Genomic DNA, 57,338 nt, shown 5'->3' with positions numbered 1-57,338 from the left:
CGGCAAGTTTCCGCACTTCTGAGGCGACGACAGCGAAGCCGCGTCCGTGGTCGCCGGCCCGCGCCGCTTCGATGGCCGCGTTCAGTGCGAGCAAGTTCGTCTGTTCGGCGATACCGGAAATCGTGCCGGTGATGCTGCCGATTTCTTGCGAGCGGACGTCGAGCTGACCGATGACCGTCTGTAACGCCTTCACTTTTTCGTTCATCGCCTCGAGTTGGGACTCGAGCGTCTCAATCAATTCATTGCCGGTCCCGACTTTTTGGAGTGCCCCGTCTGACAGTTCGGTCATATGTTGGGCGCTATTCGAGACGTGATGAATCCCGTTCGTCAGTTCGGTCAATGTGCTGTTCGATTCCTTCACCCGCGTCAATTGACGGAGCGATCCCGACGCAATCTCTTCCATCGTGACGGCGACCATCTCCGTCGCTTTCGTTGTCTCTTCGACGTTCGATTTCAAATCGTCCGATGACGTGGCGACCCGTCCCGCCGTCGACGTGACGTTACTAATCAAGTCACGCAAGTTGTCTTTCATCTGATTGAACGACACGACGAGCGACCCGATCTCGTCACGTGACGTGTAGGTGCTGTCGACCGTCAAGTCTCCTTCACCGGCTCGGCTCATGAGTCCATTCAACTCACGAACCGGTCGCACGATGAGACGCGTAATGTAGATTCCGAGCCCGATTGAGACGAGCGCCCCGATGGCGACAAGCACCCAGAAGACGAGCACCGACTGGGCACGATTTTCCTGCATCGTCTGACTGGCCGTCTCGGCTTCTTGATTGATTCCATCCATGACGACCGTGGCTGTTTCGACGAGGTTCTGACGGACCGGTCGCAAGTCACTCATATAGATGCGGTACGCCGCCGTGTTCTCATTCCGAAGCACTGGCTGAAGCACGAGCTCGGTCCCTTCGAGGTAGGCTACAATCTCGGCATTCAAGTCGTCGACTCGACCTTGCATCTCGGCGTCCGTCGAGGCGAACGTCTCGTTGAACAGCTCGAGGTTCGTCCCGATGCTATCGCGCCGTTCCTCAATACTTGTCTCGAGCTCCTCATTTCGAGACGCATCCGTCGTCAGCATCAATTCGAGCAAATACCCGTCCAAGGCACGGTTGTCCGTCCGAATCTGACCGAGCGCCCGAATCGGAAGCAACCGCTCTTCATATAGTTCTTCCCCCGCGTCGGCCATCCGTCCCATTAGGACATGACTGAGCGCCGCGATGATGACGAGCGTTGCAATGAACACGGTGATGAGCACCGTAAATTTTTTAGACATATTTAAATTCTTCATGATCATCCCTCCTATCTGCTTTATCGTAGGAAAGCAGGTTCACGTGAAGCGTGATCGCACATGCGTTGACCTAAGTTTCCATTTTCAGCGCCGTTACCTGCTCATCAGCACATTCGGCACCCATTTGTAAGCTGGCTCACCTTCATTTGAACGAAAAATGCGCTACGATAAATAAAAGAATGATCGATACGAAAGGAATGATTCCCGTGCCACGCTGGCTCAAACTCAGTCTCATGCTCGCCGTGTTCGGGAGCATCTTCTATATCACGCACTTCCATTATGAGCTTCGCCCGTCTGACGTCCGTGACGTCGTCTTGTCGTTCGGCTGGTGGGGTCCGGTCGTCTTCTTCCTCATCTATGCGATTGGCCCAATCATCTTCTTGCCGACGTCGGTATTGTCACTTGGGGCCGGTCTCGCCTTCGGGGTGTGGCCTGGCGTCCTCTATATCTTGTTCGGGGCGACGGCGGCGGCCGTGACCGGGTACGTCATGGCCCGACTGTTCGGCCGTTCGGTGCTCAAGGTCGAGAGCTATCCGTGGTCGGAGAAGCTGTTCACGCAGATGGAGCAACGTGGTTTTCTATACGTGTTTGTTTTGCGGCTCATCCCGCTCGTCAGCTTCGATTTACTCAGTTACGCCGGCGGGATTGCCAAAGTCAAATTCAAGTCGTTTATCCTGGCGACCGTGCTCGGCATGATTCCCGGGACACTCGCTTACAGTTTTCTCGGTGCGAGTCTCGCCTCGGGAAGCATCACCTTGGTCGTCATCGCCGCCCTCGTCTTCGTCACGTTGATCGGCGTCACCTACTATTTCCGGGAACCCGTCAAACGGTGGCTCGGGCTCACGTCAGACTAGAGAAGCGCAATCGCTTCTCTTTTTTTTATGTTGGCGTGTAAAAACGATAAACATTCGGGCCAATCGGACGATAAATGAGTAGCTATATCGACCTATTATCAGGAGGAATCTGAATGAGTTCTGAAAAACGCAATCAATTGATGCTCGTCACCACGTTCGTTATCGTCCTTACGTCTGTCACCGTCCATCTGCTCCACCGCTTCACGGATTTTGCCTATACGTACACCGTGCTCCGAAACGGTGCCGTCGGTTACGCATATCCCATCGCGACATGGGTCCTGTTCGCCGTTCCGATTGTGCTATTGATCGCCATGGTCGTCAGCCAACGTGTGAAACCACAGCTGTTCCCGCACTTGATGATGCTCACGCTCACGTTTTCGAGCATCTCGACCGTCGCCGGTGGACAAGGGCTCGTCGAGTATCACTTCTCGATTTTCGTCGTCTTGGCGATTCTGTCGTTCATGCGCCGCATAGATTTAATCATCTATAGCACCGTCATCTTCGCCGTGCAGCATCTAGCCGGATACTTCTTGGTCCCCGAGATCATCTGTGGGACGGCCGACTATCCGTTCAGCTTGTTGCTCGTTCATGCGGTCTACCTCATCTTACTGAGCGCCGTGCTCATCGCGCAGATCCACTTCCGTAACCTTGAGTCGTCGCGTGTCAAAGCACAAGAAGATGAGACGCGCCGTCTGTTACAGCAGGCCGTCACCGATGCGAGTCAACTCGTCATGACATTGAAGACACATGCGACCGAGCTCGAGACGGCCGCCAACCAGTCGCTCGATTCTGGAGAACAAATCGCCGTCACCGTCGATCCGATTGTCGCCCACGCGACCGAGCAAGAGACGTCGATGAACCATGGGGCCGATGAGATTCAATCGATTCGCTCCCTCACGGCTCTCATCCAAGAACGGATGGCCCAGACGGCTGCCGCCTCGTCACGCATCGCGTCCGATGCCATCGCTGGGAACAGTGACATGCAACGGATGGAGACGAAAGTCGAAGAAATCATCAGCGAGTCGGAGCGGCTCGAACGTGTCGTTGCGACGATGTCGAACCGATCAACCGAGATTCAAGCCATCCTACAACACGTCGAGACAATCAGTGACCAAACGAACATGCTCGCCTTGAACGCCTCGATTGAAGCCGCACGGGCGGGTGACGCCGGTCGTGGTTTCGCCGTCGTCGCTTCTGAGGTCGGCAAGCTCGCCGTCCAGTCCAGAGATTATGCAGCCGAGATGACACGCGTCCTCGGCGGACTGATGGATGACACGATCGTCGTCCGCGATTCGGCACAGTTGTTCAAACGTGCGACCGAGAACTGTCAAATCGTCTCGGCCGACGTGACAGCGGTCTTCCACCGCTTGACCGAGGACGTTTCCGAGATCGATGGTCAAATCAGTTCGATTCAAGAGACGCGTCAACGCGTGACATCGCAGATGGAGACACTCGAGACGCGCCTCGCGACGACAAAACGAGCGGCGAGCGAACTGCAGCAACAGATTCAACACGTCGCCGCCGCGACCGAGGAACAAGTCGCCATCCAAAAAGAGTTGAGCCACATGTCGGACCGCCTCGCCTCGACCGCGAGCACGTTAGAAGACGTGACCGGTCAGCTCGAAGCCCGAGCGAACTAAAAAAAAGACCGCGAATTTCGAATTCGCGATCTGTTTTTATGAATGGCTAAAGAAAGAGATTTTTGCAGTCGACCGAATGATGAGTACCGATACGAGCATGAGGATGGCTGCGATTCTAAAGCCCATATCCCCGATGACATTGAATTCATATCTCAGCCCGAACAATAATCCTAATCCGAGGACAACGCCGATTAAGAACATCATGTTTTTCATGTAATCGATCCTTCCTATGTACATCTATGATTATCCATTTATTGTTAGTATACCGGATGGGGATGACGTGTGCACAAATATGTGAAGACAAATCACTAATACTCATCAAAAAACGTCACGTTCTCGATGTTCGAAAACGTGACGTCACTATCGTTTATAACGTTGATACGAGCTTTTGAAGCGCCTCTTTGAGCGGCGTCACCGGACGACCGAGCAATAGCTCGAAATCATTCGACTCGACTTCGAGCGAGCCGTTGCGGATACTGTCTTGAATCCCGACGACGATTGGAATCGCTCCTTCGGGCACCCCGGCGCCGCGCATGACGCCAGCATAAGCGTCAGTACTCACTTCTTGGAGCGTCACTTCACGGCCAAGCACTTCACTGAGCGCCTCGACGAGTTCGGCTTGCGTATGGAGCGGACCTGACAATTCAAAGATGTCTTGCTCGAAATCGTCTGCCATCAGGACGTTCGCGATCGCTTCAGCGTAATCGTCTTGTAGCGCCCAACCGACCTTCCCATCACGGGCAGCCGTCACCCAAGGTGCACCGGCGAGCACGCCTTGGATGCTGCCGAGTTCGTTTTCTAAGTACCAGTTGTTGCGCAAAAACGCATGCGGGATCCCCGTCCGTTCGATTGCGCCTTCCGTCTCGACGTGTGGCGGTGCCATGAGGTTTTGGCTCTCTGTCGCATCGGCGAGACTCGTATAGGCGATGAACGATACTCCTGCGCGCTCGGCCGCCTCGACGGCATTCGCATGTTGACGGATGCGCGTGTCGTTGTCGCCGTCCGCTGAGATGATGAGCAGTCGTTCGACACCTTTAAACGCTTCATCGAGCGTCTCCGGTTTGTCGAAGTCGCCGTGTCGCACATCGACACCTTTCGCTTTCAGTGCTTCTGCTTTTTCAGGGTTGCGGACACTGACTGCGAGTTCACTTGCGGGTATCGACTTGAGTAACACATCGACAATTTTCGAACCGAGTTTTCCGGTCGCACCTGTGACTAAGTATTTCATGAATCATTTCCTCCCTTTAACCTGTAATTGAATCAGTTACATGTAACCATCATAGTTACAGCATCTTCGTTTGTCAATTGTTTGTTCCCTGTTATACTGAAGATGTAACCAATTCACTTACACGACTGTGCAGAAAGGTGGTAGCCTATGTCCATCAGTAGCCGTTTCGCGGTCGGCATTCATATCTTGACGTTGATCGAGGTCAATCAGGACGGCGTCACCTCGTCTGACTTTTTGGCCGGCAGCGTCAACACGAACCCGGCCCTAATCCGAAAAATCATGGCCATGTTGAAGAAGGCCGACTTGATTGAAGTGAAGCCTGGCGTCGCCGGAGCCAAACTGACGAAAGACTTGACCGAGATTTCGCTCTATGACGTCTATCGCGCCGTCAGTGTCGTCGAGGAGAACGAGCTGTTCAGCATCCACGATAACCCGAACCCGGCGTGTCCCGTCGGCCAACATATCCAAGCGACAATCGAGCCGATCTTTATCCACGCCCAATCGGCGATGGAATCGGTGTTGAAGCATGTGACCCTCGCCGATGTCGTGAACGATGTCGCAACGAAAAGCCAAGCAACCTGAAGAGAGGTTGCTTGGCTTTTTTTAGATGAGTCGATACTTTTTGAAACTGTTCGCAAGCCCGTCTTGATCACACGCGTCCGTCACGTCGTCGGCGACGCGCTTGACCTCGGGCTTGGCGTTGCCCATGGCGACACCGACCTTGACATATTCGAGCATCTCGATGTCATTCAACCCGTCCCCGTAGGCGAACGTCTGCGCTCGCTCGAGACCTAGATGTTCGAGCAGCGTCGCAATCGCCGTCGCTTTGTTTACGCCCGGGATGGACAGCTCCCCACTGTTGGCCCCGAATACGGCGACCGTGCTCGGGATGACGGTGAAGCGAGATGCGAACTCTTGTTGGATGACGTCGAGCGGGACGGATGAGCCGAGGAACGAGATTTTGTTCACATCGGGACGGACGAGGTCGACCCCTTCCATCATCGCGTCATGAAACGGCTTTAAACCGCGCTCGATTGTCGCGCTTGCCTCCGGATTGTTCGCCATCAACTCGTCAATCATCGTCGCCACCCGTGCCTTGGCGTTGCCGCCGGCGAACAGACCGTCGTTCGACTCGAGATAGAAGTCGATGCCGTGTTCCGTGAAGAAGGAGATGAGGTGACTCAAATCATCGACGGAGACTTGTTGATGATACAGCACTTCCTCCTCGAGCTCGATGTAGCCCCCGGCTGCCCCGATGATGCCGTCAAAGCCGACGTCGAGAATATCCGAGAACAGCTCGGCCTTCGAGCGCCCGGTCGATAAGAAGACGAGATGGCCGTTCTGTCGCGCCTCCCGGACGGCCTCTTTGGCCGATTCCGGGATGTTGCCGTGGTCATCGACGAGCGTGCCGTCGACGTCTAAAAAGATGATGTGTTGCATAATATCCTCCTTTTTGTCCTGAAAACAAGAAAAACCTAAACCAGACGCAACATGTGCGCCCAGTTTAGGTTTTGCCTGATGATTCAGTAACAATCCTGATGTATACGATTTTCCCCTCAAGCATACCGCTCGCGCATTTCCTTTGTCAAAGCTGTCGTTGTTGCCGCACGTCGGCCCGTGGCGACAGCCCGAACAACCGGGCATACTCGCGGCTGAACTGCGATTGACTCTCGTAGCCGACTTGGAACGCCGCCTCGCCCACGTCCGTCGCCTGCATGAGCAACAGCCGTCTCGCCTCTTGGAGCCGTAACTGCTTTTGGAACTGGAGCGGGCTCATCGCCGTGACTTCCTTGAAATGACGGTGGAGCGTCGAGACGCTCATATTGGCGACGCGGGCCAACTCTTCACTCCGAATCGTCTCGTTGAAGTTCGCGATGATGTGGTCGATGACGCGCTTGATCCGGAACGCCTGACTCCCCTCGAACGCCAACTGCCGCAGCATCTCCCCGTTCGACCCTTGCGCCACCCAATACAGGAGTTCGCGCTTATAGAGCGGTGCGAGTGCCACATGATCCGGTGTGTCGACGAGACGGGCGAGGCGGAGCGCGACATCGAACAACGCCTCGTCGGCATCGGCGATATACATGCCCCGCCTCACGTCACGCGGTTCGGTCAGCTCGACGTGCCCGACGGCATCGATCAAGTCGTCAATCGTCAACTCGAGTTTCAGCGCCACGTATGGGACGTCTGCGCTCGCTTTCGTCACTTGGCCCGTCACAGGCAAGTCGACCGAGGCGACGAGGTAATGCCCGCCTTCGTAGACGAGCCGCTCGTCGCCGAACAACATCTCTTTCCCACCCTGCAGGATTAGGCAAAATGACGGTTCATTGACGCGAGTGATTGGCTCGGTCACCATCGATTCATGGATGAACGTCATCGCCGGGACGATCGTCGGATGCACCCCGTCCCCCGGTATGTGTCGTGTGATGACGTCAATCAGTTGCAGTCGTGTCTCGATGTCGTTCACCCTCCCTCTGGATTCTCCCCTTCAGTATACGGTAGATCATTTTATTGGACGAGACCTATCCAACCTGTTGAGAGGATTAGGCAAAAACACGACATGAACGCGCTAACGCTCGCCCCACATCTCGCGTCATACTGGTGGCAAAGGAGGGGGAATCGACATGGAAAAGACGTATCACGTGACGGTCGAACGCGGCTTCGCGACATTGCTCACCCGTTGTGCGTATTTCGCACTTGCCCATAACGTGGCGATTCGGCTCGATTCATTCCGACTCGAACCGACGCCGGAGGCACTTGTCGAGGCGCTAGCGCTTCCGATCGGCACCTATACCGAATTACGATTGACCGTCAACGACGACAGCGCCGTGGATGAGTTCGAACGATTCCTCTCCACGTATCAACTTTGAAGGAGGCATTTTCATGGAATACGTAAAACTTGGCAATACGGGACTCGATGTCTCAAGGCTCTGTCTTGGTTGTATGGGCTTTGGCGACGCGAACCGATGGATTCACGACTGGGTACTCGATGAGGCGGCGACTCGCCCAATCATCAAACAAGCACTCGACCTCGGTATCAACTTTTTTGACACGGCGAACATCTACTCGAAAGGCACGAGCGAGGAATACGTCGGACGTGCGCTTCGGGATTATGCGAACCGGGACGAAATCGTACTCGCAACAAAAGTTCACGGTCGAATGCACGACGGTCCGAACGGCGGCGGCTTGTCGAGGAAGGCGATTCTGTCGGAAATCGACCATAGCTTGAAACGGCTCGGCACCGATTACGTCGATCTGTATATCATCCACCGCTGGGACTATGACACACCGATCGAAGAGACGATGGAGGCGCTCCATGACGTCGTCAAATCCGGGAAGGCCCGCTATATCGGTGCATCGGCGATGTACGCCTGGCAGTTCCAAAAAGCGCTCCACGTGGCGGAACGGAACAACTGGACCCGGTTCGTGTCGATGCAAAATCACTTGAACTTGATTTATCGGGAAGAAGAACGTGAAATGTTGCCGCTTTGTCGGGAAGAGAAAATTGGGGTCACACCGTACAGTCCGCTCGCCTCAGGACGTCTGACCCGCGACCTATCGACCGTGACCCACCGCTCCGAGACGGACGTGATTCAACGTTCGAAGTATGACGCGACGATGGACGCCGACCGGCTCATCATCGAGCGGGTCGCCGCCATCGCTGAGACGCGGGGGATCACTCGTACCCAAGTCGCCCTCGCCTGGCTCCTTCAAAAAGACACGGTCACGTCTCCAATCATTGGCGCCACGAAGGCACATCATTTGGACGAAGCCGCCCGTGCATTGACCGTCACGCTAACGGCGGACGAGATTGCTTCACTCGAAGAACCGTACGTGCCGCATGCGGTCGTCGGTGCGTTATGATCAATATCACTTTGATTTTTTCCGAGCTAACAATATGCGAAAATAAGTTCTTTCGACCTTAAAAGTTTATCCTTCTTCAAAATTGGTTAACACTTTACTAAAGACCTGATACGAGGAGGAATTAGACTTATGTCTGATCACAAACAAAACGGTAAGTATGACCACATCATTGACCAAGTTGCAGCCAAGGCGAAAGAAATAACTGGGAAAATGAATGATGACAAATCGACTCATCAACGCAACGACGGCCATTCCGACTCTTTAGCGGACAAAGTCAAAGGCGTTCTGAATCAATTCCAAAAGCCTAAAAAGTGAGGAATCGGGACTGGAACAAAGCGATCCGTTTTCAAGAGCACTAATTATGGACAGACGAGACCACCTTGAGCGAATCGCTAAGGAGACGCGCTAACCTCTCAAGTGAATCACATCTCGAATGTAGATGAACCGGTCGTCTAGCAAACAAACTAAACCGAGGCGCTCGCCTCGGTTTTTTCTTATGTATACTGGAGGAAAATGCTTTAGGAGGACTCATGGAATATTCCACACTTGAATTAACCGAAGCGAAACGTCAAATCGATTCAATCCTCCACAAACTGACCGAGACGGTGAAGACGCTTGAGGCAAAAGAAGAGCCTGCTCGGTACAAATCACAACTGACGCTCGCCAAACGTCGCATTCAGGCGTTGACGATTGCCGTCGACTTGATTGAGGAACAACTCGCTACCGACACATGACAACAGCGGCCAATCATTCGGCCGCTGTTGTTTGTTGTTCGGCTTCTTCTGCCGCTTTCGCTTCCTCTTCTTCTTGTTCTAGCTCTTCGATCAATCGCTTCATCTCGGCGATTTCTCGTTCTTGCGCTTTGATGATCTCTTCTGACAACTGTTTCACGCGCGGGTCTTCGATTTCCGCTCGTTCGCTCGTCAAAATGGCGATCGAGTGGTGCGGAATCATCGCTCGCATCCAACTGACGTCATCGACCGTCGTCTGGCTCCGGACGAGCCATAACGACAAGCCGAAGACGAGCGCACTCACGCCTAAGATGACGGCGTTCAGCTTCTTGTTCTTGTACATGCCCCACATGAACAGCAGCATGACGAACGCCATGACCGAGCCCATGATGAGCGCCATGTACAGACGCGTCTGACTGAAGAAGATGTGATCGAGTTGGAACACGTTCAAATACATGAGCCAATACATGAGGAACGTCGACACAAAAATCATCACTCCGAATTTCGCATAAGGTTTCATTGTTCTCTCCTGCCTTTCTATTTATTTGCTTCTACGTATTCCTTTGCCTATTCTTTTTTCGTTAAAACCCTATGGTCCATCTCGTCGAGCGAGCGTTCCTACCATTTCACTTCTTTTTCACAAGCAGGGGCTATACTGTCAAAATGGACTTTGCCGACAAAGGAGACATCAAGACGTGTTAAAAAACCTGCAAGACCTGTTGACAGAGCTGAAACAGCTTGTGACATGGACGTATTTAGACAATCCTGCCGAAACGATGATTGAAGGCATTTCCTTCTCCTCCAAAGAAATTAAACAAAATTTTTTATTCATCTGTATATCAGGGTATCGACATGACGGTCATGACTACGTGAACGAGGCAATCCACAACGGGGCCGTCGCCATCATCGCCGAACGTCCGATCGAGGCCCGGGTGCCTGTCATCTACTGTAAAGATACGAAACATGCATTAGCTGAACTCGCCAGTGCGTTCTATGACCATCCATCGACGCAACTTCGTCTTCATGGCGTCACCGGGACGAACGGAAAAACGACGACGACCGCCCTGGCACATCAACTGTTCGACCAACTCGGCATATCCGCCGGCTTGATCGGCACACTCGGTATCACCTATTCCGGTCAGACGTTCGAGACACCGAACACGACACCCGATTCGCTAACCATCCACCGCCACCTCCACACCATGGTCGAGGCCGGCGTGACGGATTGTCTGATCGAGGTCTCGTCACAAGCCATTGCGGAGGGACGTATCGCGAACTTGTCATTCGAGACGACCTCGTTTCTCAATCTGTCTCACGACCATTTGGACTACCATGGCACGATGGAGACGTATGCGTACACGAAAGCCCAATTGTTCGCGCAATTATCGGATGTGGGTTGTGGCATCGTCAATGGTGACGATCCGCATCACGAGGTCATGCAGTCCGTCGCACCACCTCACGCGAGGCGGTTCATGTTTAGTCGTTCTTCGTCTACAGCCGAGTTATTCAGTCAGACAGAAGATGACCATTTTGCGATTCGTATGGACGGAAACACGACGTTGTCTGCACTCCCGTTCCAAGAAGACTATAACCTCGACAACACGTTGTGTGCGATCAGTATCATTCTTCAAACCGGTGTTTCATTAAAAGAGATTGTCCCCCACCTCTCGAACTTGAGCTTGCCGAGCGGGCGACTCGAGAAAGTGACGGGCATCACGACACCCATCTATATCGACTACGGACACACCCCGGATGCCATAAAAAAAGTCGTGACGTCGCTAACGGCCCGTCATTCTCGCGTGCTCGTGTTGCTCAGCGCCGCCGGTGAGCGAGACCGGATGAAACGTCGGATGATGACCGGCGTGGTCGCCGCTTCAGGTGCCGACTTCATCTTGACGGTCCACGACCCGCGCCATGAAGATCCCCAGCAAATCCTCGACGATTTAGCGGATGGACAGTCTGCCGAACTCGCCCGTTTCGATGAGCGTGAAGAAGCCATCCGTTTCTTCTGTGAGCGGATGGTAGACTATGACTGTGGCGTCCTGTTCGGGAAAGGACATGACCGCGTCGAACGCATCGAAGACGTCCTCGTGCCGTTCGACGAATCGGAGCTTGTCCGACAGTTCTTTACAAGGAGAACGTAGCACGACTCTCGAAATTGGTAGGAACGATGGACGAAAACAAAAGGAGGACAACAGATGAACATCTTGATTGTCGATGACGAAGTGAAAATGAGACGGCTCCTCCGCTTATTCCTCGAAGGGGACGGTTACACTTGCATCGAGGCCGCGGACGGACGAGAAGCCATGGAACTGCTTTCCGCACGTCCGGACTTGGTCATGTTAGATATCATGATGCCCGGTGTCGACGGGATCACGTTGTGTCGCCAAATCAAAGCGCTCGACGCCGAACTACCCGTCGTCTTATTGACGGCCCGCTCGGATAGCGAGACGACAATCCGCGGATTGGACGCCGGGGCTGACGACTATGTCACGAAACCGTTCGAAGGCAACGTGTTGTTGGCCCGGATTCGTGCGGTGTTACGACGGAGCCGCGTCACGAATGTGAATTATGGACAATTGCGCTACGAGGAAGCGAGTGGGCGCATCCTGTATCAAGAGCAAGAAGTCGTCATGACGCCAAAAGCGACGGCCATCTTAAAGTTGTTTCTGCAACATCCGAACCGGTTGTACAACCGGATGGATTTATATGACCTGGTATGGCCTTATTCGTCCGAATCGGACCCACGCACGGTCGACGCCCATATCCGTATGATTCGCGACAAACTCGGCGAGGCCGGCTTCCCAATTGACGACTATTTGAAGACGGTGTGGGGACGCGGGTATCGCTGGAGCGAGGAGCGGTCGGACTCATGACGTTACGACGCAACAGCCTCCCGTTCCGAATCAGCTTGATTTTTTTGTTGACGACGTTATTGATTGAAGGTGTCTTGTTCTTATTGCTCTACCATACGCTCCTCGGTGAACGTGTTGTCGAAGAAATCGACCGGCTCGAATCGAGAGCGGAAAGCCATGCGAGCGTACTGGCGATGAGTTTTGATGAAGAGACGATTGGCCACGTCGCGACGATGGAGAGCGAGACCGATACGAAAGTCGCCATCACCGCTCCCGACCACTCGATTCTACAGACATCCAACCGCTTCCCCGACCCGCTCTCGGTGCTCGTCCAAACGGAAGCGGACCGAGGGGATGCCGATGTGACGACCATCCTCGAAGACGATTGGGAGAACGAACCGTATCTCGCGGTGCGGACCCCGATTGACGCCATGGAAGACGACACCCGCTTCGGATATGTGTATATGTTTCTCCCGACCGAGATCATTCACGAGATCAGCCATCGCCTCCAACTCCGATTTCTCTACATCACAGGGATCGCGCTCGTCATCACCGTTTTGACGTTCGTTTTGCTGAGCCGTTTGATTTCAAATCCGATTCAGCTGTTGCGCCGAGCCACCGAGAACGTACTGACGAATCCTGAAACGTTGACGCTTCCGACGACTCGAGAAGACGAGATCGGGGAACTTGCCCGCTCGATTGAAGCGATGTCGCTCGAACTCGTTCGTCTTCGTAAAGAACGCAATCAATTTTTATCCGACCTCGCCCATGAGATCAAGACGCCGCTCACGTATCTGCAAGGCTATGCCGAGATCGCGTCAAAACCACAAACACCAGGACCGTTAAAAGAACAGTCGATTCAAACGATTCTTGAGGAGAGCCAAGCGCTGACGGAACTCGTCGAAAATGCGTTCCAACTCGCCCAGTTGGATGAGAACACGTTCACGTTGCATCGCGAAACCGTGCCTGCAGGTGAGTTATGCGAAGACTTACGCAGAGTGCTCGATACGATGTTCCGGGTGACGCCGATCGCCTTCAAAACTCAGACCGATTGCGGCGCAACAGACGTCATCCTTCAGTTGGACCGAAGTCGAATCTTACAAGTGTTCCGTTCCATCGCCCACAATGCGATTGAACACAGCGAGGCACGCCACGTCCGATTTGATATGCAGCTTGCGGATGAGTCGCTTCATTTCACCATTCAAGATGACGGGAAAGGCATCCCACAAGAGGACCTGCCTTACATCTTCGATCGTCTGTATCGGGTCGAAAAATCACGTTCCCGTCGGACAGGAGGCAGTGGCCTCGGACTCGCCATCGCCCATCAAATCATTCGTCTGCATGACGGCACGTTGACCGTCGCCTCCGACCAATCTGGGACGACGTTTACCATCACGCTTCCACTCCACTAAAAATGGCCGGCCCCTGACTCAGGCGCCGACCATTTTTTCAGTTCATCTTCCCCGCTTTCAACAGTTGCGTCCATCCCTCGTCTTCGAAGACGTACACACTGTTGTCCGACGTCGCCAGCAACAATCGTTCCGCTTCCATCACGAGTTCAATCGGGACGTTGTCAGCGCTCATCGACGGCAAGTCGACGGACGTCTCCGTCTCGTCGGTCAAATCCGAGACCACAAGATCGAACGAGGTACCTGTTTTAGCGATATACGCCAGTCGTCCTTTTGCCGCGGTCATGGTGACGATATTCCCTTGATCATTGAACGGTTCGAACGTATCTCCCCCGTCGTCTGAAACGAGGATGCCATCCGGTCCATAGACGAAGACACGTTTCGCTTCGCTCGCATCGGCCGTGATACCGGCGATGCCACGACCTTCGATCCCGTCCATTTTCATCGACTCAAACGAGACACCGCCGTCGAGCGAACGATAAAAACCTGGTGCGAGCTCTTTTGTCGCTTGTTCTAAATACACGTAAAGGCTCTCGGATTCGAAGCCCGCACTCATATAGTGAAAATCGGCCTCGCCCTCTAGCGAACGAATTTCGAGCGTCTCGCCTTTCTCGGTTCCACGGACGACGCCGAGCGGATTCTTATACGGCGAATCCTGCGCCGGGTGACCGCTCGCGTAAAAGCCATCCGCGACGAGCTCAAAGCCCATATAGTCATGCCGGTTCGACGACAACTCGTACCAGCCGTCTTCCCTGAATTCCATCAGTCCCGTATGCGTCGCGATGACCGGGCGTCCGTCTTGCCAAAAACCGGCACCGTGAATATGGGAGACTTCGGTGCCTGCTGCTGTCGCTTCCCAGCGGTCTGTCGTCTGTTCCGTTGTCGATTTCTCTTTCTCAACAACCGGTGCAGTGGTCTGATCCTCTGTCGGACCCGCACCGCACGAGGCAAGTAATACGGTCGTCACGAACATCGGTACGAATAGCTTTCGTTTCATTCTAGTTCCCTCCATCTTTAGCATCCTACTCATTATAGAGACTAAAGATGAAAGAATTGTTAAAGCTTGAGCGTCCGGGCATTGAGCGCGACGATGACCGTACTGAGGCTCATGAGCACCGCACCGACGGCCGGGGACAAGATGAGGCCGAGCGGTGCCAACACGCCCGCTGCGAGCGGGATGGCGACGATGTTATAGCCGGCGGCCCACCACAGATTCTGAATCATCTTGTTGTACGTGTTGCGAGACAAGTCGAGAATCGATAGCACGTCTTTCGGGTTGCTCCGGACAAGGACGATATCGGCCGTCTCGACAGCGACGTCGGTCCCGCTCCCGATGGCGATCCCGACATCCGCTTGGGCCAAGGCCGGTGCGTCGTTGATGCCGTCCCCGACCATCGCCACTTTGCTGCCATCGGCTTGGACGGTTTGGACTTGCCGTGATTTATCATCCGGTAGCACTTCTGCGTACACTTCATCGATGTGAAGTTGCGACGCGACCCAAGCAGCCACTTTTCGATTATCTCCGGTGAGCATGATCGAGCGCACACCGCGCTCTCTCAACGCTCGGACCGTCTCTTTCGCTTCATCGCGAACCATGTCCGCCAAGGCGATCATGCCGACCAACTCTCCGTCGCGAAGCGCGAAGACGACGGTCTTGCCGGCGGCGGACAACTGATCGAACGCCGCTTCATCGATCGAGAGCTCGTGCTCGCGAATAAAACGAGGACTGACGACTTGAACGTGTGCCCCATTCACGCGACCTTCTAGACCGACGCCGGTGATGGAGTCGAAATCGACGACCTCAGGTAACGTCAAACCTCGCTCTTCCGCTTCGCGAAGAATCCCTCGTGCGAGCGGATGTTGCGACGCCGTCTCGACGGCGGCAGCCAGACGCAACACTTCATCGTTCGTATACGAGGATGCGGCTTCAATGTCCGTCACCCCGAAATCGCCTTGCGTCAGCGTGCCCGTCTTATCGAAGATGACCGCATCGAGATGACGTGCCTCTTCGAACTGGGTCCGGTTTCGAATCAATAGCCCTCGCTTCGCGGAAAGTGCCGTCGAGACCGCCACGACGAGCGGAGATGCGAGACCGAGCGCGTGCGGACACGAGATGACCATGACGGTGACCATTCGCTCGATGGCCATACTGACCGGGTAACCGAGAGCGAGCCAAATGACGAACGTCAGCACACCCGCCCCGACGGCGATATAGAACAACAGCTTGGCGGCCCGATTGGCCAAATTTTGCGTTTTCGATTTGGATTCCTGCGCTTCTTTGACCAAGTCGATGACTTTCGACAAGTATGTGCTCTCCCCCGTGCTCGTCGTTGCGATCGTCATACTGCCCTCCTGGTTGATCGACCCGGCGATGACGACATCTCCCGTTTCTTTCTCGACAGGCATCGATTCACCCGTCAGCATCGACTCATCGACCGTCGTCCGTCCTTTCAGCAACTCCCCGTCGACAGGGATCTGCTCGCCCGGCTTGACGAGAATCAAATCCCCCGCAGCGAGCGCCGAGACGGGAACGTCTTCGATGTCACTCCCGTTGATGCGGTGCGCCACACTCGGCAAGAGTCGAACGAGCTGTTGCAACGCGTTCGAGGCGCCCATGATGGAACGCATCTCAATCCAATGCCCGAGCAACATGATCACGATCAACGTCGCCAACTCCCAAAAGAAGTCATGTCCATGCCCATACCCGAACACGATAGCGACACTATAGAAGTACGCGACGCTGATGGCCAGTCCAATCAGCATCATCATCCCCGGGTTTCGTTGACGCAATTCGTCGATGCTCCCTTTCAAAAACGGCCACCCTCCATAGACGTACACGATCGTCGCCAACACGAATAGCGTCTGCTTTTCATAAGTAAACGTAAGTTCGAAACCGGCCCACTCTTGAATCATGTCCGACAAGATGAGGATTGGAATCGTCAGTCCTAACGAGACGAAAAATCGACGCTTATACTCTTCAATCATCCCTTCATGTCCGCCGGCGTGCGAGTCATGCGCTTCTCCGTGTTCATGATGAGATGACGCGTGGTGTGAATGTTCCACGTTGACCACCTCCTATGTATACCATATACCCCTATGCAGTATATAAAAACTAAATTTCCCGTTTAACAAAAATTTCATAAGTTGTTGGTATAACTAAATAGGTTCTCGCTTTAACTAGAAAGGATGATGCCTTATGAACCGCGTCATGAAATGGATTATCGGGATGGTTATCGTAAGTATCGTGATTGGACTGCTCCTCCTGTTGTTCACGTTCGCTCCTGGAGGCTGGATGATGGGAAACGGAGCATTCATGGGAGATCGGGACAATGGCGGCATGATGCACGGCAATGGTGGGATGGGACGTGGGAACACGATTGACCTCATCACCTCCGACGAACCAGCTCAACCGCTTCCGATTCCGAAACGGCTACAACCTGACCGCGTCACAGACGAGGCGCTTTATTATACGGTCCGCACTGAACGTGGCGAGCATCGCTTCTTCGACGAAGGCGTCAACACCGAGACGCTTGGCTATAACGGGACTTTACTCGGCCCAATGATTGAGTTGCCAGCTGGGAAGACCGTGTATATCGACACGATCAATCAGCTCGCCGAACCGACCTCTTTCCATTGGCACGGTCTCGTCATCCCTGGAGAAGAAGACGGCGGACCGCACCAACTGATTGGCCCCGGTGAGCAAAAACAAGTTCGTCTCGAGGTTGACCAAGAACCGGGCACGCTTTGGTTCCATCCGCATCCGATGGGCGCAACGGCCGAACAAGTATACCTTGGTCTGGCCGGACTCTTGTACGTAACGGACCAAGCGGAGAACGGGTTGCCAAACGAGTACGGTGTCGATGACATTCCGCTCATCGTCCAAGACCGTCTCTTCACAGACGACGGACAACTCGATTACGATCGCCAGATGAACGTCGATGGGACGGTCGGCGATACGTTGATTGCGAACGGTGCCATCAATACGACGTTCGACGTGACCACGAACACGTTACGCGTCCGTCTCGTTAACGGCTCTAACGCTCGGAACATCGACTTCTCATTATCGAACGGATCGTCATTCACTCAAATCGCGACCGACGGCGGGTTGCTCGACAAACCCGTACCACTCAAAACGTTGACGCTCACACCTAGCGAACGTGCCGAGATATTAATCGACTTCTCAGACTTGTCGCTCGGAGACGATCTCGCTCTTCAAGCGGATGGGATTCCGTTCACGACGTTCACGGTGCGTGACGAGGTCGATCAAGACGGCGAATGGAGCGATGCCTTTGACGGAACGTCTGCGTCTAACGAATCAAGCGTTGCCGACCGACGCCTCACGTTGTTCGGGATGGGCAACATGGTGTCGATTGACGGCAAACAATTCGATCCCGATCGAATCGACATCAATGTCCAACAAGGTTCGACCGAGATATGGGAAATTTATAATCGAGAAGACATGATGGGCGGGATGACCCACCCGTTCCACGTCCACGGCGTCCAATTCCGGATACTTGAACGGGACGGCCAACCCCCGCCTGACAACGAACGCGGTTGGAAAGATACGGTCGCTGTCGCACCGGGCGAAAAAGTAAAAATTGAAATGACGTTTCGGGAGACAGGGACGTTCATGTATCACTGCCACATCCTGGAACATGAAGAAAACGGGATGATGGGACAGTTGAAAGTAAACTAATCACACGTTAATTGGAGGGAATAGGAATGAAGATAAACAAAAAACTTGGAATGATGACGATGGCACTCTCACTGAGCGGTTTGCTCGTTGCTTGCGGCGAAGATGAAACGACGAACAATGACACGAACATGAATGACCAGATGGAAGAGACGATGGACGGAAACGACCATTCAGGAATGGATATGTCCGGGTCTGGTGACGTCCCCGAAGGCTTGAAGTCAGCGGAGAACCCGACGTTCGCGGTCGGTGACACGGCCATCATCACAGAAGCCCATATGCCAGGTATGGAAGGAGCCGAAGCGACGATTGTCGGTGCTTACGACACGGTCGTATACAGCATCTCGTATGATCCGACGCATGGGGGTGAACGTATCGAAGACCATAAATGGATTATCCATGAAGAAGTCAAAAACGCCACGACCGAACCATATGAGGTCGGCGATGAGATCGATGTCGAGGCTGAACATATGGAAGGAATGGGCGGCACGACGGCAACCGTCGATTCGGCTGAAAAGACGACCGTCTATATGGTCGACTTCACGTTAGAATCAGGTGAAGAAGTGACCAATCATAAATGGGTCACCGAGGAAGAACTGTCGGCACCATAATCGAAATATTCATCTGAACGTGATCACGCCTTCTCCGTAAGGGCAGACACGCTAAACCGGGGCGCATGCCTCGGTTTTTCTTATGTATAGAGGAAGCACTTCAAGGAAAGGACTGACAAAAACGGCTGATTCTCATCGGTCTTTTTTATTTAGGCCAAACTAATTAAAATTACCCTGTTTTTCAAAAGCTAAACTATGAGAAATCGGAGTTTTTTTGAATATTAGGCATATATTCTTTTACCAACAAAACGTTGTATGTCTCAATTACGTTGGTACAACTCGACTTTTCCCACTACACTGTCGTTTTCATAACGATTATACTTTTTTGAAATATAAATGACATATTAGAATCTATTTTTTGATGGTAAAATTTTTTTGTAAGGTAATTATCATTGTTCTGTCGCATTGTTACATAATTGAAAGGATTTACCATACTATGAAAAAACAACTAATGACGATTACATTAGGCGCCCTTCTTGTTTCCGGCTTGACACTTCCCGCTTCGACACCGGTAGAGGCAGCTACATCGTATAAAGTCAAAGTCACGACGAATGTCCTGAACGTGCGGAGCGGCCCATCGACGTCTTACCAAAAAGTCGGCAGTGTCAAACTCGGCCAAACGTTCACCTATCTCGGCGCGACCGGTTCATGGACGAAAATCAATTATAACGGCAGTACAAAATACGTCTCGAGTACATATGTAAAAAAATATAGCAGCACATCACTCCAAACGGCGACAGCGGGCAAGCTCCTCATGCCGACAAAAGGTACGTTGACGCAAGGGTACGGCCCGGCGAGCGGAAAATATGGCTACACGTTCCATAACGGCATCGATTTGGCGGCCGCCAAAGGCACGACGGTTCAGTCGGCAGCATACGGCCAAGTCATCGTCGCCCGGAACTACGGCGCCTACGGCAACCACGTCATGGTTTCACACACGATCAACGGTCAAGCCTATACGACCGTCTACGCCCACTTGGACCGCTTGAACGTCGTCAAAGGACAGAAGGTCGCCAAGGGTGGGAAAATCGGTACGGTCGGCAACACCGGCAACTCGTTCGGGAACCATCTCCACTTCGAGGTCCATAAAAACAAATACGTCTATAGCAGCTCAACGGCTGCCAATAGCGTCAACCCATACACGTTCTTCTAAGCCTGACGCCTTCCTCGCATCCTCGAGGGAGGCGTTTTTTCCTAGAATCGAGACCGAATCGTCCAAGTGTCCCGATCATGACCGGTTTTTAGCTAGGCCCATGGGTGGTATAGGGAATTAAGGCGGAATATCGTATAATGAATGGGAATGCTACGCACTTACTTACTTTCATAATATAACCTTTGATGGAAAGGAGGTTCTCTCATGAATCGAAAGTCATTTTATCCGGCACGGCGAAATCATGGACGGTCCGCGAGCAGTCGATCCGTCGTGACGAAGCGCGCCCGCTCCCCTCACGCCTTCCCGATCGCCTCGCTCGTCGAAGAGGTGCAGGATGCCGTCTGCTATATCGACTTCACACGGAACCATCTGTATTCGAATGAACAGCTCCGTGCCATCTGTCCGTCGATGGAGACCCGTCGCTTTCCAAGCATGGACGATATGACCCGTTTCTTTTATGAGACGCTCGAGCGGAACGGGGCCGATATGACCGACTTGACGCTGTTTTGGGATGAGCTGTTGACGAACCGGTTCGGCTGTTGCCCGAGCATGGATGCGAAGTCACTCCGCATCGGCGAGCGGACGATGCAAGTCATTTCGAACTTCACGCACACCCCGCGTGGCGTGTTCATCATGTGGCGCGACATCACCGACTCGATCCGATTCGAGGAACAGAAGGATGCCTTCCTCGCCGAGCTGTCCCACGAGTTCCGCTCCCCGCTCACAGCCATCAACGGCTACGCCGAACTGCTCATGTACCAGCATAGCGACAACGACAAGACGCACGGGATGTTGACGCTCGTCAAACGGGAAGCCGAGCGGCTCGAGCGCCTCGTGGACAACTTCCTCGACTATCAGCGGGTGAACTATTCCGAAGAACTGTTATCGATGTCGACGTTCGCCTTGCGACCGGTGCTAGAGGACGTCGTCGCCCACTACAAGGCGACTTCTCCCCAGCACGACGTCATCTTGTCAGCCGACGACGTGACGATCGAGGCCGACGAGGAAAAACTGTTGCAGTTGCTTCACAACTTGATTGGCAACGCCATTAAGTACTCTCCGGACGGCGGCACGGTCTATGTCGAGATGACGACCGAGGGCGACACGTACGTCCTGTCGGTACGGGACACGGGGATCGGCATCCCGAGCGACGCCATCCCGTACGTGTTCGACGAATACTACCGCGTCGACTCGGACGCCCACCGTCCGATCAAAGGGACCGGGCTCGGCCTCCGCATCTGCAAACGGATCGCCGAGGCACACGGTTGGGGCATTCACGCCGACTCAGTGTACGGAGAAGGAACGACGTTCTCCATCTATCTGTATTCCCACAGCACAACGAGTACGACACTGCTCACGGAACAAGAGACAACCGACTAAAAAGGGTTTGGCCGAGGCCAAACCCTTTTGTCATGCTGCTTGATCGCTTGATATGTCGCACTCGAGCCCTTGTTCACGCATCGCTTTCGCGTGGCGGAAGAACAAGCCGAACAGTGTGACCGTGCCGATTGTGGCCAAAATATACGGGAGCACCCCGTCCATCTTGAAGCCAATCGGTGCCGTCAAAATGTAGAACCAGACGACATACAACATGAACGTTCCCGGCAACAAGGCGATCCAGTAGTTCCGTCCTTTGATATACAGATACGTCGCACCGACGAACAAAGCGATGACCGCCGTCGTCTGGTTGGCCCAGTTGAAGTATTGCCACAACAGACGGAAGTCGACTTTCGTCAAGATGAACGACAAGACGAAGAGCGGAAGCGCGATCCACAACCGTGACGTGAACTTCTTCTGGACGATGTTCAAGTAGTCGGCGATGATCATGCGGGCACTCCGGAACGCCGTGTCGCCTGACGTGATCGGCAAGACGATGACACCGAGGATGGCGAGCGTGCCGCCGATGCTACCGAGCATGAGCGTCGCCACTTCTTGGACGACGAGCGCCGGCGTGCCGGCATTGATCATGGCGAGCAGTTCACCCGGCTCGAAGATGGCCATGGCGGCAGCCGCCCAGATCATGGCGATGATCGCTTCGACGATCATCATGCCGTAAAAGATGCTGCGACCGTTGCTCTCTTTCATCGTCGTCCGTGAGATAATCGGCGACTGAGTGGCATGGAAGCCTGACAGTGCCCCGCACGAGATGGTGAAGAAGATGAGCGGCCAGAGCGGTAAGCCGTCCGGATGCATGTTCGTCAACGTCATCTCCGGGATTTGATAGCCTTGCGTGAATAGACTGACGGCGATGCCGACGGCGCTCAACAACAGAAGCGCCCCGAAGAACGGATAGATGCGGCCGATGATTTTATCGACCGGGAGCAGTGTCGCCAAGATGTAGTAGGCAAAGATGCCGAACGTGACGATGGCGAGCGTCGAGCCGGTGCCGTCGAACAAGTTGTTGATCATATTGGCCGGTGACGTGACGAACACGGTCCCGACTAAGAGCAGTAACAGCAACGCGAAGCCGTTGACGACGTGGCGGAGCGACCGACCGAGGAACTTCTCGGCAAGCTGCGGCAAGTGCGCCCCGTTGTTGCGAAGCGAGATCATCCCGGTCAAATAGTCATGCACCGCGCCGGCGAAGATGGAACCGAGCACGATCCACAGGAATGCGACCGGGCCATACAAGGCACCCATGATCGGCCCGAAGATCGGACCGACCCCGGCGATGTTCAACAGTTGAATCATCGAGTTGCGCTTCGTCCCCATCGGCACGTAGTCGACGCCGTCCTGTGACGCATAGGCGGGCGTCGTCCGCTCTTCTTTGATACCGAACGTCTTCTCGACGTACCGGCCGTAGACGAGATAACCGAGCAATAATAATCCTAAAGCAATGAAAAATGTAACCATCGAGTGGTCCTCCTATATATAAGTTATTTATGATTTCTTCATGTGAAATATATCACATGATTAATATAGCAGGGTCCTCGGCTGTTGAATAGATGATTTTGCTCACAATTTCACATGAAAATATAACTGTTCATCGTTTAGACAAACGTTGACGTTGAGCCGTTTTCATGAAAACGCTTGCTTTTAGAATGAAATGATTCGAAACCGGGAACAGTCGAACAGAGAGAAGCAGAAAGGATGATTTTCGTGAAACGTCAACGTGGATTTTTAGCACTCCCGGTCGCCGTCGCCTTTGTCCTCATCTTCGGCTTGTTGTTCGATAACTGGTGGCTCGGACTCGGGATCGGCATCGCGATGTTCTTCGCGTTCCAAGGGACGAAGAAGAAAGCTTGAAACTTTTTGAGGCGACACCCGTACAAATTGGACAAAGGAGGAGTTCTCCATGTCCAATAAACAGACGACCGGCAGCTATGCCTTCCCGCTCGCCCTCGCAATCGGTGTCTCGTTAGCCATCGCCCTCGACAACTACTTGATTGGGCTCGCGATTGGCGTCGGGATGTATTTCGCTTTTAGTGATTCGCCGAAGAAGACATGACAAAGCCCGCTTCATTGAGCGGGCTTTGTCATGTATACCCGCGCCTCGTGCGGCAACAGTTGATCAGTGTCATTGATGAGGTTATGCAACACGAGGTCGTATCCCTCTGTCGTAATCGGAAGTGCATGGGAATCATCCGAATGATTCAGGACGATAACGAACCGTTCGTCCCCTAATGTACGTTCATACAGATGCAACGACTCGTCTTGCGGGAGCAAGTCTGTAAAGTCGCCATACACGAGTGCCTCATGCGATTTTCGCAGTTGAATCAGCTGTTGATAGTAACGGAAGACGGAATCTTCTCGCGCTAAGTCCGCCTCGACGTTCAGTTCGACATAGTTCGGGTTAACCGTCATCCATGGGGTGCCGTCTGTGAAACCGGATTCGGACTGGGCGTTCCACTGCATCGGTGTCCGGGAGTTATCACGGCTGAGCAGTTGCAGGCTCGCCAACACCTCTTTTGCCTCTCTTCCTTTACTTACTTCTTCCACATAACGATTCTTCATGGCGATATCTTGGTAATCGTCAATCGATTCGAACGTGACGCCGGTCATCCCGATCTCTTCCCCTTGATAAATGTACGGCATGCCCGGGAGTGTATGCGTGAGCGTGGCAAGTAGCTTGGCCGAGGCGACACGATGCTCCCCGTCATTCCCGTAACGCGTTACTTGCCGTGTGTGATCGTGGTTGTTCAAGAACTGCGAGTTCCAGCCCCGCCCTTTCAACCCTTCATACCAATCGCGTTGAATCGCTTTGAACCGCAACATATCCCATGTCGGCATTTCGTCGGCGATTTGGAAATGGAACAGTGTATCGAGTTCATGGCGAGCCTCGTCGACATAGAGTGCTCCTTCTGCTGGCGTCACGAATGGAATTTCACCAACTGTCATGCAGTCATAGTGCCGCAACACTTCCTCATGCATCTCTTGAAGGTACTCGTGGATGCCCGGATTATTCGCCAAGTAACTCAAGTCATATGGATTAGCGACATCCGACAAATCTTTCCGTTTCGCGAGCAAGTTGATGACGTCCATCCGGAACCCATCGATGCCTTGATCGAGCCAAAAGCGCATCATCTTATAAATCTCGTGTCGCAACTCCGCGTTTTCCCAGTTCAAATCCGGTTGTTCGACGGCGAATGAATGGTAATAATATTGCCCGCTCTCCGCATGATACTCCCAGCACGACGGCGCAAAGTACGAGCGCCAGTTGTTTGGTGCTTTTCCGTCTACCGGGTCATGCCAGATGTAATAGTCTCGTTTTGGTGAGTCGACCGATGCTTTCGCCTCTAAAAACCATGCATGCTGATCAGATGTATGATTGACGACGAGGTCTAGAATGACCTTGAGCCCGATGGCGTGTGCTTCCTGAAGCAAAAGCTCGAAGTCCTTCATCGTGCCCGCCTTGTTCATGACTTGGTAGTAGTCGGCGATATCATAGCCGTTGTCTTTATCCGGTGAGACATAGAATGGGTTCAGCCACACGACGTCTGCCCCGAGTTCTTTGATGTACGGCAACTTTCGGCGCACCCCTTCTAAATCACCGTATCCATCCCCGTTCGTGTCGAGGAAACTACGCCAGTACACTTGATACACGACGGCCTCTTTCCACCATGTTCGCTTCATTCGATCTCCTCCTCATCAAAAATGCCTCGAGCATCACCACTCGAGGCTTTGTTTTTTAAATCCGTGTCAAGACGTTGTCGAGCGTGAGACCGGTCGTGTCTGTGAAAACGAGATCGGCCTCGGTCAACACGGCCGGATCTCCGATGCCGACGGCAAACATCCCAGCCGCATGGATCGCTTCAACCCCCGCGACCGCATCTTCCACACCGACACAGTCCTTCGGCTCGACAGCTAGCGCTTCGGCTGCTTTCAAGAACACTTCCGGATGTGGTTTCGAGTCCACGACGGTTGCCGCATCGACGATATGATCAAACGCATGGAGCAAACCGAGTTGACGTGTCACCATGTGAGCGTTCTTTGACGCCGACGCCATCCCAATCTTATAGCCTGCCTCTTTTAGTTCGCTTAAAAACGCCTCGACTCCTGGCAGAATATCATCGCTCGTAATCTTCGAGATGAGCGAGACATAATGTTCATTCTTTTTCGTAGCGAGTCGCTCCTTCTCTTCGGGTGAAAAATCGTTCTCTCGGCCTCCATGGCGAAGGATCCGTTCGAGCGATTCGGTCCGGCTGACGCCTTTGAGCGTCTCATTGAACTCACGGTCAAACGGGATGCCGAGGTCTTCGCCGAGTGCCTTCCAAGCCAAATAATGATATTCGGCACTATCGGTGATCACACCGTCTAAATCAAAAATAAAAGCTTTCATCGTCAATCTCCTTATTTGTCCCCACCGATTCGCAACCCTTGCATGAAGTACTTATTCAGTAGGATATACAAAATGATGATTGGAATGATACTGACGACTGAAGCCGCCATGATGTAGTTCCACTGTGTCGCGTTTTGACTTTGGAACGACTGTAGTCCGAGCGTAAGCGTGTATTTCTCGGGCGACGTGATGTAGAGGAGCGGTTTTAAGAACTCGTTCCAGAAGCCAAGGAATACGAAGACGGCTTGCGTCGCGACCGAGGCTTTTGCCATCGGGAAAACGATGCGCCAAAACGTCTGAAACCGGTTAAGGCCATCGACTTGTGCCGCTTCTTCGACTTCGCGCGGGAAGTTGATGAAGAACTGTCGCATCAAGAAGATGTACGCGAAGTTGATTGCCCCGGGAATAATCAAGGCAGAATACGTATCGAGAATCCCGAGCGAGCGCATAATCAAATAGTTCGGGATGAGCAAAATCTGTCCCGGTACCATCATGACTGCGAGAATCAAGAGGAATAAGTAGTTCCGTCCCGGGAACCGAAGCCGCGCGAGTGAATAACCCGCCATCGTGTTGAAGATGACGTTCACGATTGTCCCGACCGTCGCAATTAAAAACGAGTTTAGGATCCATCGCGGGAACAGTGGATCTTTCGTAAAGATATGTTCAAAATTGGCGAGTGTCGGGTTTTCCGGCCAAAGCGTCAGTCCCCCGGCCACAATCTCACTATACGGTTTGAACGATGCGAGCACTGCCCATAGGAATGGATACAGTGTGACGAGCGCGTAGGAAATGAGAATGACGTACATCACGATACGCGGCCATTTTTTCTTTTTCATATCCATTCCTCCTTAATAGTTGGATTCTTCCTTGTTCAACTTACGGGCAAGCATCGACACTGTGAAGATGATGACCGTCAAGATGATTGCGAGCGCTGACGCATAGCCCATCGTCCCAATCGTCTTGAACGCATATTGATAGATGATGAGCGAGAAGGTGAGCGTCGCATTGTTCGGTCCCCCGGTCCCTCCGGAGATGATATATGCCTGATCGAACAACTGGAAGCAACCGATAATCCCCATCAATAAGACGTAGTTTGTGACCGGCGTCAAGTTCGGCACCGTGATCTTCATCAATTTCTGCCACGCGTTCGCCCCGTCAAGTGACGCCGCTTCATAGAGTGACGATGGAATATCTTGCAGTCCCGCCAAATAAATGGTCATGAAGAACGGGACCGTCGACCAGATGTTCATGACCATGATGGTCGTGAGCGCAAAGTCGGTCTCGTTGATGAAGTTGACGGGTGCCTCGAGAAACCCAAGGCTGACGAGGACGTTGTTGATTGGACCGTTCAAACTGAATAAGAACATGAAAATCATCGTGAGCGCCGAACTCGATGTGAGTGTCGGCAAGAAGTAAATCGTCCGGAACGTGTTTTGGAACCGAATCCCTGAATTAAGGACGGCAGCCATCAACAGGGCAATCGCCGTTTGAATCGGCACGACGAACAACGCATATCGGAACGTATTTTTCAATGCGGTCCAGACCCGGTCATCGTTCCACGCGTTGACGTAGTTATCAAAGCCGACCCATTGGAAATCGATGCCGCCAAATAAATTGACGCGCGTAAACGACAAGAACAGCGAGTACGCAATCGGAAGTAACGTGAATGTCACTAAGATGATCAGCGTCGGCAACATGAACGTGATGCCCTGCATCGATTCACGACGGTTGCGCTCACTACCTTTTTTCTTTTTAGGCGGTGGTGCTTGCGATGCCGCATCCGTACGCCGATTGATTTCGAGCTGTGTGCCCATATGATCCTCCCTCTCCGAACACAACGAGGCTCGCGCGGTTACGCGAGCCCAATTGTTTCTTTATTGCAATTGCGTCTCGATGTCTTTATTCGCTGTCTCTTCTGCTTTTTTCATCGCTTCTTCAAGCGTCATGTCGCCTTTTAGAGCTGCCGGCAACAAGTTGTTGTATTCACGGGCAACGATTGAGAGGGAGTCCCCTTTTTGCCAAGGAGTCGCATACGCTCCAGCTGCAACGAACGGTGCTTTCAACTCATCGTCTTGAAGGTTAAGCTCTTCTGCAATTGATTTGAGTGACGGAAGGACGCCTGCCCCTTCAGACCAGATTTTCATACCATCTTTCGATGTTGCGTAATCAATGAACTCCCAACCCGCGGCTTTCTCTTCCGAATCGCTATTGAGTGAGTACGATACAGTGAACATCATTGAACCGCTATCGCCACCGATTGTCGGGACTTCTTTCGTTCCCATTTCGACATCCGGGAAGTTTTGCTGGATATGTGAAATCGCCCAGTTCCCTTCAATCATGATGGCAGCTTTTTCAGCCCCGAACGAGTCACCGGCCCAACCTTGACCAAGGTCAGCTGGACGTTGAACAAGTTTATCTTGGTAGGCATCCACAAGTGGCTGCAAGGCAGCAATTTGATCTTGTTGCGACAAGACCGCTTTCCCATCTCCATCGACGATATCTGTGCCACCTGACTGAAGTACGAACATATGACGCGCTAACTCAGATGATGTGATGGCTGGCGTCACACCAGATGGGAGCTCCCCCTGTAAATCTTTCAAGAACCCAGGAAGTTCTTCCATCTCCGTCGGAATATCGTCCGCTGTGAATCCGGCATCCTCAATCATCTTCTTGTTATAATAGAGACCGAGCGTTGAATAGTCTTTCGGTAGCCCGAACAACCGATCTTCTGATTTAAAAGCATTGATGGCCGGCTCATAAAAGTCGCCCAAATCTTTTTCAGTTTGGTCTACATATTGATCGAGTGGCTCGAGCACGCCTTGCTTCGAAAGTTCAGGGGCAAGAAAAGCATCGACATAAAAGACATCTGGTGCCGTTCCCCCGACAAGGTCAGTTTGAAGTTGTGTTTGATAATCGTTATAAACTTTCTTCTTCACTTTGATGCCTGTCTCGTCCGTGAAAGCCGCTAGCAATTCATCGAACGCTTTGACTTCAGCGTCTGTCCCTTTCCACGTCCCGACCGTGATTTCTTTCCCTTCAAGCTCAGACGGGTCTGAAGCAACTTGCGCCTCCTCTTCTCCGCCGCACGCGGCAGTGAACACAAGACCTGATAGCATGAAAACAGATAATGGCTTTGATACTTTTTTATTCATGTGTAATTTCCTCCTTATGGATGATCAAACTCGAATTAAAGTAACCGCTTTCAACTCACAACCTGATTTTATACCCGAAACGTTTCGGAAATCAAGTGTTATTTTTAAACAGGCTTAAAACCCTTATTTTTAGAGGTTTACAGACATTACACTCTCCGTCTAGACTATAGATATCAAATCATAAATCGAACATTACCCATAACGTTTTCATAGAGAAGGAGTTTACCACCATGGCCACTTTGAAAGATGTCTCCAAAGCGTCAGGTTTTTCCGTCACGACCGTGTCCCGGGCGTTGAACGGGTATGACGATGTGAACAAAGAGACGCGGGACAAAATTATGAGCGTCGCGAAAGAGCTCGGCTACAGCCCAAACATCCTGGCCCGTAGCTTAGTTAAGAAACAATCGAAGACGATCGGTTTTCTCGTCACCGACTTAAAACGAGAGAGTGTGAAAGATAATTTTCTGTTCGAGACGCTCTGTGGCGTATCGGACGAGCTGTCCATGCTCGATTACGAGTTCGTCCTCCTCTCGACGACGACTTCTAAACAAAAAAATAAGACATACGGCCAGATGTGCGCCGAACGCCAGCTTGACGGTGTCGTCATCCAAGGGTTGAAACGCGATGATCCGTACTTGCTTGAAGCCATCGAGAGCACAGTCCCTTGCGTATTAGTCGACATTCCCGTCGAAGGTGTGAACACCGGATACGTGACTTCAAACCAACTCGAAAGCGCCAAGCAGGCCGTCCGCTATTTGATTCGACTCGGACACCGTCACATCGCCTTCATGAACGGTGCGGCCCACGCGTATGTCTCGACGGTCCGATATGACGCATATCGTCAAGTGCTTCAAGAGAACGGGATCGAGTTTCGTGACGATTACGTATTGAACGGTGATTTCGAAGAACTCGCCTCAAAAAGCGCGGCCTTGCCGTTTTTGCTGAACCATCCCGAGGTGACCGCGTTCTTCTGCGCTTCCGACGTGATGGCGCTCGGTGTCCTTCAGGCCACACGCGAACTCGGCTTGAATGTGCCGGAAGACCTGTCGATTATCGGGTTCGATAACATCTTATTGTCTCAATATGTGTCCCCGCCCCTCACAACTGTCGGCCAACAGCCGTATGAGATGGGCCGTAAGGCAGCTTCGATGGTCGTCCATATCGTCGAGGGACAAGACGTGCCGCACGAGGCGTTCGTCAATAACGAGCTGATTCTAAGAGAATCGGTCGCGAAAAATCGGCGATGATCATTCATCGCCGATTTTTCGTATCGTCATAAACGCAAAGATGCCGACGGTCGCCCAATATAGAACAGCTAGCATCGGCACGGTGACCGGCAATAAAGCGATGACCGTTCGCACTAACAGAGGTGCCGTGATGCCATAAGCCGTAATCGTCCACGCCTCTTTATAGCGAATCGGCACGAAGCGACGGAATCCGAGTCCTGCGAGCGCGAGGAAGGAAATGACGACGAGATGAATCAATACGTCTACCACGATCGCCCCATAAATGTAGAGCGGATAGAACCATTCCAAATCGTCGAGAATCCGTGCGACATCTCGTTCCGTTAATTCCGTCTCGCCTAAAAATTCGAGTAAGCTACTGTATTCCTTCAACTCAGTCGAGACACCGCTACGTTTGAAGACCCAGCCCGAATCATCCAACAAGAGCGTCTGCAACGCATCCGTTTCACGTTCCTCTCCTACCATCACTGCCAAATCCAGCACTTCCATGTTGAATAGGAATGGCTCTTCGTATTGAATTCCGTCCTCTGTGACTGTAAACGCCGGCAAATTCGTTGGCGTTTCGTTTGATTGGTTCACCCACTTTAAACCAAATACGAACGCATTCGCCAACATCACCGCGATGATCACATAGAAGATTGACTTCCAGATTGATTGTTTTCTCCACGCTTGTACCTTTTCGAATTGAAACCCCAGACTAGCAATCACCTGCTCCATGTCAAACCTCTTTTCTAAAACGTTTCTGACCCCATTTAATCACGTTTTCGAAGCTAAGGAAAGAAATTAAAGGAAAATTAGTATTGAATATCCGAAACGTTTCGGATAGAATGGGGTCGAATCAAGAAAGCGCTTTATTATACAGGAGGTTACAAGGTGACGAATACACTGATGAACTATACGACTGGTACTGGAGAGTTAGAACATTGGCTCGTCTCAGAGGACGGGTTCCGCACAAAATGGCTCGGTAAAGGAGAAGCCGTCTTTTCACTTGGAAACGGCTATATGGGACTTCGTTCGGTTACGGAGGAACACTATGCCAACGAGCAACGAAATTTATTCGTCGCTGGAACATTCAATAAATTTGCTAATAACGAAGTGACGGAACTTCCGAACGCGGCGGATGTGTTGTGGATGGAGTTTACATTGAACGGGATTCGGTTTGACCTCACCCAAGGTACAATTCTCACGTATCGGCGTACACTCAACTTGAAACAGGCTGAACTGGTACGTGAAGTGACGTGGCAAAGTCCTGACGGTGACGTCTATGACCTCGTCTTCCGTCGTTTCGTGTCGATGGCCAACTTGCATGTCATTGCCCAACGCGTCACTGTCACACCAAAGCAAGAGAGCGTGTTGACGATGACATCCGGCATTAATGGACAAATGACCAACAGTGGCGTCCAACACTTTTTAGAAGGCGACAAACGTCTCTATGACGGCCGTTTCATGCAACAGCTCCAAACGACGACAGAATCCGGCATCGACTTTGCTTTCCATAGCGTCCACCGATTCAGTCAACATGAATTATTCGAACCGAAATCCATCATCAAGATGGACCGTCGCCAAATTTTCTTCGACTATTCAAACATCGTCATCCCGGCGAACGAGACGCTGACAATCGAGAAATACTCGACTGTTTTCACTTCTCGTGATCAAGAATTGCCAGTGGACACAACAGCAGAACTTGCAAACTATGCGTTGAGCGTGACGCGCGAAGTCGAAGCACGTGGCTATGACCGTTTGTTTATCGATCACGTCAATGCTTGGGACAATCTCGTCTGGTCGCACGCACCGATCACCATCGAATCAGAAGAAATGTTCGATCAGTTGGCCGTTCGGTTCGCCCAATATCATTTGGCAGTCATGACACCGAAACATGACAATCGGATGAACGTCGCGGCGAAAGGTTTATCAGGTGAAGGTTATAAAGGGCATACATTCTGGGACACAGAAATCTTTATCTTGCCTTACTACACGTACACAAACCCAAAAATCGCACGTAGTTTGCTCGAATATCGTTATCTCTCGTTGCCAGGAGCGCACCGAAAAGCGAAAGAGAACGGATATGAAGGCGCGATGTTCCCTTGGGAATCGGCATGGCTCGACGACGGTGAAGTGACACCGGTCTGGGGTGCAGCCGACATCGTGACCGGGGAAGCCACAAAAATATGGTCTGGCTTTATCGAGCAACATATCACGTCCGACATCGCGTTCGCGGCTTGGCAATACTATCATGTCACGGGTGACCAAGACTTCATGGACAGTTACGGCTATGAATTGCTCATCGATACGGCCAAGTTCTGGGCGAGCCGACTTGAGTGGGATGAAGCAGAGGGTCGTTATGAAATCAATCAAGTCGTCGGTCCCGATGAATATAAGGAACATGTCGACAACAACGCGTTCACGAACTATACGGCGCACTGGAACATCCAAACAGCGATTGAATACGTGGAACTGCTCCGCAATGAGAAACCAGAACTATACGAGCGGTTGAACGAAAAACTAGATCTTAGGACAGCCGACGAACGGTTCCGCCACGTCCTCGATTTGATTTACTTACCACAAGTCCGTGAAGACGGTGTCTTGCCACAAGATGATACGTATTTGCAGAAAGAAATCATCGATTTGACGAAATACAAAAATCAAGAAAACGTCGGCTCGATGTTCTACGACTACAACCTTGAGCAAGTGAACGAGATTCAAGTATCGAAACAAGCAGACGTCATGATTTTGATGTACCTGCTCGAAGACTTGTTCCCAGCAGACGTCAAACGTGCCAACTGGGAGTACTATGAGCCGAAGACACTACATGACTCGTCGCTCTCTCTCTCAACACATAGCGTCCTCGCCTCTGATCTCGGCGATCAAGAACTCGCCTACGACTTGTTCCGTCGCGCATCTGAAATCGATCTCGGGCCGAACATGAAGACATCCGACGCAGGCATCCACGCAGCGTCGCTCGGTGGGATTTGGCAAGCGGTCGTCAACGGTTTCGGCGGCGTCCGGATGACAGGCGGAAACTTGCGCATCTCGCCAATGCTCCCGAAAGCATGGAACGCCCTCGCGTATTCGATCGATTGGAAAGGTGAGACGCTTGACGTTCACGCGTCACAAGATCAAGTCACCATCACGCGTCGAACACCATCGACCGAACCGCTCATCATCGAAGTATATGGCGAACAACGAGAAATCACGGATACGTTCACAAGTGAAGTGTTGTCCGTATGAGCTATCGTCCCTGTTACCATTTCGCTCCGCCCTTCGGTTGGATGAACGACCCGAACGGACTCTGTCAGTTCAACGGTGTCTATCATTTGTTTTATCAGTATCATCCGTTCGGTGTGGAGTGGGACGATATGTACTGGGGACACGCCACATCGACCGACCTCCTTCATTGGGAACATAAACCGATTGCACTTCGGCCAGATCATGACTATGACCGCGACGGCGTCTTCTCCGGAAGCGCCTTAGTGAAAGATGGGGTACTTCATCTCTACTACACGGGCAACACATGGCTCGACGAGAAACGGGAGACATTGCGTCAAGTCCAGTGTCTCGCCACTTCCGCCGATGGAGTGACATTCGTGAAGTCCGCACAGAATCCTATCATCTCTGAAATCCCGCAACAGGGAAACGCCCATGTCCGGGACCCAAAGGTATGGGAAGCGGACGGCCGTTTCTACATGGTACTCGGCACGCGTGACGCGACGGACGGGAAAGTCGTCTTGTATGGATCGGACGACGCCATCCATTGGTCCGAGCGTGGCGTCATTGCCGGAGAAACCGGACGCCACGGTTGGATGTGGGAATGCCCGGACGTCTTCTCGCTTGACGGTCAAGACGTATTGCTCCTATCACCCCAAGGAATGGAGCCAGACGGTGACCGGTATCATAACCTACATCAATGTGGGTATTTCGTGGGTACACTCGATCTCGAACTCCCGCATTTTACGCATGGTGCCTTCACTGAACTCGATTATGGTCATGACTTTTACGCGGCTCAAACGTTCCTCGACGAGCGCGGCCGGCGTATTTTAATCGGATGGAATGCGATGTGGGAATGCGAGTGGCCTGAACAAGCCGAGGGATGGACGAACCAGATGACGATTCCACGTGAACTGTCGCTTCGGGATAATCGTTTATACATGACACCGATTGAAGAGATAATTTCGCTTCGACAACAAAGTCATGTGTTGGCTGGTCCGAAGTTTGAAGGAGATTCGTTCGAATTGTCCTTCGAGACGCAAAACGATTTTCAATTCGACTGTTTCGGGAACGCCGCTACTTTCTCGAAAACAGGCGATTGGCTCGAATTGACACGAGGCACAGATGTCCGCCGGCTACAGGCAACAGGCACGACGTTCCGGATTTTCGTCGACGCGTCTTCTATGGAGGTATTCGTGAACGATGGCGAGTTCGTCTTCTCGAGCCGCGTCTATCCAACGTCTTCACGCACCCATCAACTACGTGGTGACTTAGAAGCAATCTTACACCGTTTTTAACCGACAACACCCGAGACACTGGTCTCGGGTGTTGTTTAATGACGCGACATCGATTGAAACCGCTCGACCTCGTCCGTCATGATGGCGTCGACACCAGTCATGTCCGGCAACTCGCTCGGGTCATTGATCGTGTAGAGACGAAGTGACCGATTTTGTTCGCGGAGCGTCATCCAGTCTCTTGTCCCCATAAACTCCGGCTGGGCGTGGACGGCCTCGGCTCCGACTCGTTCCACAAATTCAACCAAATTCGGATGCCCATCAGTTGTCAGGACGGCAATCCTCGCCTCACGGGCGATATCCCGCAATCGGATGAGCGTGTCTGGATTGAATGAAGAGAAGACGACACGTTGTTCGAGCTTGAACTCGGTGACGGCGAGCCACGTCAGATACTCGATCCCGTCATAGTCGAACCGGTCCGTCTTCAGCTCGATGTTGAGCGTGACGTCGGTCGGTTCGAGCAAGACGAGCACTTCCTCGAGCGTCGGGATTCGTTCCCCGCTCTCCGTCCGGAGCAAGCGGAGCTGCCGGAGCGTCATATCTTTGACGAAACCGCTCCCGTTCGTCGTCCGGTCGACCGTCTCGTCATGGATGACGACAAGGCGTCCGTCGCGCGTCAATTGGACGTCGAGTTCGATGCCGTCGACGTGAGGCAACGCCGCCTTGAACGCGCTTAGTGTGTTCTCCGGATACTTGGCGCTATAGCCGCGATGTGCGTAAATCAACATATCATTGTCCCAAGGTGGAAGTCGTCTCATCGGCCGCGCGCTTCAACGCCTCTTCGACCGATACGCCTTGGTATAGGCTCTCCATGGCGTTGACGACGCTTTGACGGGACTGCGGGAACGTCGAGATGAGCGCTCCTTGTGTCGCTGGTGAGGCTGTCGTCTCGCTCAATTGATCGACCGTCACTTTCAGTTGTGGATATTCGGCCCACATCTCTTTGACGCTCGGCTCGTCATACGCCTCCGGATTGATGGCGAAGTAGCCCGTCTCGACGTGCCATTTAGCCTGTGCTTCTTTAGAGGCCGCATACTTCATGAACTCCCATGCTCCCTGCTTCGTCTCGTCGGCGATGCCGTCACCCATCCAGAGCGAGGCTCCACCGATGATGACGCCTTCCCGCTCCGCTTCGTTCGGCACCGGCAAGTATGATGCCCCGACCTCGAAGTCGGCGTTATCCGCGACGGTGCGAATCCCGGCCGACGAGTCGAGATACATGGCGACTTTCCCTGATTGGAAGGCGGCACGCATGTCGTCCCAGTTTTGGCCGACGTTCATGAACGTCTTCTCGTCGTACATCTCTTTGATCAAGTTGAAGGCGTTCTGTCCTTCTTCCCCATCGAATACCGCTTTCGTCGGCGCACCGCTGCGCCCGTTGTCGTTATCGACGTAGAGCCCGCCTTGCGCGGCGACGAGCTGTTCGAAGAACCAACCGTAGTTGAGCATCGTGAAGCCGGTCTGGCCGTCGGTCGTCAGTGTCTTCGCCGCCTGCTTCAGTTCATCATACGTCCGCGGCGCTTTCTCCGGATCGAGTCCCGCTTTTTCGAACGCATCCTTGTTGTAGATGAGCACCGGTGTCGACGAGTTGAACGGCATCGAGTACTGCTTGCCGTCGACTTGGTAATAGCTCAAGATGTTCTCTTCCCAGACGCTCGTATCGAAGTCCTCTTTGTCGATGAACTCCTGGACCGGCGTGATTTTGTTCGAGTCGATCATATACTTCGTGCCGACCTCGAACGTCTGCATGATGGCCGGTGCGTCCGGTGACCCTGCGACGGCGTTGAACTTCGTGAGCGCCTCTTCATACGTGCCTTGGAACACCGGTTTCACTTCATATTCTTCTTGCGACTCGTTGAAGGCATCGACTTGGTTGTTGAGCGCGGTCTCTAAGTCTCCGCTCATCGCGTGCCAAAACACGACTTCCGTCTTTCCGTCCGTCGTCGTAGTCGCCGCGGCCTCTTCCGCTTCTTGACTGCCACATGCCCCGAGCAACAATACCGAACTAGCCAACCCTGCGAATAACGCTTTCTTTTTCATCATATATTCCCCCTATTATTTGATCGCGCCTTGTGTCAAACCTTCTTGTAACTGCTTTTGTCCTGCGAATAACAGCATCAGCGTCGGGATGATAATCAAGATAACCGCCGCCATGACGACACCCCAATCCGAGGCGACCTCGTTCGACTGCATCTGCTTAATCCCGATTTGCACCGTGCGTGCCTGCTCCGTGTTTGTCACGAGGAGCGGCCATAAGTACATGTTCCATGTCGTCAAGAAGCTATATACCGACAACGTGACGAGCGGTGTCTTCGAGACCGGCAAGACGACGTTCCAAAAGAAACGGAAACGGCTGATGCCGGCGATTTGTGATGCCTCGTACATCTCGTACGGAATCGTCTTGAACTGTTGTCTTAGCAAAAACGTCCCGAACGCGAGCGCGAAGAATGGCACCGACAGCCCCCACACCGAGTTGAGCCAGCCGAGCGACTGAATCGTCAAGAAGTTCGGTACCATCGTCGCTTCCCATGGCACCATCATCGTCGCGAGGAAGAGCATGAAGATGAGCCCTTTCCCTTTGAAGTCGATGAAGACGAACGCGAAGGCGGCGAGGCTCGACAAGACGACTTGGCCGACCATGACGAGGAGCGCGACGACGAGACTATTCCATAAGTACGTCATGAGCGGGATCCGCTCAAAGGCGGCAATATAGTTGTCGAATGTGACGTCGCGCGGGATGAGATTCCCTTTCAACACCTCGCTCCCGTCCATCAGGCTGATCGAGAAGGCGTAGCCAATCGGGAACAGCATGACGACGGCGCTCAAGACGAGGAGCGTATACGTGACTACTTTCCGGAGCGTCATTGGTAATGCACCTTCCTTTCGACGAGCTTGAACTGGAGCCACGTCAACAGAAGGACCGTCAAGAACAAGAGCACGGCCTGCGCACTCGCCCCGCCGACGTTATAGTTGATGAACGCGTCCTTATAGATGGCGTAGACGATGACGTTCGTCGAGTTCGTCGGTCCGCCTTTCGTCAGCAAATCGATTTGCCCGAACGTCTGGAACGCGTTGATGAGCGAGATGATGCCGACGAAGAAGAGCGTCGGAGACAGCATCGGGATTGTGATGGCCCGGAGCTGGGTCCAATATCCGGTTCCGGCGATGTCCGCACTCTCATACAGTGTCCGGTCGATGTTTTGCAGCCCGCCGAGGAGAATCAAGAACGTGAAGCCGATATTCATCCAGACGGTCGCGAGCGACACGGATAAGAGCGCGTACTGCGGGTCAAGGAGCCACTGCACCCCGCTTGCCCCAACCGCTTCCAAGAAGCGATTGAAGATACCGATGGACGGGTTGTACATGAACATCCAAATGACCGACGAGGCTGCGACGCTCATCCCCATCGTCGCCGAGAATGCCGTCCGGAAGATGCCAATCCCGCGCAGCTTCTCGTTGGCGAGGAGCGCGAGCCCGAGCGCGATGATGATTGTGAGCGGGACGGTCAACAGAACGAAGCCGACCGTCGCCTGGATGCTCTGCCAAAACGAGGCGCTCGTGAACAGTTTGGCGTAATGCTCGCCGCCGACGTAACTGAGCGGCGTCCCTTGTGTGTCCGTTTGAAAGAAACTCAAGTAAATCGTCCGGAACAACGGATAGACGAGAAAGATCCCAAATAACGCGATCGACGGGGACAAGTAGAGGAGTCCGCTCGTCGCGTCTGATAATCGGGTCCGGACGCGTTGTCTCGGAAGGGCGACCGTCATTGGAACACCTCCAACGCCTCGAACAGTTTCGGTTGCCGCGGTTCGATGCGATTCCCCGTCGCGTCAAACAGTGACATCTGTTTCGGGTCGACGTAACAGGCAATCTTCTCCCCAATCGCGAGCGGCCATTGTCCGGGCCATTTGGCGAGCCACTCGACGCCGCCCATGTCAAAGGCGAGAATCGTCTCCGTGCCGAGCACTTCGATATTTTTCAGTTCGGCGTAGAACGTGATCTCGTCTTTCGCCGGCGTGATTTGTTCCGGCCGGATGCCGAGCGTCGCCGTATCTTCTCGCGTCAGCGTGTTCGGGTGGAATAGACGCCCGTCCGAGGCGACCCAGCCCTTGTCACTCCGTTGCACCGACGTCAAATTCATCGGCGGTGACCCGATGAACGAGGCGACGAACGTGTTCGCCGGCTTATTGTACAAATCGAGCGGTTGACCGACTTGTTGGACCTGACCATCGTTCAACAGCATCATCCGGTCGGCCATCGTCATCGCCTCGACTTGGTCGTGCGTGACGTAAATCATCGTCAGTTTGAGCTTGCGTTGCAGCTGCCGGATCTCCGAGCGCATCTTGGCCCGAAGTTTCGCGTCCAAGTTCGAGAGCGGCTCGTCCATGAGGCAAATCGGCGACTCGGTCACGATGGCCCGGGCTAGTGCGACCCGTTGCCGTTGCCCGCCCGACAGTTCGCGCGGCTTCCGCTTTAAATAATCCGTCAGTCCGAGCGTATCGGCCGCTTCCAAGCAACGTTCACGCTGCTCGAGCTTCGTCAGTCCTTTCGTATGTAACCCGAACGTGATGTTTTTCTCGACGGTCATGTGCGGATAGAGCGCATAGTTTTGGAATACCATCGATAGTTGCCGCTCGCTCGGTTTCAGTTCGTTCGCGGCGACGCCGTCGATGCGGAGCGTCCCGCTCGTGATCGACTCGAGCCCGGCGATCATCCGGAGCATCGTGCTCTTGCCACAGCCGGATGGTCCGACGAGGGCGAAGAACTCACCGGCCTCGATCGTCACGTCGATGCCACGAATGACTTCCGTCTCGTCGTATGACTTTTTGATATTCTGCAGTTGAATCGATTTCATAAGATATCCTCCTTCATTCCTTGCGACGCCCATAACCGCTCGTCCCCGGTCGAGACGGCGAACGCCCCGTGGGACAGAGCTTCGTGCACGTGAATCGGCTTCCGAATCATCCCGCCCGTCACAATCGGTAGCGAGACGTTTTCCGCGACATGTTCGATGACGCTCGGGATGAGACCTGGCATCAGTTCGAGCGCGTCCGGCTGTTGGTCCCGTGCCATCTTGATGCCTGAGGTGATCGCGTCCGAGTCGACGAGGAACAGGCGCTGCACCGTCATCAGGCCGGCCCGTTTGGCGTGTTGGATGACAGACGCCTTCGTCGTCACAATCCCATCGGCGCCGACCCGTTTCGCCAAATAGTCGATGCCGTCCCGGTCGAGGCTGATGCCGTTGATGCGTTCGGCGTGCAGGAACACGGTCCGATTCTCACGCTTCAAATGGGCGACGTAGCGGTCGAGCGTGCTGAGCGTCCCCATCATGAGGAACGTCGTCGTCACGTCCGACTGCAGGAACTTCTCGAGTTGTTTCGGTGATTTGATGGAGGCGATCATCTTCTCTTGTCCGATCGTGCGGAGCGTTTCATTCACTTGAATCATCCTTCCCTAAAAAAAGGACCAACAGAAACAGGACGTCATGGACGTACGGGCTTCTGTTGGTCTCTCGAATGTTCTACCAGTTGCTATTCACTTGGCATGAGGGGTCTCACAAGTCATATCGTACCGGATGAATGTAAAGCGTCCGTGAAGCTCGTGCAAAAGTTTGTGAAGCCGACGTAAAAAAAACGACTCATAATGAGTCGGTGTCGTCGAGCGTCTGTCTCGCTTTCGCCAAGATGTCGGCTTTGCCGGCATCATCCCGGCCTTGCCAGTTACGGACCATCATCTTCATGTGCTGATTCTTCGCGAACCGGTCCTCGTGCTTGTCGATGAAGTTCCAATACAAAGCGTTGAACGGACAGGCGTCGTCCTCGGTCGTATGTTTCGGGTTATACTTGCAGCCTTTGCAGTAGTCGCTCATCTTGTCGATATATTTCCCCGAGGCGATATACGGCTTCGTCGCCAATCTCCCGCCATCGGCATGGAGCGCCATCCCGAGCACGTTCGGCAACACGACCCAGTCGTAGGCATCGATATACATCTCGTTGAACCAGTCGCTCGTCTGTTGCGGCGACACTTCGAACAGCGTCGCGAAGTTGCCGAGCACCATGAGCCGCTGGATGTGGTGGTTGTGCGCCCGCTCGATGACCGGCTTCACACTTTGATGGACACAGTGCAGGTCTGTCTTAGCGTCCCAGAAGTAGCTCGGCAAATCGCGCTCATGCTTGAACGTGTTGACCGATTCATAACCCGGCATCGACGCCACATAGACGGCGCGCATATATTCGCGCCAGCCGAGGAGTTGACGGACGAATCCTTCGACCGAGGCGAGCGGCGCGTCCGACGCCACCGCCGCCTGGACGACCTCGTCCGGTGTCAGGAGCCCGATGTTGATGGCCGCGGACAACAGGCTGTGCGACATGTTTTGATTGTCCGACAGCATCGCGTCCTGATACGGACCGAACGTCTCGAGACGCGCTTCGACGAAACGCGAGAGCGCACGGCGTGCCTCATTGCGCGTCACCGGCCAGACGAACGGGGTGATGTCTCCGGGGTGGTCGGCGAAGCCCGTCTCGACTTTTTGGATGACGTCTTTCGTGATGGCGTCCGGCCGGAAATGGATCGGTGGTGGGAACGTGAGTCCTGCTTTCGGCGGCTGGCGGTTGTCCGCATCGAACGACCACTTGCCACCCCGCGGCTTCCCGTCCTCGAACAACACATCGAACCGTTTCCGCATCTCGCGATAGAAGCGGTCCATCCGCCATGGCGTGCTGCCAATTGTGTCGACGGCTTCCTTCTTCGTTAAATAGAAGAGCGGCACGTCCGTATGTTCGACGAGCTTGTACTGCTGACCGAACTGTTGCAACTTCTTCTCCATCGCGGCGTCGGTGACGGCCGTGTAATGGACCTCTTCCGGTTCATATCGTGTGAAGTGGTCGTCCCATGCGTCTTGGAACGAGTCGGCCTCGTGATAGTCGACGGTATAGCCCTTTTCCCTTAGCTCCTCAGCGAAGTGACGCATCGCCGAGAAAATGAGGACGAGCTTCTGTTTATGGTACGGCCGCCACGTCGCCCGTGATGTCGCCTCGATCATGACGATGACGTCATCGCTCTCAACGTGATCGAATAGCTCGAGCTCGTGCGACAACTGATTGCCGAAGATCCAAAAGGAACGCATCGATTCAACTCCCCTCCCAAAATGGTTATGCTACACTCAATCTACCTCGACTTTATTTGGAAAGGAATGGTTCGATGCGCTTCACGCGTCTCCAAACATGGATTGACAGTCAATACGAGAATCCACGCGGCGTCGTCGGCACGTATATCGGTGAGAAGATGGTCAGGCAACACCGGGTCGAAGTCGATTGGACGATTGAGCAACTTCATATTCAGCCCGACAATCGCGTCCTCGATCTCGGTTGCGGGGCCGGCGACGCGCTGGCACAGATGCTGCGTAGCTTTGATCACGTGCATGTGACCGGACTCGATCGTTCCCCGACCATCGTCCGCTCGGCGCTCCGACGAAATCGAGTGGACGTGCAAACCGGGCGAGCCGAAGTCGTCCAAGGCGACCTCGGGACGCTCCCGTTCCCGGACGCGCAGTTTGACCGCGTCTTCAGCATCCACACACTCTACTTTTGGGAAGACGTGCCGGCGGTGCTTGCCGAGATTGATCGCGTTCTCGCACCAGGTGGGTCGTTCGTCATCACGTACTGCGATGGGAAAGCTGACGTGACGTGGGATGGCATCGCGTCTATCGTGCGGGAACAGTTCATCCCCGCCGCTTCCGCTCTTAATTTGACCGATCTCGTCGAGACACGTGGACCTGACTCACGAGACTATCATACGGTCGCCGTGTCCGGACGAAAGCCCATCTAACGTCAACTCCGGCTCTTCCGTGTGACCGCTACCCCGCCAAAGCCGCTGATGATGGCGATGTAGAAGCCCAAATCGTAGAACCAACCGGTGTTGTTCACTTCATAGACGCGATACGTGTCATTGAACAATCCTAAAACGAGTGACACTGGTGCGATCCAACCATGCCAGACGCCCCAAAAGAATCCGGCCGGGTCGGTCGTGTACGTCCCGTCGCCCGGCACACAGCCGCCGAGGACGACAATCAAACTGAGCATGATGGCCAATAATCCGATTCGTTTCATCATAAATCCCTCCTGCTATGAGTATTCCCGGTTTTGCAGAATTCAGTACGGGCCAACATGCGTCAAAAGAATGAAAACAAGCAGCGACTCATTATGAGCCGCTGCTTGTTTGTGTTACCGCCAAAGTTGGACCGTGTTCGCGAACTCGATATCGGTCGCGATTTCCCCGTCGAGGGCATGTAAATCGAAATCTTTGCCGTCGAGCCACTCCTGAAAATCGAAGATGACCGGGTCGCGGTCGCCACCGAGGGCGAACCACGTCTCGAGCGTCTCCGGGAAGTAAGCCGCCGTGTGAATCGTGCCGGCCCAGCTCTTATACAGCTCCGAGAAGACGCCCTTGTCCGAGTCGTTCATGAGCCGGAACGCACTCTCGGCGTCCTGGACGATATGTTGATACATCTTGATTTCCATCATCCGACGTGTTGAATCGTCGAGATGGTAACGGTTCTCGTGTTGCAACAGCTCGAAATGGTTCGTGCAGATGTTCGACTCGCGGACACGAATATCGCGCGGTGTCGCTTCGATGACGCGTGTCTTCGACGACTTGTCGTGGACGACATACGTGAACGAGCCGCGGTGCGGAATCTCTTGCAGCAGATTGACCGCTTCCTCGACCGTGGCGCACGTCTCGAGAATCATTCGGCCGATCATCTGGCAGACGAACCCATCTCCAGGCCGGCGGCGGTTGATGAAGTTATAGCCCATGGCGAGCCCTTTCTCGTTCATCCCGTCCATCCGGCCGGTGACGCGCGAGACGGGACCGATGACGGCGTAACCCTCATCTGGCTGGAACACGTTATAGCGTCCATCGTACGTCATCGGATGGTAGTCATAGTTGCGGACGAGGAAGTTGTCCCCCGTCAAAATCGAACAGCCGCTGACCGGGTTATTGACCCGGAAATGACCGAAGTGAAGGAGCGTGTCGGCGAGCGTCAACTCGAGTTCGTCCTGCAGACCGAGCAGTTCTTCCCAAATCTTCGGGGCGAACCGGTCGAACGCCTGCTTCGCCTCGCGCTCATCAATCTCAAAGCGCGGGACGCGGAGCTTCCATTGGTCGGTCCGATTCTCGAGCAGCTTGCTGCGCTTGATGTATTGTCCTTGAAAGCGGCCAAAGTCATAGTGACTGCCGCGGAATTGTGTGAGTTCACTTGAGACACGTTGCATGAAAAAACCTCCCTTGCGCCTAGTATAACGGACGCAACGGAGGTATGTCTGACTTGAGACTGTTCACAACTTGAACTGGCGGCTCATGCGTTGCATGTCCTCGGCCGTGTGCGACAAATCTTTGACGAGCCGGTTCATCGTCTCGCTCGTCGCCGACATCTGTTCGGTCGAGGCTGCCACTTCCTCGTTACCAGCCGTACTCTCTTCAGAAATCGACGCGATGTCAGAGAGACCACGTTTGATGTCGTCTTGGTTCGTCTTGACGCGCCCGAGTTGTCCTTGCATCGAGTTCGTCAGGCGCTGCATCTCCCGCACGCTCTGCTCGATCTCATTGAAGGCGCGCTTCGTCTCCTCGAGCGTCCGCTTGCCGTCCTCGGCGGCGTGCATGCTGTCCGTGAACGTCTCGCCGAGCGCGATCGAGTTTCGTTTGACGCTGCCAACGATTTCCGAGATCTCACTGACCGATCGGGCGACGCTGTCGGATAACTTGCGAATCTCAGAAGCGACGACGGCGAAGCCTTTTCCATGCTCCCCGGCACGGGCCGCCTCGATGGCCGCGTTCAAGGCGAGCAAGTTCGTCTGTTCCGAGATTTGACGGATCATCGTGACGAGCGCCGTCACTTCGTCAGCCTGTTGTTCGAAGTCCTTCACTTGTCCTTGCGACTCGCGCACTTGCAGATGGATGTTCGTCATCTTGCCGACGGCATCCTCCATCAGTCCAAGCCCTTCGGCCGTCACGCGGCTGACGACTTCCGCTTGCTCGCTCACACCGTTGCCGTCCTGCGCCGTCTGGTCGACGAGTCCCGAGAACTCGTTCATGTGTCCGTACAGTTTCATCGTGAGCACGCTCTGATTCTCGACACCGCCCGCGATTTCTTCCATCGTGAACGCGATTTGACGCGAGGCATCGTTCACTTCTTCCGAGATACTCGCCACGTTGCCGCTCTCGTCACGCACCGTCTGAGCGGACGTCTGCAATCCCGAGATCAAGTCGCGGAGCATTTTCGTCATCTGATCCATCGAGGCGGTGAGCCGCTTGATCTCATCGTTCGCTTTCAACTGGATGTTGTCCATCTCCCTGGCCGCTGTCGCCAAGTCGCCGCTCGCGATATGGGTCGCGACACGTTCGAGCTCACGGAGCGGTCGGAGTTTCCAGCCAAGGTAGCGCCAGATGATGACCGAGGCGATCCCAAGCAAGATGACGAGTCCGATGAGAATCGGCGGCAAGCTCTCTTGCAACACGTCTTCCGTCACCGCGGCGACGTCACTCGCCCCTTTATCGATTCCAAGGACACCGATGACGTCCCCGCCTTGTTTGATTGGAACGAGCACAGTCATATAGTCCCCGTACTCTGGATCCTCGACAATCGGTGTCGTGACGGTCCCACCTTCAAACGCCGCTCTCGCATCTGCAAACGACGTCGCTGTCGTCGGCGTTCCGATATCGACCGCGTCGGCCGCGCTCATCCCATCGACGATGATTTGAAGCTCTTCGCCGTCGGCTGCGAGTGTGTACACATACATGGCCCCGATTTGCGTCCGATACGTGTCGAGCTGTTCCCGAAACTGCTCGAACCGTTCATCTTTCGTCGGGTTCTGTAAAAAGGCCGCATACGCTTCCGTGTCGATCGCCTCGCTGATGCGGGCCCCGTCCGCTAACAGGACCGCTTGCATCGAGCTCTGTACCGTATGCTTCGTGCTGACGTACTGCAGCACGCCGAACATGACGATCAGCAGCGTGATGAATGCCAACATCATCGCCAAAATCCGTGTCTGCAGTGACTGTGGTTTATTTCGTTTCATGTGATTCCCTCCATTCGTCCTTACTCCTTATATCGGACGACTGTCGCGAAGAGTCCACAAAAAAACGGATGATTTTCGACAAAAATCATCCGTTCGTTCATTCATTTGTCGAATCTACAACCTCGAGCGGCATCGACACCTCGGCCTCGCCTTCTTCTCCGATATGGAAGAGCGGGAGGGTCTCGGTAACGAATAGGTCAGGGTTCAAATCCGCTTGATAGACGTACGTCCGGACGTCCCCTTCGCGTTCCGCGACGAGTTCACCGAACGGGATTGGGACACGGGTGCCATCGACTTCATAACTGATGATCGTCGTCGGATCGAGGCGACGGTCTTCGAGCATCCGAATCGTGAACAGCATCGTCGAGCTGTTCGTCCGCTCGAGCGAGACCGCAATCGATTCCGATTGACCGGCCCGTTTTTCAATCATCGCATCTTCGACGTCCTGCTCGAACACGACGTTCTCTTCGGCCGGATCATCTTGCACTTGTTGGCAACCGACGATGGTCGCCAATCCGAGAATCAAGGCAATCACCAATACGCGCATCTCGTTCTCTCCTCACTTCAAGGCGAAAGTGAGTTCCGCTTCACAAGCAACTTCTCCATCGACCGTCGCCACGGCGCGCCCTTTACCGATTGGTCCGCGCACTTTCAAAATCTCGACCTCGAGGCGTAATTGATCGCCCGGGACGACTTGACGTTTGAAGCGACATCCATCGATACCTGCGAAGAACGCGAGCTTGCCTCGGTTCGACTCCTGCTTGAGCATCGCGAACGCGCCGACTTGCGCGAGCGCCTCGACGATCAACACGCCAGGCATGACGTTATAGTCTGGGAAATGTCCATTGAAGAACTCTTCGTTCGCCGTCACATTCTTTAATCCAACGGCCCGTTTGCCTTCTTCGACCTCAAGAATCCGGTCGATGAGCAAAAACGGGTACCGATGCGGGATCACTTCTTTAATCTGTTCAATCGTGTACATGGTTCCACCACCCTTATGATGTTAGCCAAAAATCGGTGATATGGCGCCACGTGTCGATGTTGAACACGTCCTTCCACTCGCCTCCGCCAATCACGCTGTACCCGATGATGGCCCCAATCGCAAGCATCACGAAAGCCAACAACAGGACAACGATGACGCGTAACAAGATTGGGAAACGTCGATGGTTCGATAATCGTTTCCGCTCCGTCCGCTCTTTAGACTCGGTCTGTTCCGAGCCGTTTTGTTCTTCCTTCGCCACGTCCATACATCCTTTCAGCTGAATTAATTATAACATATTAGTACCAGGTAATAAAACTGTTGCATGAGTTCTATATAAGTGTAACGTATCTACTATACGTCGAACAAGCGCCCGGCCTAGGGCAAGGGCGACGCTTCTGTGAAAAATACTGCCCGTTTCCACCTATGCTGTGCTACCGTAAGAGTATTCATCATTTAGGAGGGTTTATTTTTATGTGGAAAGAATTCAAAGAGTTTGCAATCAAAGGCAATGTAATTGACCTCGCCGTCGCCTTCATCCTCGGGGCCGCCTTCACGGCCATCGTCACGTCGCTCGTCAACGACATCTTCATGCCGTTCCTCGGCATCCTCATCGGCGGCATCGACTTCTCGACGCTCGCGGTGTCGGTGCTCGGCGTGAACGTGACGTACGGCAACTTCTTACAAGAAATCGTCAAGTTTTTCCTCATCGCCTTCGCCTTGTTCATGATGGTCAAAGTGTTGAACCGTCTGAAACGTGAGAAAGCGGTCGAAGAGACACCAGAACCGGAACTGTCGCGTGAAGAGCAGCTCCTATCTGAAATCCGTGACTTGTTAAAAGAGCGTCCATAACGTAGTAACGCCTGAACCGAAGTCGGTTCAGGCGTTTTTGTCGAGAATCGACATCACTCGGCTGACGGCGTCCGTGAGAAGCGGTTCTGCCTGGTGCATCGCCTCGGCGAGCGTCATTACCCGGGAAATGATTGAAAACACGGCACGGATTCCGGCGTCCGGAACGGCGATTACGTCTGTTTGTCCGGTGAAGACGAGCGTCGGGACCCCGTGTGCGTGGGCGAGACGGGCCAACCCGTACGGTGCTTTCCCGTGAAGCGACTGCGCATCGAAGCGACCTTCTCCCGTGATCAACCAGTCGGCCGTGCGCAGTTTCTTCTCCAGGTTCGACCAGCGTATGACTTCTTCAATGCCGCTCACGTACCGGGCACCGAGGTGGTAGAGCGCGAAGCCGATGCCTCCGGCTGCGCCCGCCCCAGGTCGCGTGGTCAAATCACGTTCGAAACAACGGGCGTACGTGGCAAGCAGTTCGTCATAGCACACGACTTCTTCTGGCGCCAACCCTTTCTGCGGACCGAACACGGCCGCGGCCCCGTCTTGTCCAAGGAGTGGATTCGTCACGTCCGCGGCGATGCGCCATTCGACATAACCCGCTTCCGGGAGGAGTCCTGTCCAATCGACTTGCACGACGCGCTCAAGTTGATGCGGGAACGGTCCAATGACATGTCCAAACTCATCGAAGAAGCGGACACCAAGCGCCTCGAGCAATCCCTTTCCCCCGTCGACGGTCGCGCTCCCGCCGAGGCCGACGGTGATGCGTGTCGCCCCGCGCTCGAGCGCATGCCGGATTTGCAAACCCGTTCCGTACGAACTATAGCGCCACGGGTCGAGCGTATCGACGAGTGTGAGCCCGGACGCTTCGGCGACTTCGATGACCGCTGCTCGTCCCGCCTCGAGCCACCCGTAACGCGTTGTTCGTAACGTCCCGTCGAGCGACACGACGTCCTGCGTGACGATTTCGGCATCCGGATGTGTCAGCAGCCACGCGTCTAAAAAGCCTTCCCCGCCGTCTGAGATCGGTACCTCGACGACGTCGTGCCCAGCGAGCGCCCGACCAACCACTCGGTTCGCCTCCACACTCGTCATCGACCCTTTGAACGAATCCATCGCCACGACAATTCGCATGTCCATCCCTCCTCCTATTCAGTGTAACGCAAAAACCGCCCTTCCGAAGAAGAACGGTCCCTGATTAACGAAGCGACGTGACGAGTCCCATCATCTGGTCACTCATCGACAACGCCCGTGAATTCATCTGATACGCGCGCTGCGTGATCGTCATATCGGTCATCTCTTTCGTCAAATCGACGTTCGACGATTCGAGGGTGCCTTCAATCAACAAATTGCCGAGTGGACGGTCGATGTCAGCCGCCAAGTCGGCCGCATAGACGTTGTCTCCGAGTGGACGGAGCGCCGACGTGTTGCGTACCTCGACAATATCGAGGCGGCCGAACTCTTGCTCGACGCCGTTCACGCTGGCGACGACCGTGCCGTCTTGACGGACGCGGTGCGCCGTCGCCTCGTTCGGCATGACGATCGGATTGCCGTCCGCACCAAGAAGGGCGTTCCCGTTCACGTCGACGAGCGTCGTTTGTTCACCGACCGAGAGCTGCATGTTCCCGCTCCGGGTCAATCCGACACCGTTCTCTGTCTCGACGGCGAAGAACTGGCGGCTCGCTTTCAAGAACACATCAAGGCCACGGTCCGTCTTCCGGATTTGGCCGATATTGAACTGTTGACTGATGTCAGCGACGTGGCCGCCAACGCCGATGCGAATCCCATTCGGGGTGTCGCGTCCGACTTCAAGTTCGGCACGCGGTTGATTGTCATACGCCTGCGACAAGAGCGAGGCAAAGTGGGTCTGTTCCCGCTTATAGCCGGCCGTATCGACGTTGGCGATGTTATGGCCCGTCACGTCAAGTTGACGCTGAAGCTGGGTGAGCGACGAGACCGAGTTATAGATCGATTGCATGGGCTTCCTCCTTAACGAATCCGAGCGATCTCAATCGCCCGCTCGGCACTCTTGTCATACGCTTGAACGACTTTTTGGTTCGCCTCGAACTGGCGGTACGTCGTCATCAAGTCGGCCATCGTCCGATCGAGGTCAACGTTCGCCTCTTCGATGAATCCTTGTTGGAATTGGACGTTCGCAGCAGGTGGGGCGTCTCCGTTGACCCGATAATCGTTCCCGACCTGTTCGAGCGTCGCTAAGTCATTAACTTGGACGGCACCGAGTGTCGCCACATTCTCACCGAGCGACGTGATTTGACCATCGACCGACAACGTGAACTCACTTGACGGCAGCTGGATGCGCTCGCCTGCGTCAGAGAGGATATAACCGCCATCCGCCGAGCGTAAGAAACGCTCCTCATCGACCGCGAAGCGTCCGTTCGTCGTATAGAGCGTCTCGCCGTTCTGTTCGACGGCGAACATGGCGGCACCCGTCGCGTCAGCCGGCACCTTCATATATACGTCGGTCGGGCTGCCCGTCTCCGAGATGCTCCCGCTCGAGAACCGAGGCATCGTCTCTTGAAGGTAGACACCTGTCGATAACGTGCCGACTTCACCTTGGACGCGTGAGCGCGCATTCCCAGGGTGGCTCACTTGGGCGAGCAACATTTCCGGGAACGAGCGAACGACGCCGTTGGACGCCTTGAATCCTGGTGTCCGGACGTTACCGAGGTTATTGCTCAAAATCTCTTGTTGGCGCTGGAGCGCGTTCATCGCGCCCGCCGCCGTATATAATCCGCGTAGCATGGTCGTCTTCCTTTCATCGTTCAAAGTCTTCACTCTGTATATCGTACCAAATGAATGTTTCATTCACCGTTTTTTGAAAAAAAGTAAAAAAACCACTTCACAATGATGAAGTGGTTTTGCATCAAGCGACGATCGGGAGTTCGACCATCATCGTCGTCCCGTTCCCAAGTTCCGAACGGACACTGATTGTCCCGCCGTGCGATTCGATGATTTCTTTACAGATCGCGAGTCCGAGGCCGGTGCCTCCAATATTTCGACTCTGCTCGTTCTGGACACGGTAAAACTTCTCAAACAGTCGTTCGGCATCTGCGGGTGCCACACCCATGCCTTCGTCTTCGATGGCGATCCGGATGACATCGTCCTCGCACGAGACGTTGACGGCGATATTACCGCCTTCGGGTGAATATTTAATGGCGTTGTTCAAGATATTCGAGAACACTTGGCGCAGTTGCGCCGGGTCTCCTGAGACACGGAGCGTTTCATCACAATCGAAATGGAACGCATGCAACTCGGTCGATCCGGCATGAATCTCGAGAACGTCCGACAACAGTTCGAACAAACTCTCGACTTTGAAGTCTTGCTCCGCTTTACCGGCCTCCATCTTCTGAACATCGAGCAAGTTGCTGACGAGCCGCTCGAGCCGGGTCGTCTCACTGTGTATCATGCTCAAGTAGCGTTTCCGCTTCTCTTCGTCGACGTGACGATGTTCAAGCAGTTCGGTAAAACCGAGAATCGATGTGAGCGGGGTCCGAAGTTCATGAGACACCGTCGCGACGAGTTCCGTCTTCAAGCGGTCGATCTCAATCTCTTTCGTAATGTCCCGTGACACAAACATCACGCCGAAACGTTCGTCCTGCAGTTCAATCGGTTCGGCGTACATCCGTATGATACGTCTTCCCCCTTGCATCGAATACGTAAACGTCTCATCGAAGATTCCACAGTTCTTCGCCCGGTGTGTGAAGCGATTGAGACCGTCCTGATCATCGATTTGGTCCATGAACGGCTCATAAAACGCGTCAATCGGATACAGGCTCTGACGGTCGCCGAACGGGAACAGCTGCTCATACAGTTCGAACAGCGCCTCATTGGCGAAACGTTGATTTGTGTCCACCTCGACGAAGACAATCGCGTCGCGCATCGTGTGCAAGATCCGAGCCGTCTTCTCGCGCTCTTTCTCGAGTTCATCATGTTGATGAATCAACGAGCTCGACATCTCCGTGAATGATTTCGACAGTTGACCGACCTCGTTTTGGAGCGGTTTGATTGGAATGAGCGTGGCGTGCGGGTCGACCGCGAGCCGTTCACTGTTCGTGATGAGCGCCTCGAGCTGTCTCGTTAAGCGTACGATATACGGTTGCAAGCTGATGAACAGAACAAACAAAGCTCCGAGTAGAATGAGCAGCCACATCCATTGGGCTTTCGCGAGCTGTTCGGATAGTTGCTCACGCAGGCCCGTCTCTTGATAATCGAGCTCAGACCGATAGTCCGTGAACACCGATTCCATGTCGACGATGCTCGCGCTCATATCGGCCGCACTATTTGAATTAAATTTGAATCGCGTCTGATTCGATGATGCGTTGCTCGGCATGAGTTGGCCGACAGTCGCCATCTGTAAGAACGGCTCATTGACCTCTCCGTTCGCTTTAGCGACGACGTAACGCTCGAGGCCAGGCATGACCCGGGTCGTATAGATGGTAAAGAGCAACCGCGCATCGTCCGCGAACGTCGTCTCTTCGCTCGTCGCAGCGTTTTGTTCGAACCACTTCGTCTGGTCGTCGATTCGGTCTTGGGCTCGCTTGACTTCCGCTAGCAACGCGTCATCTCCGAGCAAGACGTGACCGCGCATCTCGTATTGCATCGACTGCCATGTTTCAAACAAATCGGTCGCCCGCGATCTTTGTTCACTGATCCGTTCGAGCTCGACTGTCGTTTCGCGGATTGCCTGTTGGGTATAAAAGTATGTGCCGAGTGACGTCAATGTGATTAAGGCGATCAATACGTAAAACACAGTGAGGACTTGGCGGCTAATTCGTTGTTCGATCCAGCGCTTCATATGTGGCCTTCTTTCATATCGGGGATTGATCGGATTGGATAAGTCAGTATGTTCGGCTATTCAAAAAAGTCAGTTTCGTGTACGATAAGAAAACATTCGTCACGTTTATATGTGAACGATTAGTGTCAGTATATCGTTCGTTTCTCACAAGAAACTCACAAACCACGAAGGGAATATGCAGATGACCCCTAAATCGATTGGGCTGGTCGTGTTGATGGTCTTCTTCGCGCTCGCAGGCGGCTACGCCTTGACGCGCGGACAGACGATTGACGACTCAGTCACCGTCACACAAGGAACGGCCGATTTGACCGATTCTCGTGTGACCGAACAACTCATGCGTCTCGATGGGACGTGGCGCTTTCAATCGAGCCTGCTCGAGCGAGTCGACCGCGAGTCTTATCGACAACTCCCGCATGTGACACCACACAAGATGGCTACTTATGAAGCTGACATTTCACTACCTCCCGGACAATACGCTTTGCGTGTGCCGCGTAACCACCCACATGTCAACCTTCTCATTGATGGAGAAGCTGTTTCACCCGTCTACGCATCGACAGATGAAGACCTTCGGCATGCCTACCTCGTTCTTCTGGATACGCATACCCCGACGTTCCGTCTGACGATTCAAACGGCTGAGACGAATGAGCTCTCGACTGGAATTTCCGATAGCCTGCTCATCGGTCCAACGAGCAATATGATGACCTATCATAATCAATACTTCAGTTATGAGTTCGTGATTATCCTCATCTCGCTCCTCATTTTTTCATTCTACGCAATCGTTTGGCTGTTCCATCGTAAGGAATCGCTCTATTTATATGGGGCTGCTTTCTTTTTCCTCGTCAGCGTCTCGCTTATGACGAGTGATCAAATGATTGTATTCGAAATCGTCCCTATGATGTCTTACGTTTTGGCCCATAAATTAAATTTGATTACGGCATTACTAAGTGTCGCGATGTTAATCAACTTTGCGTTACGTCTCGAACGCGTCCCGTTTCGGCACTTTTTGAAATACGCGTCCTACCCGCTCTATGCGTTCAGCCTGATCGCCTTGGTGCTGCCAGAAGGTGCGCACGCGACGTTCGACCAATTCCCTTGGGTGTATGTCCTGTTCATCACGTTTTTCTGGACCGGGCTGAACATCAATTGGCTGTTCGAACGAAAAAACGACGGCTATCCGTTCGAATTTCTCGTGTTCACGATTTCACTCATCATCGGCTATGTCGGCCAGTTGATCAACGTTCTGATTGACCACCCGAACCAAGAACTGTATACGAGCGTCATGTCGCTCATTTACTTCCTGCTCATGTTCACGTTGCTCCCGATTCACTTGTCGACGGATAAACGGCAAAAGCGTGAAGTGCAGACGTTCGCCAACCAAAGTGAGATTTCGTTCTTCAACGCCCAAATCAAGCCACACTTCCTATACAACACGTTCGGGAACGTGATTGCGCTCTGTTACACGGCACCGACCGAGGCGGCACGTTTGCTCAGTCATTTGAGCACATATGTCCGCTTCATCTTCGAGAACGGGCGGACCGAGAACAATATCTCGCTCAAGCAAGAACTCGACGTCATCGACTCGTATTTGATGATCGAGCAGACTCGCTTCAATGATGCATTCACCATCACGAAAGATATCGACGAATCCGTCCTCAACGCCTCGATTCCACCGCTGTTATTGCAACCGCTCGTCGAGAACGCGGTCCAGCATGGGTTGATGAAACAACCAGGCATCAAACGGCTCATGCTGTCTGTGAAATCTTCAAACGATGCGATCGATATCCGGATTGCTGACAACGGCATCGGGTTCAATCCGACACCGCACTTGAGAAAATCGAATGGAATCGGTATCCCGAATGTCAAGAATCGGATCGACTTCATACCAGATGCCACGTTTAAATTAAATTCTGAACCAGGAGTCGGCACGCATGTGCATATCCGACTCCCAAAACGAGAGAGGATGAACGAGCAACATGCGCACGATTTTGATTGAAGATGAACACCATATTTTAAGGATGATGGAGCGCCTCATCCAAGCCGAACCGAATTTGAAATGGATGGGGTCGTTCCACGATCCGTTCCAAGCGCTTGAATTTTTAGCAAACCAGGAAGTCGACCTTGTCTTCCTCGATATCGAGATGCCGCAGATGAACGGTCTCGATTTCGCCAAGCGCTTGCCCGAGACGACACAAGTCGTCTTCACGACGGCGCACAGCCAATACGCGGTCGATGCGTTCAACCTGCAAGCGACGCACTATCTGCTCAAGCCGATTACCGAACAGATGATTCACGATTTGATTCCACGCGTCTCGAAGCGATACAAGGAGACAATGTCGACCGAGCATCACCGGACGTGTACGATTCAATGTCTCGACCACTTCTCGGTCAAGACGCAAGACGGCGACCTCGTCAAATGGCCGACACAAAAGACCGAGGAACTGTTCGCCTACTTGATTTTCCATCGTGATAAAGTCGTCAACAAGTGGCTGATCGCCGAGACGCTGTACCCGGACATCGACGAGCCGCAACGTGCGCTCCACAATGTCTATAACCTCGTCTATCGTTTGAAGAAGACGCTCGCCGAGTACGATTTGAGCATCTCGGTCCAGACGATCAATAACGGCTACTCGCTTCACTTGGACGACGTCTGTCTATGCGATTACCATGATTGGCTGGACGCGAAGCACAAACCGTTCCCACAAGCAGATTTGAACGCCCGTCTCTTCGTCGACAAAGACTATACGTGGCATTGAAAAAGAGCTTGTCCCGATTCAGGAGAAGCTCAGCTCGTTGACCACTATGAAACATCCTGCTCGTCTTTCGGCGCCCACGCTTTCCGCAGGCAATCCCGGAGCCGCATCGCGACTCGCGTCGCTGCTGGGTCTCCGTCGGATTGCTTTCCTGTCGGAGTCGGGGCGCCCTTGACGAGCAACGCAAACGGTCGCCTTCAGGCGGCCGTTTTTCATGTCTATCGCTCTTCATTCACATAACAATCATTGAACACAAGAGACGGCAACTATACACCGTCGCCCCCATTCAAAACGAACCAACTCGCTGTTTGGCGAATCGGTTCGTTCACAACCCGAGCTTGTTCCTATCTATGGGACAAGCTCTTTTTAACGGCCGACGAAGCCGCCGTCGACGTGAAGATGTTGCCCGTTGACCCACACCCCGTCCGGCCCCATGAGGAACGCGATATAGCGGGCCGTGTCCTCGGGTGTCCCGACACGCCCATGCGGGAACAGCGGTACGAGCTGCTCACGGAGCGCGTCATCAATCCAACCCGAATCGGTCGGACCCGGATCGAGCGCGTTCACAGAGATTCCGTACTGCCCTGCCCCGTTGGCGAGCGCCGGTGTGATGGCGATCAACATACCCTTTGTGGCGATATAGGCCAGGTTGGACGCATCCGCGCCCCCGGACACCATGAACAAGATGCGTCCGTCCGTATGCGCCGCTCGTTTGTATCGCTCGATGAAGGCGAACGTCAGGCCGAGCGTCCCTTCGTTATTGACGAGATAATGGCGACGGAGCGTCTCGGTCGAGAACGTATCGACACTCACGTGCCGCTCATACGTCGCGTTGTTGATGAGACGGCTCGGAGTACCTAGCGCCGCTTCGACGCGGTCGAGCAGCCCTTCTGCGTCTCCAGACGACAAATCATACGCCTCGTGTGCGACACGGGCGCCTGAGGCTCGTAATTCGTCGACAAAGCCGTCGATGAAGTCGGGTTCCGCTCCGATGCCTTCCGTGCCGTCAAACGGGCTCCAGTGCGTCATATACAAATCGTGGCCTGCCATAGCAAGTTTTCGCGCGATGGCCGCCCCGATGCCTTGCGTCCGGCTGACACCGGTAATGAGTGTGAGTGGTCGTGTCATTCAATCATCCCCTTTCATTCCTAATTTAGTGAGAAAATACGGTCCCCAGTCCGCTTCGTGCGGGATGACATACGTCCACGTGTAAGCCGGATCGACGATATAGATATCCGCGTAGTCCATGGTCTCGACAATCAAGTCTCTCCTAGTGAGTGGTTTTGCTTGCGTCAAATCGAGCTCGAGCACATCGTTCGAGTGTTGAAAAAAGAGGATCGCTTTCCACTTTCCGGCCCGTTCGAACGCGTGATCAGCAGCCGTTCCGACGAGACAGCTGTCAGTCCTTGCCACGATATCCTCCCATAGATAAGGAGAAAGCCGTGTCGGCTGTTCTGGTCGTATGAAGTGCGCCACCCATGTCTGACGCGCTTCTTGGCCCCGGTCTTCAACCTCTGTGACCTCGACCCCTTTCGCCATCAATCGCTCAATCAATGGATTCATATGCAGCCCTCCCTCTCTTATTCTATCCATTTCCAGGAAATTCAGACAGTGTTGAACGCAAAAAAAGGCACGACGCCTGCAGACGTCGTACCTCTATATCGTATTACTTCAAACGATCCAAATGCTCGAGCATGATGCCCGTGCCGTGCGCGACGCTGAGCGTCGGCTCTTCGGCGATCATGACCGGCAATCCGACACGCTCGGCGACGAGCTGGTCGATTCCGTGGAGGAGCGAGCCGCCACCTGTCATGATGATGCCGCGGTCGATGATATCGGCTGCAAGTTCCGGAGGCGTCTGTTCGAGGA

At 53.7% G+C, this 57,338-nt stretch carries 58 protein-coding genes (2 of these 58 only partly in view); 23 read left to right on the top strand and 35 right to left on the bottom strand.

What is annotated here, in order from left to right:
* Positions 1-1,294, bottom strand: the 5' portion of a protein-coding gene (locus tag KNP86_RS08725; RefSeq protein ID WP_214753772.1) for a methyl-accepting chemotaxis protein. Its footprint begins 416 nt before the window's first position; only the first 1,294 of its 1,710 coding nucleotides appear in the window; its start codon is at positions 1,292-1,294; its stop codon lies beyond the left edge, outside the window.
* Positions 1,295-1,473: 179 nt separating this feature from the next.
* On the opposite strand from KNP86_RS08725, the gene KNP86_RS08720 reads away from it, so the two are divergent.
* Complete coding sequence (locus KNP86_RS08720) at positions 1,474-2,148, top strand: TVP38/TMEM64 family protein (protein WP_233004713.1); 675 nt, start codon at positions 1,474-1,476, stop codon at positions 2,146-2,148.
* A gap of 113 nt (positions 2,149-2,261) precedes the next feature.
* Positions 2,262-3,788 carry a methyl-accepting chemotaxis protein gene (locus tag KNP86_RS08715; protein ID WP_214753770.1) on the top strand — a complete coding sequence of 509 codons (1,527 nt, stop codon included), beginning with the start codon at positions 2,262-2,264 and terminating at the stop codon, positions 3,786-3,788.
* Between the two features lie 36 nt (positions 3,789-3,824).
* Here the strand turns inward: KNP86_RS08715 and KNP86_RS08710 are convergent, their stop codons facing one another.
* Together KNP86_RS08710 and KNP86_RS08705 are read right to left on the bottom strand one after the other, a co-directional pair.
* Positions 3,825-4,001, bottom strand: coding sequence for a hypothetical protein (locus KNP86_RS08710; RefSeq protein WP_167491749.1), 177 nt, complete (start codon positions 3,999-4,001; stop codon positions 3,825-3,827).
* Positions 4,002-4,155: 154 nt separating this feature from the next.
* Positions 4,156-5,016 carry an SDR family oxidoreductase gene (locus KNP86_RS08705; RefSeq protein WP_214753768.1) on the bottom strand — a complete coding sequence of 287 codons (861 nt, stop codon included), beginning with the start codon at positions 5,014-5,016 and terminating at the stop codon, positions 4,156-4,158.
* A 147-nt stretch (positions 5,017-5,163) separates the two neighbouring features.
* On the opposite strand from KNP86_RS08705, the gene KNP86_RS08700 reads away from it, so the two are divergent.
* Complete coding sequence (locus KNP86_RS08700) at positions 5,164-5,598, top strand: Rrf2 family transcriptional regulator (protein ID WP_058764740.1); 435 nt, start codon at positions 5,164-5,166, stop codon at positions 5,596-5,598.
* 21 nt (positions 5,599-5,619) lie between these two features.
* On the opposite strand, the gene KNP86_RS08695 is transcribed toward KNP86_RS08700, so the two are convergent.
* Both KNP86_RS08695 and KNP86_RS08690 read right to left on the bottom strand, forming a co-directional pair.
* Complete coding sequence (locus KNP86_RS08695) at positions 5,620-6,456, bottom strand: Cof-type HAD-IIB family hydrolase (RefSeq protein WP_214753766.1); 837 nt, start codon at positions 6,454-6,456, stop codon at positions 5,620-5,622.
* A gap of 145 nt (positions 6,457-6,601) precedes the next feature.
* Positions 6,602-7,483, bottom strand: a complete 882-nt coding sequence (locus KNP86_RS08690) for an AraC family transcriptional regulator (RefSeq protein ID WP_034779142.1) — start codon at positions 7,481-7,483, stop codon at positions 6,602-6,604.
* 157 nt (positions 7,484-7,640) lie between these two features.
* Here KNP86_RS08690 and KNP86_RS08685 point away from each other — a divergent pair, with 157 nt between their 5' ends.
* The 4 genes from KNP86_RS08685 (at position 7,641) to KNP86_RS08670 (ending at position 9,614) form a co-directional block, all read left to right on the top strand.
* Complete coding sequence (locus KNP86_RS08685) at positions 7,641-7,886, top strand: hypothetical protein (RefSeq protein WP_214753764.1); 246 nt, start codon at positions 7,641-7,643, stop codon at positions 7,884-7,886.
* A 13-nt stretch (positions 7,887-7,899) separates the two neighbouring features.
* The gene (locus tag KNP86_RS08680; RefSeq protein ID WP_214753762.1) at positions 7,900-8,880 is read left to right on the top strand and encodes an aldo/keto reductase; all 981 of its coding nucleotides are present in this window, start codon (positions 7,900-7,902) and stop codon (positions 8,878-8,880) included.
* A gap of 129 nt (positions 8,881-9,009) precedes the next feature.
* The gene (locus KNP86_RS08675; protein WP_214753760.1) at positions 9,010-9,195 is read left to right on the top strand and encodes a hypothetical protein; all 186 of its coding nucleotides are present in this window, start codon (positions 9,010-9,012) and stop codon (positions 9,193-9,195) included.
* A gap of 215 nt (positions 9,196-9,410) precedes the next feature.
* Positions 9,411-9,614, top strand: a complete 204-nt coding sequence (locus KNP86_RS08670) for a hypothetical protein (protein WP_214753757.1) — start codon at positions 9,411-9,413, stop codon at positions 9,612-9,614.
* A 13-nt stretch (positions 9,615-9,627) separates the two neighbouring features.
* Here KNP86_RS08670 and KNP86_RS08665 read toward each other — a convergent pair whose 3' ends face one another.
* Positions 9,628-10,131: a DUF305 domain-containing protein gene (locus KNP86_RS08665; protein ID WP_214753755.1), complete on the bottom strand. Its 504-nt coding sequence runs from the start codon at positions 10,129-10,131 to the stop codon at positions 9,628-9,630.
* 175 nt (positions 10,132-10,306) lie between these two features.
* On the opposite strand from KNP86_RS08665, the gene KNP86_RS08660 reads away from it, so the two are divergent.
* Genes KNP86_RS08660 through KNP86_RS08650 form a run of 3 tightly spaced genes read left to right on the top strand, consistent with a single transcriptional unit; the run spans position 10,307 to position 13,878 of the window.
* On the top strand, positions 10,307-11,755 hold the full coding sequence (locus KNP86_RS08660; protein WP_214753754.1) for a UDP-N-acetylmuramoyl-L-alanyl-D-glutamate--2,6-diaminopimelate ligase: 1,449 nt from the start codon (positions 10,307-10,309) through the stop codon (positions 11,753-11,755).
* Between the two features lie 54 nt (positions 11,756-11,809).
* Positions 11,810-12,487 carry a response regulator transcription factor gene (locus tag KNP86_RS08655; RefSeq protein ID WP_214753752.1) on the top strand — a complete coding sequence of 226 codons (678 nt, stop codon included), beginning with the start codon at positions 11,810-11,812 and terminating at the stop codon, positions 12,485-12,487.
* Positions 12,484-13,878, top strand: coding sequence for a sensor histidine kinase (locus tag KNP86_RS08650; RefSeq protein WP_214753750.1), 1,395 nt, complete (start codon positions 12,484-12,486; stop codon positions 13,876-13,878). The genes KNP86_RS08655 and KNP86_RS08650 overlap by 4 nt, the downstream gene beginning before the upstream one ends.
* 37 nt (positions 13,879-13,915) lie before the next feature.
* On the opposite strand, the gene KNP86_RS08645 is transcribed toward KNP86_RS08650, so the two are convergent.
* Positions 13,916-14,872 (bottom strand): F510_1955 family glycosylhydrolase, encoded by a 957-nt coding sequence (locus tag KNP86_RS08645; protein WP_214753748.1) that lies wholly within the window; start codon positions 14,870-14,872, stop codon positions 13,916-13,918.
* 59 nt (positions 14,873-14,931) lie between these two features.
* Entirely contained in the window at positions 14,932-16,788 is a 1,857-nt protein-coding gene (locus tag KNP86_RS08640) for a heavy metal translocating P-type ATPase (protein ID WP_483298410.1), read from the bottom strand.
* Between the two features lie 283 nt (positions 16,789-17,071).
* Between KNP86_RS08640 and KNP86_RS08635 the strand changes: the two genes are divergently transcribed.
* From KNP86_RS08635 to KNP86_RS08620, 4 genes are all read left to right on the top strand, one after another.
* Positions 17,072-18,571: a multicopper oxidase family protein gene (locus tag KNP86_RS08635; protein WP_214753746.1), complete on the top strand. Its 1,500-nt coding sequence runs from the start codon at positions 17,072-17,074 to the stop codon at positions 18,569-18,571.
* A gap of 26 nt (positions 18,572-18,597) precedes the next feature.
* A complete protein-coding gene (locus KNP86_RS08630) occupies positions 18,598-19,179 on the top strand; it encodes a YdhK family protein (RefSeq protein ID WP_029594721.1) in 582 nt (193 codons plus the stop codon).
* Positions 19,180-19,615: 436 nt separating this feature from the next.
* On the top strand, positions 19,616-20,332 hold the full coding sequence (locus tag KNP86_RS08625) for a peptidoglycan DD-metalloendopeptidase family protein (protein WP_214753744.1): 717 nt from the start codon (positions 19,616-19,618) through the stop codon (positions 20,330-20,332).
* Between the two features lie 204 nt (positions 20,333-20,536).
* Entirely contained in the window at positions 20,537-21,712 is a 1,176-nt protein-coding gene (locus KNP86_RS08620; protein WP_214753742.1) for a sensor histidine kinase, read from the top strand.
* 30 nt (positions 21,713-21,742) lie between these two features.
* On the opposite strand, the gene KNP86_RS08615 is transcribed toward KNP86_RS08620, so the two are convergent.
* A complete protein-coding gene (locus KNP86_RS08615) occupies positions 21,743-23,185 on the bottom strand; it encodes a carbon starvation CstA family protein (RefSeq protein WP_214753740.1) in 1,443 nt (480 codons plus the stop codon).
* 246 nt (positions 23,186-23,431) lie between these two features.
* Here KNP86_RS08615 and KNP86_RS08610 point away from each other — a divergent pair, with 246 nt between their 5' ends.
* Together KNP86_RS08610 and KNP86_RS08605 are read left to right on the top strand one after the other, a co-directional pair.
* On the top strand, positions 23,432-23,578 hold the full coding sequence (locus tag KNP86_RS08610; protein ID WP_167491745.1) for a hypothetical protein: 147 nt from the start codon (positions 23,432-23,434) through the stop codon (positions 23,576-23,578).
* Positions 23,579-23,627: 49 nt separating this feature from the next.
* Positions 23,628-23,780, top strand: coding sequence for a hypothetical protein (locus KNP86_RS08605; protein ID WP_214753850.1), 153 nt, complete (start codon positions 23,628-23,630; stop codon positions 23,778-23,780).
* Between the two features lie 11 nt (positions 23,781-23,791).
* Here the strand turns inward: KNP86_RS08605 and KNP86_RS08600 are convergent, their stop codons facing one another.
* From KNP86_RS08600 to KNP86_RS08580, 5 genes are read right to left on the bottom strand one after another with little or no spacing between them, the layout of a single operon-like run.
* Positions 23,792-25,405: an alpha,alpha-phosphotrehalase gene (locus tag KNP86_RS08600; RefSeq protein WP_214753738.1), complete on the bottom strand. Its 1,614-nt coding sequence runs from the start codon at positions 25,403-25,405 to the stop codon at positions 23,792-23,794.
* 55 nt (positions 25,406-25,460) lie between these two features.
* Positions 25,461-26,111 carry a beta-phosphoglucomutase gene (gene pgmB / locus KNP86_RS08595; protein ID WP_034779166.1) on the bottom strand — a complete coding sequence of 217 codons (651 nt, stop codon included), beginning with the start codon at positions 26,109-26,111 and terminating at the stop codon, positions 25,461-25,463.
* Between the two features lie 11 nt (positions 26,112-26,122).
* Positions 26,123-26,947, bottom strand: a complete 825-nt coding sequence (locus tag KNP86_RS08590; RefSeq protein ID WP_084592872.1) for a carbohydrate ABC transporter permease — start codon at positions 26,945-26,947, stop codon at positions 26,123-26,125.
* Between the two features lie 12 nt (positions 26,948-26,959).
* Positions 26,960-27,925, bottom strand: coding sequence for a carbohydrate ABC transporter permease (locus KNP86_RS08585; protein WP_034779170.1), 966 nt, complete (start codon positions 27,923-27,925; stop codon positions 26,960-26,962).
* Positions 27,926-27,985: 60 nt separating this feature from the next.
* Complete coding sequence (locus KNP86_RS08580) at positions 27,986-29,263, bottom strand: ABC transporter substrate-binding protein (RefSeq protein WP_214753736.1); 1,278 nt, start codon at positions 29,261-29,263, stop codon at positions 27,986-27,988.
* A 230-nt stretch (positions 29,264-29,493) separates the two neighbouring features.
* Here KNP86_RS08580 and KNP86_RS08575 point away from each other — a divergent pair, with 230 nt between their 5' ends.
* Positions 29,494-30,510 (top strand): LacI family DNA-binding transcriptional regulator, encoded by a 1,017-nt coding sequence (locus KNP86_RS08575; RefSeq protein WP_034779173.1) that lies wholly within the window; start codon positions 29,494-29,496, stop codon positions 30,508-30,510.
* On the opposite strand, the gene KNP86_RS08570 is transcribed toward KNP86_RS08575, so the two are convergent.
* Positions 30,511-31,224: a DUF1189 domain-containing protein gene (locus KNP86_RS08570; protein WP_034779176.1), complete on the bottom strand. Its 714-nt coding sequence runs from the start codon at positions 31,222-31,224 to the stop codon at positions 30,511-30,513.
* 171 nt (positions 31,225-31,395) lie between these two features.
* Between KNP86_RS08570 and KNP86_RS08565 the strand changes: the two genes are divergently transcribed.
* Both KNP86_RS08565 and KNP86_RS08560 read left to right on the top strand, forming a co-directional pair.
* Positions 31,396-33,735: a glycoside hydrolase family 65 protein gene (locus tag KNP86_RS08565; RefSeq protein WP_084592924.1), complete on the top strand. Its 2,340-nt coding sequence runs from the start codon at positions 31,396-31,398 to the stop codon at positions 33,733-33,735.
* Positions 33,732-35,009 carry a glycoside hydrolase family 32 protein gene (locus KNP86_RS08560; protein ID WP_034779178.1) on the top strand — a complete coding sequence of 426 codons (1,278 nt, stop codon included), beginning with the start codon at positions 33,732-33,734 and terminating at the stop codon, positions 35,007-35,009. The genes KNP86_RS08565 and KNP86_RS08560 overlap by 4 nt, the downstream gene beginning before the upstream one ends.
* Positions 35,010-35,044: 35 nt before the next feature.
* On the opposite strand, the gene KNP86_RS08555 is transcribed toward KNP86_RS08560, so the two are convergent.
* From KNP86_RS08555 to KNP86_RS08525, 7 genes are all read right to left on the bottom strand, one after another.
* A complete protein-coding gene (locus tag KNP86_RS08555) occupies positions 35,045-35,734 on the bottom strand; it encodes a glycerophosphodiester phosphodiesterase (protein WP_214753734.1) in 690 nt (229 codons plus the stop codon).
* A gap of 1 nt (position 35,735) precedes the next feature.
* The gene (locus KNP86_RS08550; protein WP_483298409.1) at positions 35,736-37,049 is read right to left on the bottom strand and encodes an ABC transporter substrate-binding protein; all 1,314 of its coding nucleotides are present in this window, start codon (positions 37,047-37,049) and stop codon (positions 35,736-35,738) included.
* Positions 37,050-37,061: 12 nt separating this feature from the next.
* Positions 37,062-37,871: a carbohydrate ABC transporter permease gene (locus KNP86_RS08545; protein WP_214753732.1), complete on the bottom strand. Its 810-nt coding sequence runs from the start codon at positions 37,869-37,871 to the stop codon at positions 37,062-37,064.
* Positions 37,868-38,773 carry a carbohydrate ABC transporter permease gene (locus KNP86_RS08540; protein WP_034779185.1) on the bottom strand — a complete coding sequence of 302 codons (906 nt, stop codon included), beginning with the start codon at positions 38,771-38,773 and terminating at the stop codon, positions 37,868-37,870. Before KNP86_RS08540 ends, KNP86_RS08545 begins: the two co-directional genes overlap by 4 nt.
* A complete protein-coding gene (locus KNP86_RS08535) occupies positions 38,770-39,861 on the bottom strand; it encodes an ABC transporter ATP-binding protein (protein WP_034779187.1) in 1,092 nt (363 codons plus the stop codon). The genes KNP86_RS08540 and KNP86_RS08535 overlap by 4 nt, the downstream gene beginning before the upstream one ends.
* On the bottom strand, positions 39,858-40,445 hold the full coding sequence (locus KNP86_RS08530) for a glycerol-3-phosphate responsive antiterminator (protein ID WP_483298408.1): 588 nt from the start codon (positions 40,443-40,445) through the stop codon (positions 39,858-39,860). Before KNP86_RS08530 ends, KNP86_RS08535 begins: the two co-directional genes overlap by 4 nt.
* Before the next feature lie 199 nt (positions 40,446-40,644).
* Complete coding sequence (locus KNP86_RS08525) at positions 40,645-42,132, bottom strand: cryptochrome/photolyase family protein (RefSeq protein WP_214753728.1); 1,488 nt, start codon at positions 42,130-42,132, stop codon at positions 40,645-40,647.
* A 74-nt stretch (positions 42,133-42,206) separates the two neighbouring features.
* Here KNP86_RS08525 and KNP86_RS08520 point away from each other — a divergent pair, with 74 nt between their 5' ends.
* A complete protein-coding gene (locus tag KNP86_RS08520; RefSeq protein WP_214753726.1) occupies positions 42,207-42,833 on the top strand; it encodes a class I SAM-dependent methyltransferase in 627 nt (208 codons plus the stop codon).
* 2 nt (positions 42,834-42,835) lie between these two features.
* Here KNP86_RS08520 and KNP86_RS08515 read toward each other — a convergent pair whose 3' ends face one another.
* The 6 genes from KNP86_RS08515 to KNP86_RS08490 form a co-directional block, all read right to left on the bottom strand.
* Positions 42,836-43,114, bottom strand: a complete 279-nt coding sequence (locus KNP86_RS08515; RefSeq protein WP_200881495.1) for a hypothetical protein — start codon at positions 43,112-43,114, stop codon at positions 42,836-42,838.
* 114 nt (positions 43,115-43,228) lie between these two features.
* Complete coding sequence (locus KNP86_RS08510) at positions 43,229-44,278, bottom strand: C45 family autoproteolytic acyltransferase/hydrolase (RefSeq protein WP_214753724.1); 1,050 nt, start codon at positions 44,276-44,278, stop codon at positions 43,229-43,231.
* Between the two features lie 63 nt (positions 44,279-44,341).
* On the bottom strand, positions 44,342-46,081 hold the full coding sequence (locus KNP86_RS08505) for a methyl-accepting chemotaxis protein (RefSeq protein ID WP_214753722.1): 1,740 nt from the start codon (positions 46,079-46,081) through the stop codon (positions 44,342-44,344).
* Positions 46,082-46,178: 97 nt separating this feature from the next.
* The gene (locus KNP86_RS08500) at positions 46,179-46,628 is read right to left on the bottom strand and encodes a hypothetical protein (RefSeq protein WP_034779196.1); all 450 of its coding nucleotides are present in this window, start codon (positions 46,626-46,628) and stop codon (positions 46,179-46,181) included.
* A gap of 12 nt (positions 46,629-46,640) precedes the next feature.
* Entirely contained in the window at positions 46,641-47,063 is a 423-nt protein-coding gene (gene fabZ / locus KNP86_RS08495; RefSeq protein WP_021066156.1) for a 3-hydroxyacyl-ACP dehydratase FabZ, read from the bottom strand.
* Positions 47,064-47,076: 13 nt separating this feature from the next.
* Positions 47,077-47,328: a DNA-directed RNA polymerase subunit beta gene (locus KNP86_RS08490; protein WP_214753720.1), complete on the bottom strand. Its 252-nt coding sequence runs from the start codon at positions 47,326-47,328 to the stop codon at positions 47,077-47,079.
* Positions 47,329-47,534: 206 nt separating this feature from the next.
* Here KNP86_RS08490 and mscL point away from each other — a divergent pair, with 206 nt between their 5' ends.
* The gene (gene mscL, locus KNP86_RS08485; RefSeq protein WP_034779201.1) at positions 47,535-47,912 is read left to right on the top strand and encodes a large-conductance mechanosensitive channel protein MscL; all 378 of its coding nucleotides are present in this window, start codon (positions 47,535-47,537) and stop codon (positions 47,910-47,912) included.
* 27 nt (positions 47,913-47,939) lie between these two features.
* Here the strand turns inward: mscL and KNP86_RS08480 are convergent, their stop codons facing one another.
* From KNP86_RS08480 to KNP86_RS08465, 4 genes are all read right to left on the bottom strand, one after another.
* The gene (locus KNP86_RS08480) at positions 47,940-49,037 is read right to left on the bottom strand and encodes a glycerate kinase (RefSeq protein WP_251130465.1); all 1,098 of its coding nucleotides are present in this window, start codon (positions 49,035-49,037) and stop codon (positions 47,940-47,942) included.
* A 64-nt stretch (positions 49,038-49,101) separates the two neighbouring features.
* Positions 49,102-49,881, bottom strand: a complete 780-nt coding sequence (locus KNP86_RS08475) for a flagellar hook-basal body protein (protein ID WP_214753718.1) — start codon at positions 49,879-49,881, stop codon at positions 49,102-49,104.
* An 11-nt stretch (positions 49,882-49,892) separates the two neighbouring features.
* Entirely contained in the window at positions 49,893-50,666 is a 774-nt protein-coding gene (locus tag KNP86_RS08470; protein WP_131471423.1) for a flagellar hook-basal body protein, read from the bottom strand.
* 121 nt (positions 50,667-50,787) lie between these two features.
* Entirely contained in the window at positions 50,788-52,719 is a 1,932-nt protein-coding gene (locus tag KNP86_RS08465) for a sensor histidine kinase (RefSeq protein ID WP_214753716.1), read from the bottom strand.
* A 181-nt stretch (positions 52,720-52,900) separates the two neighbouring features.
* Between KNP86_RS08465 and KNP86_RS08460 the strand changes: the two genes are divergently transcribed.
* Positions 52,901-54,712: a sensor histidine kinase gene (locus KNP86_RS08460; protein ID WP_214753714.1), complete on the top strand. Its 1,812-nt coding sequence runs from the start codon at positions 52,901-52,903 to the stop codon at positions 54,710-54,712.
* Positions 54,693-55,472, top strand: a complete 780-nt coding sequence (locus KNP86_RS08455; RefSeq protein ID WP_214753712.1) for a response regulator — start codon at positions 54,693-54,695, stop codon at positions 55,470-55,472. Before KNP86_RS08460 ends, KNP86_RS08455 begins: the two co-directional genes overlap by 20 nt.
* Positions 55,473-55,835: 363 nt before the next feature.
* Here the strand turns inward: KNP86_RS08455 and KNP86_RS08450 are convergent, their stop codons facing one another.
* From KNP86_RS08450 to mreB, 3 genes are all read right to left on the bottom strand, one after another.
* Positions 55,836-56,597: an SDR family oxidoreductase gene (locus tag KNP86_RS08450; RefSeq protein ID WP_214753710.1), complete on the bottom strand. Its 762-nt coding sequence runs from the start codon at positions 56,595-56,597 to the stop codon at positions 55,836-55,838.
* Complete coding sequence (locus KNP86_RS08445) at positions 56,598-57,032, bottom strand: DUF4275 family protein (protein ID WP_214753708.1); 435 nt, start codon at positions 57,030-57,032, stop codon at positions 56,598-56,600.
* A 103-nt stretch (positions 57,033-57,135) separates the two neighbouring features.
* Positions 57,136-57,338, bottom strand: the 3' end of a protein-coding gene (gene mreB, locus KNP86_RS08440) for a rod shape-determining protein (RefSeq protein ID WP_021066145.1). The gene runs 784 nt beyond the window's last position; the window shows 203 of its 987 coding nt (coding positions 785-987); its start codon lies beyond the right edge, outside the window; it ends in the stop codon at positions 57,136-57,138.

This window comes from Exiguobacterium sp. s16 (assembly GCF_018618115.1).
GTDB lineage: Bacteria > Bacillota > Bacilli > Exiguobacteriales > Exiguobacteriaceae > Exiguobacterium > Exiguobacterium mexicanum_A.
Note: the sequence above shows the minus strand (reverse complement) of the source record. Positions and strands in the feature narration are given on the sequence as shown.

Bases quoted from the DNA above. Each gene is read 5' to 3' on its own strand.
- KNP86_RS08550 (WP_483298409.1), bottom strand. From the start codon at position 37,049: ATGATGAAAAAGAAAGCGTTATTCGCAGGGTTGGCTAGTTCGGTATTG.
- KNP86_RS08445 (WP_214753708.1), bottom strand. From the start codon at position 57,032: ATGAATCCATTGATTGAGCGATTGATGGCGAAAGGGGTCGAGGTCACA.
- KNP86_RS08640 (WP_483298410.1), bottom strand. From the start codon at position 16,788: ATGATTCAAGAGTGGGCCGGTTTCGAACTTACGTTTACTTATGAAAAG.
- fabZ (WP_021066156.1), bottom strand. From the start codon at position 47,063: ATGTACACGATTGAACAGATTAAAGAAGTGATCCCGCATCGGTACCCG.
- KNP86_RS08685 (WP_214753764.1), top strand. From the start codon at position 7,641: ATGGAAAAGACGTATCACGTGACGGTCGAACGCGGCTTCGCGACATTG.
- KNP86_RS08670 (WP_214753757.1), top strand. From the start codon at position 9,411: ATGGAATATTCCACACTTGAATTAACCGAAGCGAAACGTCAAATCGAT.
- KNP86_RS08680 (WP_214753762.1), top strand. From the start codon at position 7,900: ATGGAATACGTAAAACTTGGCAATACGGGACTCGATGTCTCAAGGCTC.
- KNP86_RS08535 (WP_034779187.1), bottom strand. From the start codon at position 39,861: ATGAAATCGATTCAACTGCAGAATATCAAAAAGTCATACGACGAGACG.
- KNP86_RS08465 (WP_214753716.1), bottom strand. From the start codon at position 52,719: ATGAAGCGCTGGATCGAACAACGAATTAGCCGCCAAGTCCTCACTGTG.
- KNP86_RS08555 (WP_214753734.1), bottom strand. From the start codon at position 35,734: ATGTTGATTTACGCACATCGCGGCTATAGCGCCAAGTATCCGGAGAAC.
- KNP86_RS08625 (WP_214753744.1), top strand. From the start codon at position 19,616: ATGAAAAAACAACTAATGACGATTACATTAGGCGCCCTTCTTGTTTCC.
- KNP86_RS08455 (WP_214753712.1), top strand. From the start codon at position 54,693: ATGCGCACGATTTTGATTGAAGATGAACACCATATTTTAAGGATGATG.
- KNP86_RS08715 (WP_214753770.1), top strand. From the start codon at position 2,262: ATGAGTTCTGAAAAACGCAATCAATTGATGCTCGTCACCACGTTCGTT.
- KNP86_RS08700 (WP_058764740.1), top strand. From the start codon at position 5,164: ATGTCCATCAGTAGCCGTTTCGCGGTCGGCATTCATATCTTGACGTTG.
- KNP86_RS08580 (WP_214753736.1), bottom strand. From the start codon at position 29,263: ATGAATAAAAAAGTATCAAAGCCATTATCTGTTTTCATGCTATCAGGT.
- KNP86_RS08560 (WP_034779178.1), top strand. From the start codon at position 33,732: ATGAGCTATCGTCCCTGTTACCATTTCGCTCCGCCCTTCGGTTGGATG.
- KNP86_RS08450 (WP_214753710.1), bottom strand. From the start codon at position 56,597: ATGACACGACCACTCACACTCATTACCGGTGTCAGCCGGACGCAAGGC.
- KNP86_RS08470 (WP_131471423.1), bottom strand. From the start codon at position 50,666: ATGCTACGCGGATTATATACGGCGGCGGGCGCGATGAACGCGCTCCAG.
- KNP86_RS08650 (WP_214753750.1), top strand. From the start codon at position 12,484: ATGACGTTACGACGCAACAGCCTCCCGTTCCGAATCAGCTTGATTTTT.
- KNP86_RS08615 (WP_214753740.1), bottom strand. From the start codon at position 23,185: ATGGTTACATTTTTCATTGCTTTAGGATTATTATTGCTCGGTTATCTC.
- KNP86_RS08575 (WP_034779173.1), top strand. From the start codon at position 29,494: ATGGCCACTTTGAAAGATGTCTCCAAAGCGTCAGGTTTTTCCGTCACG.
- KNP86_RS08480 (WP_251130465.1), bottom strand. From the start codon at position 49,037: ATGCGAATTGTCGTGGCGATGGATTCGTTCAAAGGGTCGATGACGAGT.
- KNP86_RS08720 (WP_233004713.1), top strand. From the start codon at position 1,474: ATGATCGATACGAAAGGAATGATTCCCGTGCCACGCTGGCTCAAACTC.
- KNP86_RS08695 (WP_214753766.1), bottom strand. From the start codon at position 6,456: ATGCAACACATCATCTTTTTAGACGTCGACGGCACGCTCGTCGATGAC.
- pgmB (WP_034779166.1), bottom strand. From the start codon at position 26,111: ATGAAAGCTTTTATTTTTGATTTAGACGGTGTGATCACCGATAGTGCC.
- KNP86_RS08645 (WP_214753748.1), bottom strand. From the start codon at position 14,872: ATGAAACGAAAGCTATTCGTACCGATGTTCGTGACGACCGTATTACTT.
- KNP86_RS08590 (WP_084592872.1), bottom strand. From the start codon at position 26,947: ATGAAAAAGAAAAAATGGCCGCGTATCGTGATGTACGTCATTCTCATT.
- KNP86_RS08510 (WP_214753724.1), bottom strand. From the start codon at position 44,278: ATGCAACGTGTCTCAAGTGAACTCACACAATTCCGCGGCAGTCACTAT.
- KNP86_RS08475 (WP_214753718.1), bottom strand. From the start codon at position 49,881: ATGCAATCGATCTATAACTCGGTCTCGTCGCTCACCCAGCTTCAGCGT.
- KNP86_RS08520 (WP_214753726.1), top strand. From the start codon at position 42,207: ATGCGCTTCACGCGTCTCCAAACATGGATTGACAGTCAATACGAGAAT.
- KNP86_RS08605 (WP_214753850.1), top strand. From the start codon at position 23,628: ATGTCCAATAAACAGACGACCGGCAGCTATGCCTTCCCGCTCGCCCTC.
- KNP86_RS08675 (WP_214753760.1), top strand. From the start codon at position 9,010: ATGTCTGATCACAAACAAAACGGTAAGTATGACCACATCATTGACCAA.
- KNP86_RS08490 (WP_214753720.1), bottom strand. From the start codon at position 47,328: ATGGACGTGGCGAAGGAAGAACAAAACGGCTCGGAACAGACCGAGTCT.
- mscL (WP_034779201.1), top strand. From the start codon at position 47,535: ATGTGGAAAGAATTCAAAGAGTTTGCAATCAAAGGCAATGTAATTGAC.
- KNP86_RS08505 (WP_214753722.1), bottom strand. From the start codon at position 46,081: ATGAAACGAAATAAACCACAGTCACTGCAGACACGGATTTTGGCGATG.
- KNP86_RS08620 (WP_214753742.1), top strand. From the start codon at position 20,537: ATGAATCGAAAGTCATTTTATCCGGCACGGCGAAATCATGGACGGTCC.
- KNP86_RS08705 (WP_214753768.1), bottom strand. From the start codon at position 5,016: ATGAAATACTTAGTCACAGGTGCGACCGGAAAACTCGGTTCGAAAATT.
- KNP86_RS08665 (WP_214753755.1), bottom strand. From the start codon at position 10,131: ATGAAACCTTATGCGAAATTCGGAGTGATGATTTTTGTGTCGACGTTC.
- KNP86_RS08565 (WP_084592924.1), top strand. From the start codon at position 31,396: ATGAACTATACGACTGGTACTGGAGAGTTAGAACATTGGCTCGTCTCA.
- KNP86_RS08710 (WP_167491749.1), bottom strand. From the start codon at position 4,001: ATGAAAAACATGATGTTCTTAATCGGCGTTGTCCTCGGATTAGGATTA.
- KNP86_RS08585 (WP_034779170.1), bottom strand. From the start codon at position 27,925: ATGGGCACACAGCTCGAAATCAATCGGCGTACGGATGCGGCATCGCAA.
- KNP86_RS08635 (WP_214753746.1), top strand. From the start codon at position 17,072: ATGAACCGCGTCATGAAATGGATTATCGGGATGGTTATCGTAAGTATC.
- KNP86_RS08545 (WP_214753732.1), bottom strand. From the start codon at position 37,871: ATGACGCTCCGGAAAGTAGTCACGTATACGCTCCTCGTCTTGAGCGCC.
- KNP86_RS08460 (WP_214753714.1), top strand. From the start codon at position 52,901: ATGACCCCTAAATCGATTGGGCTGGTCGTGTTGATGGTCTTCTTCGCG.
- KNP86_RS08500 (WP_034779196.1), bottom strand. From the start codon at position 46,628: ATGCGCGTATTGGTGATTGCCTTGATTCTCGGATTGGCGACCATCGTC.
- KNP86_RS08515 (WP_200881495.1), bottom strand. From the start codon at position 43,114: ATGAAACGAATCGGATTATTGGCCATCATGCTCAGTTTGATTGTCGTC.
- KNP86_RS08600 (WP_214753738.1), bottom strand. From the start codon at position 25,405: ATGAAGCGAACATGGTGGAAAGAGGCCGTCGTGTATCAAGTGTACTGG.
- KNP86_RS08630 (WP_029594721.1), top strand. From the start codon at position 18,598: ATGAAGATAAACAAAAAACTTGGAATGATGACGATGGCACTCTCACTG.
- KNP86_RS08540 (WP_034779185.1), bottom strand. From the start codon at position 38,773: ATGACGGTCGCCCTTCCGAGACAACGCGTCCGGACCCGATTATCAGAC.
- KNP86_RS08570 (WP_034779176.1), bottom strand. From the start codon at position 31,224: ATGGAGCAGGTGATTGCTAGTCTGGGGTTTCAATTCGAAAAGGTACAA.
- KNP86_RS08655 (WP_214753752.1), top strand. From the start codon at position 11,810: ATGAACATCTTGATTGTCGATGACGAAGTGAAAATGAGACGGCTCCTC.
- KNP86_RS08525 (WP_214753728.1), bottom strand. From the start codon at position 42,132: ATGCGTTCCTTTTGGATCTTCGGCAATCAGTTGTCGCACGAGCTCGAG.